The organism is Chryseobacterium sp. C2(2020), assembly GCF_014218915.1.
Taxonomy (GTDB): Bacteria; Bacteroidota; Bacteroidia; order Flavobacteriales; family Weeksellaceae; genus Chryseobacterium; species Chryseobacterium mucoviscidosis.
Window position 1 is genome coordinate 1 of record NZ_JACLCT010000027.1, and the last position, 57,671, is coordinate 57,671.

Below are 57,671 nucleotides of genomic sequence, written 5' to 3' on the forward strand. Positions count from 1 at the left end.
TCCCGAACTGGATAAATGCATAGATGGCAAGGAAAACTAAATATAATTCAATATTTTAGCGTCGAGTTCACGTTAAAATATTAAATAACTGCCAGTTATTTTTTAAGCCACGTCTGGTTTTCTTTATTCTCAGACCGTTTTCTGCCATTATCAATATTATAAGCAAAGCCGACTCCTAAAGTCTGTTTTAGCTGTGTTTTAGCAATCTGATTATGATCGTACAGTAAGTCCAGCGTTACATTCGTGGAAATAAATTTATTAATTTTCATATTCAAAATTCCGCTGTATGCTAAAACAAGTCTTTCAGGATGATCCAGATAATTAGAGAAAACAGAACCTGTATTCATTAAAGTAATGTTCTCCATGATCTTTAGTTTATACATTGCTGTTCCCAAAAAACCGAATTGAAACAGAGAAGAATCTCCGTCATTCTTTAATCCATAAATTCCCTTATATTGAAGTTCTTTATCTAAAACAAAGTTCCATCTTGCATTGGCAGGACGTATTGTTGCCGTAAAATTATCATTGGGTCTGTAAGTAACCCCGGCTCCCATATTGAGATAACCCGGAGCCATGAAATTTGAAATTTTAGCCGCAGCAGGATTATTTCCGTCTGCATAACCCGGTGCAAACTGTGTCTGTAAACTGGCTCCTGCGGAAATATACCAGTTCTTCGCAAATTCTCTTCCGTAGTTGGTGGAAAGATTAATTACATCCTGAGTTTTTCTCGTTCCTACTCCTTTCGTATTATTTTGTCCGTATCCGAGAATAATAATATTTTCCCAAAGGTCTTTTCCTTTTTCGTACGTAAGGTTATAGTTTACTCCGGCAAGCCAACCCACATTATTGGCTCCTCCTCCAACCCAGTTGGAAAAAGCTGCCTGATTGAGCATTAAGGTATTCTGTCCCTGAATGCTCCATACTTTTGCTGTATCCGAAACAGCAGCTTCGCTTTTTTCCTGAGCGCAGAGATGAATCCCTAATAAAACCATAAGTGGAAGTAATTTTCTTTTCATAAGTTTATATTTTGGTTTAAAATTAAAAATAAAACTTACTGATTTGTTAAAAATTTTGAACTTAAAAGAATTTATGTGAAATTATTTTACACTTAGTCAATATAAAGTCGGGAATTAAAAAGGGTAAGAGGTAAATGAGAAGATATGATCAGTCATTGTATTTAATTCAAAGATAGCGTTCCTACGGAACGCCGAGTATCTCGCGAATATGATTTCTAGACAAATAAAGCTCCATAGAGTCTTTACATAGGCTTGAAACAATTTAAAAAAAGATTATAAAGAAATAAAAAATCACAGTTTTAAGCCAATCATTTTTATCTATTAACATCATGAAAAAAATATGTTATTTTTTTTCTGAAAATATTAGGTTGGAAAATCATTTTTTGATTATATTTGTGAATCGAAATAATTTTTTTTCATCATTTGTGTTTTTTTAGGCTCCTTTCTAAGGAGTCTTTTTTGTTTTTATCAGGTAACCCGCTTTCTATTGCTTGAAGCCACCCATTCATCTTTTTTACATTTGCTGCAGTTTCCTGCCATTCCTTTATGTTTTTCTTCCGTATGTCCGCAGAACGTGCAGGAATAAAATCCTTCATGAACAATCGTTTTCAAAGGATGATCCAGAGAATCCGGCATAATCGGAAGTCCGTACTTTACTCTTTCATCTTCGAAATAAAACACACTGATCTCTCCGGAAATTTCTTCAATCGCACTTTCAATCTGCCCCAGTTGGGAAATTCCTTTTAGTCTTAATTCAGCAAAAAATTCATCACTGCCGAGATTTTCTTTTTTAAAATTTTCAATGGAAAATTCTCCGTTTTCGATCAGGCAGATGGATTTTCCTTCAATAAGCTGTTCGATTTTTTTATTTTTTGCGATAAAATAGGTTACAATGGTGTACAGAAGAATAATAACCGCAAATACAATAAAGGATGAAATAATTCCCACATCTTTATTAAACATCGGGTCTCCCGCCGCAGAACCAAGTCCGATAATCACGACAAGTTCGAAAATCGAAAGCTGCTTCACTCCCCTTTTTCCCAAAACTCTCAGACCAATAATAATGGTAATAAACATGATAGCGGTTCGAAGAATAATTTCCAGAATAAATGACCATTCTTCGTGTCCCATCATCAGTTCTTTCCAGTCTAATTGTAACAGAAATACGGATAGCATATAAAATTTATTTTTGCAAGGTTCAAAAAATACGCCAAGCAAAAGGAAAATGCGGCATGAACGTTTGTACTGAAAATAAAAACCGTCTCTGTTGAAACGGTTTTTCTCTTATTCTTTAATCCATTCTTCCCGAAGCAAAGCATAGATCAAATCATCTGTCCAGTTGTTTTTCCAAAATAAACTTTTCACAAAATGACCTTCTTTTCTAAAACCAATGCGTTCCATCAGTTTAAGTGAATCAATGTTTTCCGGATCTACAGAAGCCATGATTCTGTGTTTTTTCAGATCGCTGAAAAGAAAATTAATTACTCCTTTTAACGCTTCAGAAGCATATCCTCTTCCCTGAAAGTCTTTATTTAAAGTAATTCCTAACTCTGTCTGCAAATTTTCTGCACCAAAAAAATAAATTCCGATATCGCCGATCACAGTTTTTGTATCTTTTTCCGTAATTAAAACCTGATACCAGCTTTCCGGCTGATTGAATTCTTTATTATTTCTTTCAATAAACTGTTCAACATCTTCCAATGTTTCCGGAATCCAGCTCTGAAATTTATTGGCTTCCGCATCGGAACGATAATTAAAAACTGTCTGTTTATCGTCCAAAGTTATATCCCGAATCAGTAATCTTTCTGTTTCTAAATACATTTTTTATAATTTGATCCGGCTAAATTAAGATTTAATCTCAAATCTTTAAGCAAGAGACTTAAGCATCTAATTCAGCTTCTTCACCGTCATTCAGCACAAAACATCTTTCTTCCAAACCATTCTCCAGAATTTTTTCTTTAATGAATTTTCTGTCTTCTTTAGAATGACTTACAATTTCAAGATGTGTTACCCAGACTTTTGAATTCGGCGCAGATTCACAGACTTTCAAAATATCATTACTGTTCATTACAATCGGATCTCCCACTACAAAAGTTGCGGCTCCTCCCGCAACAACAATGTGCTCCGGCTGATGTTTTTTAATTGCCTGTTCCACTTCTTCACACCAGATACTGTCACCCGCAATATAAACAGACTGTTCAGCATTTTTAAAGACAAACCCATGAACTACGCCCATTTGTTCTTCAATTTCTCCTGTTCCGTGATGTCCGTTCGTTAAAGAAATTTCAATATTTTTAAACTGTACTGTATCGTTAAAAGCAATCACATTTTTAAATCCAGCCTCAGAAATCTGTTCAGAAATGATTTCAGGACAAATGATGGGTACATTTTTATCTAAAAGTTCAATCGCTTTCGGGTCCCAATGATCAGGATGAAGGTGTGTAACGGCTACCGCATCAATTGTTTTTAATTTTTCCTGCAGTTCTTCTTCAGTGAAAGGTAAATCAATTAAGGGATTCAATAATTCATTGTCTACCATCGGAAATATTCCTAAAGAGCCTTTTGCACCCAACATGGGATCAATTAAAATGTTCAATCCATCAATATTTAAAAGCAGCGTTGCATTTCGCCATAATTGTAATTTCATTTTCTTTAATTTTGTATCTGCAAAGCTATTGTTTACCTGAAATTAAATAATGGCTGGTTACCAAAAGGTGCACTATATACAATTTTGTAACGTATGTTATTTGAAGAATTTAAAAATTGCGGACTGAGAAAAACACTGGACATGATTTCCGGAAAGTGGAAACCGCTTATTTTGTCCAATCTTTTTGAGCAAGAGGAAGTCCGTTTTGTCGAATTATGGCGAAAAATGCCGAAAGTTTCTAAAAAAGTTCTGGCAGAACAGCTCAAACAAATGGAGGAAGATCATATCATTCAACGGGTTGAAGTCTACAATTTTCCTCCGGAAGTATATTATAAATTAACGGAAAGAGCCAAAAAGCTCGGTCCGATCCTTGATGAACTTCACCAATGGGGCAACGAACATCAAAAGATTTAAAATCATTTAATTGATTTATCACTTTTACTAATAAATGCTTTGACAGATTCAGTCTGACAATATTAAAATATTGCGGTTAGTATTCGAGATGTCACCCTGAGCTTGTCGAAGGGATACTATTAGAAAACCACTTACTGATCGTTATTCTACAATATTAATTAATAGGATAAGTCAATCATTTAATTACTGAAGCCATCCAAAACTTCAAGAATATTCCGATACACAAAATCCATTTCTTCAGGCGTAATGCAGTAAGGCGGAACGAGATACATCACATTTCCCAAAGGACGCATGATGATTCCTCTTTTTAAAAATTCATGATACAAAACCTTCCCGATTTCGTTAAAATAGGATGTTTTTTCATCATTTTTAATTTCCCAGGCGATAATTGTTCCGGTCTGTCTCACATTTTCAACTTTCGGATGATTTTTTAAAACCTTAGAAAAATTGAAATGTTTCTGACTGATTAGATTGATTTTTTCCAGCGTTTCTTCTTTCAAAAGCAATTCCATACTTGCCAAAGCCGCTGTACACGCTAAAGGATTTGCCGTGAAAGAATGACCGTGAAATAACGTCTTATATTTATCTTCCGACAAAAACGCTTCGAAAATCTGTTGTGAAGAAGTTGTAATTCCCATCGGCATTGTTCCGCCTGTTAATCCCTTTGAAAAACACATAATGTCTGGTTTTTCTGAAAGATAATTTGCGGCAAACAGCTTTCCGGTTCTTCCGAAACCTGTAAAAACTTCGTCCTGAATCATTAAAATTCCGTTTTCTCTGCAAAACTTCATCAGTTCTGATAAATCTTCGGCTTTGTGCATCAACATTCCCGCAGCTCCCTGAATCAAAGGCTCGTAAATGAAACAAGCAATTTCTTCAGCATGATTTTTTATGATGGATTTTAAATCTTCAATATTTTCAGAAATCGGCGGATCAATAAAGATTACTTCAAAAAGCATTTCCCCGAAAGGTTTGGTCCAGACACTTCTTCCGCTCACCGACATCGCTCCGAAAGTATCGCCATGATAAGCTTCTTTAAAAGCCAGAATTTTCGTCTTTTCTTTTCCCTGATTATGCCAGAACTGAATACACATCTTCAGCGCCACTTCCACCGCAGTAGAACCGTTATCCGAATAAAAAACCTTCTCCTGATTTTCAGGCAGCAGTTTCAGTAAATTCTCAGAAAGCTGAATAGCAGGTTCGTGTGTAAATCCCGCAAAAATAACCTGCTCCAGCGTATTTAATTGTTCAGAAACTCTTTGTGCAATATACGGATTCGCATGACCATGAAGTGTAACCCACCACGAAGCCACTGCATCGATGTATTTTTTTCCGTCTTCATCGTAAAGATAAATTCCGCTTCCTTTTACGATCGGGATTGCATCTTCCGCTGTTTTCATCTGCGTGTAAGGATGCCAGTTGACGGCTCTGTCGCGCTCTTGTAAATTCATAAATAATTGGTCGTAATGTTTAATTTTATCAATGGTGAATTGTCAATCGTCAAGTTCAAACGCAAAGACTTTATTTCCATGTTAATATTTTAAGCTAAGCAAAGTGAAGCAGATTTCATATGCCATTAAGCAAGCGTTTCATTGTCTCTGATGGAAATTTCTTTGCTTTACTTTTTACCCAAGAAAAACATTATTCTTTGCGTTTAATCATTCTTTATATTAATAGATAAGTACTTAAAATTCAATCGTGAATTGTAAACGCAAAGACTATATTTCTAAATTGATATTTTAAGCTAAGCAAAGTAGAGCAGATTTCATCTGCCATTAAGCAAACGCTTCATCATCCGTCTCTGACAGAAATTTCTTTGCTTTACTTATGGATAAAAACAAAACATTTTCTTTGCGTTTAATCATTCTTTACTTTAATAGATAAGTACTGAAAATTCAATGGTGAATTGTCAATCGTCAAGTTCAAACGCAAAGACTTTATTTCCATGTTAATATTTTAAGCTAAGCAAAGTAAAGCAGATTTCATCTGCCATTAAGTGAACGCTTCATCATCCGTCTCTGACGGAAATTTCTTTGCTTCACTTATTATTAAAACAAGACATTTTTCTCTGCGTTTAATCATTCTTTATATTAATAGATAAGTACAGAAAACTATGAATAAAATTCAATGCTGAATTGTTATTTTCACACTCCAAAAAATTGACTATTGACTATTGACCATTCAATTTTCCCCATTCACTTTTAAGCACATCGTTTTCTCCTTCATCATCGGCTTTAATCCCAAAGTCTGCAGCATCTGCATATCCTCAGAAACGCCTGGATTTGGCGTTACCAGAAGCGTTTCTCTTTCCCCTGTAAAGATCGAGTTGGCTCCTGCCATGAAACACCATCCCTGCTCAAATTCAGTCATTTCAATTCTTCCTGCGCTTAAACGAACCATTGATGAAGGCATTACAATTCTTGCTGTGGCGATCATTCTTACCATTTCCCAGGTATTCGTTTTTTCGTTATCCTGAAGCGGCGTTCCTTCTACTCTTGCCAATGCATTGATCGGGACAGATTCCGGATGTTTCGGCATTGTTGCCAATGTTAAAAGCATTGAAATCCGGTCTTTTGGCGTTTCTCCCAATCCGATAATTCCTCCCGAACAAACCGTAATTCCGGCTTTTCTTACATTATTAATCGTATTGATTCTGTTGTCGAACGTTCTTGTGGAAATAATTTCATCGTAATATTCCTCGGAAGTATCCAGATTGTGATTGTATGCATACAAACCTGCTTCCTGAAGCCGTTTTGCCTGATCTTCCGTTAACATTCCCAACGTACAGCACACTTCCAATCCAAGTTCATTTACGCCTTTTACCATATCAATAACACGGTCGAAATCACGGTTGTCACGCACTTCTCTCCATGCTGCAGCCATACAGAAACGCGATGAGCCGCCTTCTTTTGCTTTTTTCGCGTGTTCAATTACCGTTTCTGTCGGCAGTAAAGCCTGAACTTTAATATTCGTATGATAACGCGCTGCCTGTCCGCAATACGAACAGTCTTCCGGACAACCTCCTGTTTTAATTGAAAGCAATGTAGACATCTGAACTTCTTCAGGATTGTGCCACTCACGATGAACCGTTGCAGCTTTATAAATGAGTTCCAGAAGCGGAAGATTGTAAATTTCTTCTATTTCTTCCTTCGTCCAGTCGTTTCTTAGTTGATTTTTATTCATGATTCTATTTTTTCTAATTGTTGTACAATATTTTCTATACTTTCTTCTGTTATATTTTCAAGGTCAGGAATTCTTATAATTTCAGTTTCCGGTGGAATATTTTCACAAATAACCCTTTCCGTATCCGGTGGAAAATTTCCGTTAAGAATTAAATAGTCCAGTTTAATTTTCTTTTGGTTTAAAACTAAAACAGACAACAATGTATGATTGATACAGCCTAAATAATTCTTCACAACCAAAGCAGCGGGAACGTTCAGCTTTTCAATTAAATCAATAATAAATTCTTTATCATTCAGCGGAACCATCAATCCTCCCGCTCCTTCTATGATTAAATGATTCTGCGTTTTCGGAATTTGGAATTCATTTAAATCAATCAGAATTCCTTCTTCCCTTGCTGATTGATGTGGTGATGCAGCCAATTTAAAACGATATCTTTCCGGATGACAAACCGTATGCTTTCCCACCCAGTCTTTAATTTTCATCGTATCAGAGTAATCCAGATCTCCGGACTGAACCGGTTTCCAATACTCTGCCTCAAAATATTTGGTTAAAACCGCCGAACAAACCGTTTTCCCTACTTCTGTCCCGATTCCAGTGACGAAATGGAGTTTTTGCCCTGAGTTTTGTGTTTCCATTTTTACTTTTTTTATATCCATATTTATATCCATCAGTTTGTCATTCCGTAGGAATCTAAACAGCGTTTTTAGAGTGTTTTTTTTAATTTTAATTGCTTAGATTCCTACGGAATGACAAACTGATGTTGATTTTTATATTAACTAAAATCTCTGATAATCCCCGTTAACTTCAAAATTTCTTCTTCTGTATTAAAACTGTGCAGGCAAATCCTCAATCTTTCTGTTCCTTCTTTTACACTCGGACTAAAGACAGCGTAAGTCAAAAATCCATTATCAAATAAAGTATCCTTTAAAGCTTTCAATTTCTGATTATCAGGAATAATAATCGCCTGAATCGGGCTGCTTTCAGAAGACGGAGTAATCAAATTCTGCTCACGAAAAATTTTAATATTTTCCTGAAGTTGAATGGATAATCTACCGTTTGCTTTTAAAAATTCATATCCGCTAAAAATACTCATCCATAGAAAATCGTGCGCTGAAGTCGTATAGATAAAAGGGGATGCAAAATTGATGAGATAAGATTTAATTAAATCATTCATTAAAATCGCCGCACCATGCGTTCCCAAAGCTTTTCCATAGGTTACAACCGTTGCTGAAACTTTTTCCTGCAGATTAAACTCATTCACCAAACCGTTTCCAAAAACACCGAAAGCATGGGCTTCATCTACAATTAACTGAGCATTGTATTTTGCTGTGATTTCTGCAATCTCTTTCAAAGGAGCAATATCTCCATCCATCGAATACAGGCTTTCAACAGCAACATAGCAAAGTCCGGTTTGCTTTTTCAGAATCCTTTCTAAATCATCAACATCATTATGCCTGAATTTCAGTTTTTTAGCATTCGACATTCTACATGCATCATGAACAGAACGATGAATTTTTTCATCCACAATTATGGTATCATGACGGGTTGGAAGCGTTGAAAACAAAGCCAGATTAGCATTATATCCCGAAGAAAAAAGCAAAGCCGATTCGTATTGATGTTCTTTGGCTATACATTCTTCTGTTTCAGCAACAGTTAAACTATTTCCGCTGATCAGTCTGGAACCTGTACTTCCTTTCAGTAATTCCGGCTTTTCGTTGATTTTTTTTAATAAAATCTGCTGAAAATCTTTATTTCCTGCCAATCCCAAATAATCGTTGGAATAAAAATCCACTCCTTCCTTTTGAGATTTTAAAACCCGTAAGGTTCCGCTTTCTTTTCTTTTTTCTAAGGCCTCCTGAAAATGACGAAAATTATTCAGCATAATTTACCTGTAAAATCTCTTTTGAAATGGAATCAATCCATTGATTATGAAGATCTTTTTCAATTTCTAAAACAATTTCTGCATGAATTTTCCAGTCTTCCGAAAATTCGTCCAACTGATTAATCATTTCCTCCAAATGTCCTTCTTCTTCCAAAATAATTGATTTTACCATAATTTTTGAGGTATATTTTGTCAGAATTTCCTGATAAACAGGATATAATTCATCGGCACGAACCTCAATAGCATATGTTACAAACAGATACGCCGCATATTTTAATTCTTCTTTGCTGAGATTGAAATTTTGCTGAAGATACTTACACGCTTTAATGTCAAGAGAATGAAGATATTGTCTCGTTGCCGTTGCGGCTAAAAGTTCATTGCTATTGTACGTTTTGCACATTTCAGGATCAATTTTCATGATCTGCTTTTTAAGATAATAAGCGTGGCGATGTTCTTCCGCAGCGTGTTTTAACTGTATTAAACTCACGTTAGTCGGATGTTCGCAAGCTGAAATTTTTCTGGCTCCTGCATTTTCCATAAAGGAAAGCGTATTCAGCCATTTTGCGTGCATCTCATTTTGCTGAACAATTTTTTCTAAAAGACTGTACAATTCCATTCTTTTTTGTTTTGGTTCAAAAGTAGTATATTGCCGGATGGTTACATGGTGCCAGTTTTGAGATTATGGATAGTCCGGTTAAAATTCCTTATCAGAGCTTCATTAAAATCAATAGAAATTCCGCAGTTTCTATTTATATGCAGATTTCCAATCAGCTGATTAATGCCATTCAGCGTGGTTTTTTGCCATTCGGAACCAAACTTCCGGGAACAAGAATGCTTAGCGAAATGCTGAATGTTCACAGAAATACCATTGTTTCTGTCTACGAAGAGCTGTTTTCTCAGGGATGGGTGGAAAGTCTTCCCAACAAAGGAACTTTTATCATCGGAAAAGACCAGTATCAATTTTTAGAATCGAAAAATTCAAAAAAAATTCAGCTCGAAAATTATCCGAAATCAACAGGATTTACCTTCAAAACATCCAATATTTTGGATAATCCTTTTGAATATTCCAATTGTGAATACATTTTTAATGACGGAATTCCCGACATCCGCTTAACTCAGATCGATCAGCATTCCAGAATTTACAGCTCTATTTTAAAAAGAAAAGCGCATAAAATCGGACAGTACAATCAGGATGGAAGTGAATTTTTTAAAGAAAATCTTTCAAAATATTTAAATTTATCCAGAGGATTGCCCATTTCTAAAAATAACCTTCTCATTACAAGAAGCACAGAAATGAGCATTTATATTGCTTCGGAAATTCTTTTATCTAAAGGGGATATTGTTTTAGTTGCAGAACTGAGCTATTTCTCGGTGAACATGATTTTTCAAAAATCAGGAGTGAAAATAAAATCAGTCTCCATTGACAATGACGGAATTAACACGGAAGAAGTCAGAAAAATTTGTCAACAGCAAAAAGTGAGAATGCTGTATCTTACGCCGCATCATCATTATCCTACAACCGTTACATTAAGCGCACAGCGCAGATTAGAGCTGCTGAATCTTGCGAATGAATTTGGTTTTATCATTTTAGAAGACGATTACGATTACGATTTTCATTACGACAAAAGTCCGCTTCTTCCGCTTGCAAGCGCAGATACGAACGGAATGGTGATTTACATCGGTTCTTTCGGAAAATCTCTGGCTCCCGGTTTTCGGACAGGATTTATTGTCGCTCCCGAAAATCTGATGTCTGAAATGAGGAAACATCTGGGAATTATCGACAGACAGGGTGATATTTTAATGGAGCACGTTTTGGGTGAAATGATTGCCGAAGGAGAAATCAACCGTTATCTGAAAAAATCATTAAAAATTTATCAGGAAAGAAGAGATTATTTTATTCATCTGATTCAGGAAAACTTAGGAAATTATATACAATTCGAAAAACCGTCGGGCGGGCTTGCAGTTTGGGCAGAATGGCAAATTCCCATCAATTTAATGCAGCTTTCTAAAAATTGTGCGCAAAACAATTTATTTATTCCTAAAACCTTACTTTATCAGAATAAAAATCTAACCGCCATACGTTTAGGATTTGGAAACCTTAATACCATAGAAATGGAAAAATCAGTTAAAATAGTAACGGATCATGTGAAAAAGATGCTACATTAAAGACTTTTAAATATATTGGTTAGATTTTTGAATGTAAAAAATAACAAAATCGCACCATTGAAACTTATCACATTCACAAATAAAGGCATTTATTGTCCGCAGGGAAAATTTTATATTGATCCTTGGCGACCGGTTGATTTGGCAGTCATTACGCACGGACACGCCGATCACGCACGTTGGGGAATGAAAAAATACTTGTGTCATCATTTTACCAAACCTATTCTGCACAAGAGAATCAGCGAAGATCTTGAAGTTCAGAGCGTGGAATATGGCGAAATTATCAATATTAACGGAGTAAAAGTTTCACTTCACCCTGCCGGTCATATCATCGGCTCCGCGCAGATCCGGCTGGAATACAAAGGCTATATAAGCGTGGTTTCAGGAGATTATAAAGTTCAGGATGATGGATTAAGTACGCCTTTCGAACTGGTAAGATGCAATGAATTTGTCACTGAAAGTACTTTCGGACTGCCGATTTACAACTGGCTGGAAGTTCCGGATCTGAATAAAAAACTCCAGAACTGGGTGCTCAGAAATCAGGAAAATCAAAAAACCTCTGTTTTCATAGGTTATTCTTTGGGAAAAGCACAACGCGTAATGAAGGCGGTTGAAGGAATGGGAAAAATCCACGTCCACTACTCGATCGGAAAACTGAATAAAGCCTTTGAAGAAGTCGGAATCGTACTCCCAGATTACGAAATTCCCGATTTCAGGGAAAGTATCAAGCACGTTGCAGGAGATATCGTGATTGTTCCGCCTGCTTTGCTAGATTCCAATGTCATCAAAAAAATTCCGGATGTCGCAACGGCAATTTGTTCCGGATGGATGCAGGTTCGCGGTGCAAGACGATGGCGGAGTGCCGATGCAGGTTTCCCGATGAGCGACCACGCCGACTGGAAAGGTTTGTTACAGGCTATAAAAGCCACCGAAGCTGAAATCGTACACGTTACACACGGACAGACCGAAGTTTTTTCTAAATATTTGAATGAAATCGGTATTAAATCTGATGTGGTGGAAACGCTTTACGGCGATGATGATGAGGAAGAAGAAGAGAAAGAAATTATTGAAAACAAGGTATAAAAAACTTTAAATTCAGACGTTAACAAGTGAGAAAAGCTCCATAGGAGCTTACTGTTAATAGAAAAAATTAAGCATAATATAAAGCGGAGCTCCGTAGGAGCAACCTGTTAATAAAAATTCAACCAACGAATTACTCAGCCGACCTGAATGAAGTTTTTTTAGTTTTTGGATAGGAAAAAAAATCATAGGAACATTGCAGGAAAGCTCCGTAGGAACTTACTATTAATAGAAAAATTAAGGCGTAATAAAACGGAGCTCCGTAGGAGCGACCTGTTAATAGCCCATCATAATTAATGCCGAATTGCATGCAGCCCGGCTTGAACGGAGCTCTTTTTGTGGAACAAAAAAGCGGGAGTGGAAGACGGATTAAGCTGCCAAAAAAATTGTTAACATACGTTTAAAAAACGCCAATTAAAATTTATGAAACATTTCGCAGAACTGATCAATGCTCTCGAAAGCACCAATAAAACCAATGCAAAAATCGATGCCATCATCGATTACCTGGAACGTGCACCTGATGAAGATAAAGTCTGGTTCATCGCTTTGTTTACAGGCAAAAGACCCAAGCGGAATGTAAACACCAACTATATGAAAGAATGGGCTTTGGAAATTACAGAATTACCGTTCTGGCTGTTTCAGGAAAGCTACTCTTCAGTGGGAGATTTAGGAGAAACCATTTCCCTGATTCTTCCGCCTCCAACAGAAAAAATTGAACGTTCTTTGTCGGACTGGATGAATGACATCATCAACTTAAAAACAAAAACGGATGCTGAGAAAAAAGAATTTGTCCTGAATTCTTGGAATGGCTTGGATTATACGGAACGGCTGATTTTCAATAAATTATTGGGTGGAAGTTTCAGAATCGGGGTTTCAGATAAAACATTGATTAATGCTCTGACGAAATTTTCCGGACAGGAATCCAGCGCATTGATGCACAGTTTGATGGGAAAATGGCAGCCAACAGAAGCTTCATTTCAGGAATTGATTTCGGCTGAAAATGTAAATCCGGATAATTCAAAACCCTATCCTTTTTGTCTGGCTTATCCATTGGAGAAAGATTTGGAAGAACTCGGGAAACCCGATGAATGGCTGATTGAATACAAATGGGACGGAATCCGCGGACAAATTATTAAGCGAAATGATGAAGTTTTTATCTGGTCGAGAGGAGAAGAATTGGTAACGGAACAGTTTCCCGAAATCGCAGAAACTGCTCAGCAGATGAACGGAAATTTCGTAATTGACGGGGAAATTCTCGCTGTAAAAGACAACAAAGTTTTAAATTTTAACGAATTACAAAAACGTCTCAATCGAAAGACATTAACTAAAAAAATGCTTTCCGAAATACCGATTGAAGTCTTTGCGTATGATCTTTTGGAACTGGAAGGAAACGATTTGCGTGAAAAACCCATCTCCGCAAGACGTGCAATGCTGGAAGAATTATTATTGAATGAAAATCTTGAAAATATCAAAATTTCCGAATCAATAGAATTTGAAAACTGGGAAGAATTAAACCAGATCAGGGAAAATTCCAGAGACATCAACAGCGAAGGTTTGATGCTGAAACAGAAAAACTCACCTTATCATTCCGGACGAAAAAAAGGCGATTGGTGGAAATGGAAAATCAGTCCTTTAACGATTGATGCCGTTCTGATTTACGCCCAAAAAGGAAGCGGAAGACGAAGCGCATATTACACCGATTATACTTTTGCCGTGAAAAACGAAGATAAATTGGTCACCATCGCCAAAGCCTATTCCGGATTAACGGATAAAGAAATTATGGAAGTCAGTAAATTTGTCAATAAGAATGCTATTGAAAAATTCGGTCCCGTTCGAACAGTAAAAGCTGAATTGGTTTTTGAGATTGCTTTTGAAGGAATCGGTTTCAGCAACCGTCACAAAAGCGGTGTTGCGCTCCGTTTTCCAAGAATTTTACGATGGAGAAAGGATAAAACGGTAGATGAAATTGATGATCTGGAAGAAATTAAGAAACTAATACAATAATAAATTAATCGCAAGGATAAACAAAGTTTTTATACTTTGCTTACCAAATGTTAAACTAAGCCGCTTCGGTTATCAAGGAAACACAATTTGTATTTCCTTGATAAATGAAATGCCATTGTCTATATTTAAAAAGATGATTTTTATAATCCTTTGTTTGACTTTGCGATAAATAAAAACAATAATTTGAACAACTTCGAAAATACCAACGGCTTCAAAGTCATTCAGCAGTGGATGGCGGACAAAGGCAATTCCCCTTTTAAATTTCAGGTTGATACGTGGCAGAAATTCGAGAACGGCTACAGCGGAATGGTCATTGCTCCGACTGGTTTCGGAAAAACATTTTCTGTTTTCTTAGCATTGTTAACCCACTTTTTAAACCATCCTGAACAATATGGAAAAGGTTTAAAAATGATCTGGATCACGCCGCTCCGTTCTTTATCAAAAGACATTGCCAAAGCGATGCAGGAAGCCATTGATGAAATCGGACTGGATTGGGCAGTTGGCGTAAGAAACGGCGACACCGATCCGAAAGTACGGCAGCAGCAGGTAAAAAATATGCCTGAAATTCTTGTAGTAACACCTGAAAGTTTACATCTTCTTCTCGGACAAAAAAATCACGAACGTTTTTTTAAAGAACTGAAGACGATCGTTGTCGATGAATGGCACGAATTGCTGGGTTCAAAACGTGGCGTAATGGTAGAATTGGGCATTTCCCAGCTCACAAAATATGCTCCTAAAATGAAAATCTGGGGAATTACGGCAACCATCGGAAATCTGGATGAAGCGATGGATGTTTTAATTCCGTATGACATTAAAAAAACAAAAATTACCGCTAAAGAACAGAAGAAAATTGATATTCTTCCCGTTTTTCCGGATGAAGTGGAAATTCTTCCGTGGGCAGGACATTTAGGAGCAAAATTAGCAGATAAAATTGTTCCTATCATTTTAGAATCGAAATCTACCATTGTTTTTACGAATACGCGAAGCCAGAGTGAAATGTGGTATCAGTTGTTGCTTGAAGCCTATCCCGATTTTGCAGGGCAGATTGCTATTCATCACAGTTCAATTGATGCTCATTTGAGAATCTGGATCGAGGAAAATCTAAGTTGCGGAAAGTTAAAAGCCGTCGTTTCCACCTCTTCTCTGGATTTGGGAATTGATTTTAAGCCGGTTGATACCGTTATTCAGATTGGTTCTGCGAAAGGTGTTGCGAGATTTTTACAGCGGGCAGGACGAAGCGGTCACTCCCCTTTTGAAACTTCAAAAATTTACTGTGTTCCGACGCATTCCTTGGAACTGATTGAAGTTGCCGCTTTAAAAGAAGCTGTAAAGCAGAAAGTGATTGAGCCGAGAGATCCGCAGGTTTTGTGTTTTGATGTTTTGGTTCAGTTTTTAATGACTTTGGCGGTCGGTGACGGATTTTATCCGCAGGAAGTTTACAAAAGAATTAAAAAAGTATATGCTTTTAAGGAAATGACGGATGAAGAATGGAAAAGCATCCTGGATTTTCTTACCATCGGCGGAAGTGTACTGAAAAGCTATGAAGAATTCCATAAAATTGTGATTCAGGAAGACGGTCTTTATAAAGTGACGTCACGAAAAATTGCCATGCTTCACCGGATGAATATGGGCGTTATTGTAAGCGATGCCATGCTGAAAGTCAAATTCATTTCCGGCGGATATATTGGAATGGTAGAAGAATATTTTATTTCAAAACTCAAAAAAGATGAAAAATTTATTTTGGCAGGAAGAGTTCTGGAAGTCGCGATGATTAAAGATATGACAGTTTTTGTCCGCGCTGCCAAAGGAAAAGCTTTTGCGCCGAGTTATCTGGGAGGAAGATTGCCTTTAAGCTCAAATTTAGGTCAGTTTTTAAGAGAAAAGTTATCCGGAGCGCTTAATCCGAAAGCTTCAGAAAAGGAACTGAAGTTTCTGCATCCTTTGCTGATGAATCAGGAAGAACGTTCTCACATCCCGAAAGAGGACGAATTTCTGGTAGAACTCATTAAAAATCGTGAAGGATATCATCTGTTTATGTATCCGTTTGAAGGTCGGCTTGTTCACGAGGTGATGTCGGCTTTAATTGCCTACAGAATCTCAAAACTGGCTCCCATTTCCTTTTCAATGGCGATGAATGATTATGGTTTTGAACTGTTCAGCGATAAAGAAATCCCGCTGAATGATGAAAATCTCCATAAAATTCTGAGCAGGGAAAATCTGATGACAGATGTAATTTCCAGCATCAATTCAGCAGAAATGGCAAGAAGAAAATTCCGTGACATTGCGGTCATTTCCGGAATGGTGATCCAGAATTATGTAGGAAAACAGCGTTCCAACAAATCTCTGCAAAGTTCGGCAGGATTAATTTTCAAAGTTCTCGAAGATTACGACCCAAACCATTTCCTTGTAAGACAGGCATATACAGAAGTTTTTAACGCACAATTGCAGGAACAGAGATTGGTGGAAGCATTTAAACGGATTGAAAAATCAAAAATAATCCTGAAATTTGCCAATACTTTTACCCCGCTGAGTTTCCCGATAAAAGTGGACAGTCTGCGGCAGACGCTTTCCAGTGAAGGACTGGATGCGAGAATTCAGAAACTGATTCAGCAGGCGAAAAAAGGGAAATAATTTTTATCTGGGCAGCTTAATCCGCCCTCCGTTCCCGCTTTTTTGTTCCGCGATGCTGCACAAAAAGAGCTCCACTCAGGTCGGGCTGCAAATTTAGTCATCAGAACAAAATTTGGCGGAAATCAGAAAACAATTATGAAAATAGTAACAAAAAATATCCATATTCAGGACGAAGTCTTTACGTTAACCAATCAGAGAGCATTATTCTGGAAAAAAGAAAAAGCCTTGATCCTGTCAGATCTTCACATTGGAAAAACCGCTCATTTCCGCAAAAACGGAATTGCACTTTCCGATCATATTTTTGAAAATGATCTGCAGCGATTGTCCGTTTTAATCGAATATTTTCAGCCGGAAAAATTTATCGTTGTCGGCGATCTGCTTCACGCAGGAGACAATTCCGGTGTAGATAAATTCTGCGAATGGAAAGCCGAGTTTCCCAACCTTGAATTTCATCTGGTAGAAGGCAATCACGACAGAATTTCGAAAAAATTGGAAGCAAAACTATGCCTGAATTTCAAAGATGAAACCTTAAATATTGATGATTTTTTATTTGTCCACGATTTTCAGAAAAAGAATGCAAAATTTCAGATTACGGGACACATTCATCCCGGATTTGTCATTAATTCTGTGGTTAAAAAAATCAAACTGCCTTGTTTTGTTGTTACGGAAAATCAATTGTTACTTCCTGCTTTCAGTGAATTCACAGGTTTAGATACAAAAAATCTCCCTAAAAAAGGAAGATTCTATGTATTTACGGATGCTGAAATTTATGAGATTTAAGAGAAAATTTAAATAAAATCAGTCTAAAATTTTCTTCATCATCAGATCAGTCTGTTCATCATTTCCCAAACGGAAAATATGCTTGTCAAATTCTTCAAAACCATTCTTCTTGTAAAAATTGACGGCACGTTTATTCTCTTCCCAAACTCCCAGCCAAATGTATTTTTTGTCTTTTAAAAAGGCAATATCCAAAGCTTTGCTGTACAAAAGTTGCCCTACTTTTTTACCGTGATGCGAACTTTTCACATAAATCCTTTCAATTTCCACAGACGATTCGTCCTGAAGTTCGGTTTGTGCATTTCCAAAATTAATTTTCAGATAACCTACTGCATTTTCTTCATCATAAGCGATATAAAACTCAGAATGAGAGTTATTTAATTCTTTTGTCAGTTTTTCTTCCGCAAAACTTTCAGTAAGATACTTCTGAATCTGCTCTTCTGAGTTATGAGGTGCAAAAGTCTCATAAAAGGTTTCTTTTCCTATTTTCTGAATGATTTCAAGATCATTGAGAGAAGCTTTTTTAATGATAATTCCCTCCATTTTTACGAAAACAGAATTTTATTAAACGCTTCCGAAGCCAGATGAACCTGAACAGCCCAATCGTCCGCAGCATCGCTTCCTGCATCGTCGGAAATATATTTGAGGCACAGGAAAGGAATTTCTTCCTTCATCGCGATCAAAGCCAGAGGATAAGCTTCCATATCCACAATATTATAAACCGTTTCAGAATGATTCATCTCGAAACTGTCGCCGCTTCCGCAGATTCCTTCCGGAAGATCGTGTCTTTTCAATCCGTATTCCAGAACCGGCGGAATTCCTGAAAGCGGGGTTTCGTACAGGCTGAAACCAAGTCCTCTTACATCCATATCGCGCTGGATGAATTTTGTACAGCATACAACATCTCCTTTATGGAAACTTTTGCTTCCTGCAGAACCCAGATTAACGATCAGTTTTGGTCTTTTGCGGTAGATTTCTTTCGTTAATTCCATTGCTGCATTTACTTTTCCGATGCCTGTAATCAGTTTGTTTTTATCATTAAAAACTTTTCCTGCTTCAGAATCCAAAGCAAAAACAAAAAGAGTGTCTTCAACCGAAAACTGAAGTTCGTCGTTTATTTTTATCATTTAATTAAGCTTAGATTTCACAACCGTTTGTATCACAAGAAGCTCCGTTATCCGAAAGATTTTGCAGTGGAGTTACCGTTTCATCGTAAGTCTGCTGCAATGCACTGGCAAAAAGTTCTACAGGCTGCGCTCCTGAAACCGCATATTTTCCGTTCAGTACAAAAAACGGAACGCCGGAAACTCCATTATTCCTCGCTTCTGTAATGTCTCTGCTGATTTCTTGATGATATTCTTCGGAAGCTAAAACCTTCTGAGTTTCTTCCCGATCAATTCCCAAAGAAACGGCAAGATCAACCAATGTTTCCACATCTCCTACATTTTTACCATCTACAAAATGAGCGATGAAAAGGGCTTCTTCCATTTCGTTTGCCTTGTTGTATTTTTTGGATAAATGCAACAGTTTATGAGCAGAAAATGTATTGGTAATCAATGCTTTTTCAAAATTAAAATCAATTCCGGCTCCGCTTCCCATCTGTTTTACCTGCGCGATCATCTGCTGCGCCTGAGCTTCAGGGAAACCTTTCTTTTCTTTAAAATATTCGGAAGTTGTCTTTGTTTCTTTCGGGTCTAAAGTAGGATCTAACTGAAAACTCTTCCACTCTACTTCTACCTGATCTTTAAAAGGCAGATTTTCCAATGCTTTTTCAAAATTGTTTTTTCCTATATAACAGAACGGACACATTACATCCGACCAGATTTCTACTTTCATTTTCAATATATTTTTATACTGTTTTAACGCAAAGTGCGCGAAGATTTTTTTAATAGCTATTCGTTTTTAAGTTCACAGAGTCGTTTCACTTAAATAAGCAAACAGAGTTTTTTTTATTTTTAAATTCTTTTTCTCCGGTTTATTTTGTAATTAAAAACAGCAGTACAAAAATACTCAATTTACTGATGAAAAAGTATTCATATTTATTGGTTTTGCTGATGAAAGGTATTGACGGAAATATTTCATTGTTTTATAAATAATCAGGAAATTTGCTCCATGAAAATCATACCACTGAAAGAAGGAAATTTTTCTACCAATAAAACCAAAGATTTTACGCTTTTAACTGAAGAAAATAAAGACACGATTAAAGGGATCAAGATGTCGGTTACTCCTTTTTTAATCATTACAAAAAAAGATACTATTCTTCTGGACGCGGGAATCGGATGGAAAAATGAAGAGGGAAAAACGGTGATTTCAGAAATTCTAGAGGAGAAAAATGTTCATCCTGATCAGATTACCAAAGTTTTGCTTTCTCATCTTCACAAAGACCATATTGAAACCACAATTACCAGAACTGAAAACGGATTTCAACCTACTTTTCCGAATGCTGAAATTTATATCCAGAAACGAGAACTGGCTTTTGCCATGGAAAACCGCGGAAATTATTCTTTTGATTTTGATACCCTCGAAAAACTGATCGAGCTTGAAAATATTGTCTGGATGGATGAAGATAGGGGAAATATTACGGATGAAATTTCGTTTGAAGTTGTCGGAGGCCACACTCCGTTTATGCAGGTTTTCTGGATTAAAGAAGGTAATCAAACGGTTTTTTACGGAGCAGATAATCTTCCTCAACAGTCTTATTTAAAATATCATCTTGCCTACAAAAGTGATTTCGACGGAAAAAGAGCGATGAATTTAAGAATAAAATGGGAAAAAGAAGCTGTTGAAAATCATTGGAAAGTTTTACTGTACCACGATCTGGATACTGCTGTTCTGGAATTTTAAACAAAAAAAATGGTTTAAAGATCATTAAACCATTTATAAATATCCATATCGGAAGCTATGCTCAGTTTTTTCCGAAGTCTGTTTTTCCGATTCTGTATTGCCTTTGGAGTTACAAACGTGTAGGTTGCAACTTCCTTCGTTGTTAAATTAAGCTTTAAATAAATACAAAATACAAGCTCTGAATTTTTAAGGTCGGGCTGGATTGCAGATAGTTTACTGAAAAAATCCGGCTCCACCAATCTGAATTTACTCAGCAGACGAGGAGAATTTTCTTTTGCCAGTGCTAAAATTTCGTCCTGTACAAAAATCTTTTGGTTTAAATCTTCTAAATTGAATTCAGTTTTTTCGTTTTTCATAATTTTCTCATCTCTTCTAATTTCTGAGGCTTTTCCGACAAGCTTCAGCATAAATCTCTTCGTTCTCTTACCTCAGTTTTTGTGCGATGAAGCTAATTTTCTGAGGTGTTTTTAAGTCTTGAATAATCTTTACTGTTCCAATAACATATTTTTGGTTACTTTTTTTCTTTACTTATTGTATTTATGCTTAAAATAATATCGTAAAAACAACGATTAAGATTTTAACCAAAGACAAAGAAAGAAAAAATGATTAAAATTTTACATAATAAAAATACCACATACATACCACGTTATTTCTGCTGTTGCCTTATTTTTCGGGATCTTTTTCTGATATTTCAATTATCTGAGAACAAATCTAGAAGTTTTTGTCATCTTTTTTTATGATTACGATCAATACAAATGAAATATGAGGTTCATTGTCACCAATACCATTCTAAAGCAATAAAAAATATCGCTTCAGGGACGTATGAAAAAAAAGCAAAGTATAAAATGGAATTTTAAAATGTACTTAATCCCAGATTCAGTTGTTTCTGGAATTCTTCAAAATATTGCGCGAGATGGAGACCGTCTGCCAAACCGTGATGCGCTTCTATAGAAACCGGAAGAAACTTCTTTCCTTCTCTGATACTGAATTTTCCGAAGGCGATTTTAGGAATGCATTCTTTAGGATCAAAATTTGTAGGATGCAGCAGTGCGCTGAAAGATGTCCACGGAATGGATGTATGTCGGATATGATTGATAGGCAAACCATCATTGCTGATTCCCAGTCCTGTAGAATTTTGTACGTTTTTTACCTGTTCCTGAAGTCTTTCATTGAAAATATCAAAATCTTCAGAAAAATGAAAGAATGAAAATCCAAAAGTTCCGTCTTCTCTGCCAATCGTGCTTCCCACATGAACCTCATCATATAAAATCACCTCATCATTTACAATTCTCAGTTTCAGGGCATCTACAGAGTTTACGGCAATCATAGATCTGTAAAGATATGCCGCAAAAAACGACTGTTTATTTTGTTTTGCCTCATCATAAGCTTTGGTACAGTCTACTTCAGAAGTAAATCCGAAATAAGGGCTTTTCATTTTAGAAAAAAATTCGAAATGCTCCTTCCTGTTCCAGCTTTCAATATCTATAATCTTCACTACTCTATTTTTTGCAAATGTCTGTAAGTTTTATCAATTATAAAAGTTCTGAAGAAATAAATGTAGTCTGCAACGTATTTTTGTACAGGATTTGCAGTAAAAACTTCAAATTATTATTCAACAAAACGATTGGAAATGAAGGAAAAGACAGGATTTATCGGATTGGGAAATATGGGACATCCGATGGCAAAAAATTTAGAAAAAGCAGGAATTACACTGTCGGTTTATAACAGAACGCCCGAAAAAGCGGAAGATTTTAAAGAAAAATCTGTTGTTTGCGATACCGTTGAGGATGTAGTAAAAAACAGTGATATTATTTTTACAATGCTTACCAATGACGATGCAGTGAAAGACGTTTATCAGAAAATTCTTTCACTTGATATTTCGGAAAAGCTTTTTATTGATATGAGTACGATTTCGCCTGAAATGACGGAAGAAATTTCGAGTGCGGTAAAAATTAAAGAAGCAGGTTTTATTGATGCTCCTGTTGCAGGAAGTACAAAACCTGCCGCTGAAGGAACATTACTGATTATGGCAGGTGGAGAGGAAAAAGATCTTAAAAGAGCCGAGCCTTATCTGCAAAAGCTTGGAAAAAGCATTAAACATTTAGGAGAAAACGGAAAAGGGATTGCCGCGAAGCTTTCGGTGAACTATTTTCTTTCAGCGATTTATCAGGGACTTGCAGAAACGGTGCTGTTTTCGGATAAACTGGGAATCGACCGTAAAGATATGCTTGAAATCATTAATGAAAGTGCAAGCGGGAGTGGCGCTACCAAAGTAAAAACGCCGCTTTTAACAGAAGAAAATTACGATCCCGCTTTTGCTTTGGATCTGATGCTGAAAGATATTCTTTTGGCTAAAAATGCAGGGGCAGATTTTCCGCTGTCTGAAGCTTTAATTAAAACCTACCAATCTGCTCATGATGAAGGTTTTGGAAAGGATGATGTGATCGGAATCATTAATTATCTAAAAAAATAGCTCAACAAAAATCTTCTGAAAATATATCGTCTTCAATTATTTTTATGTTGAATTTTTCAATTGTGGTCGGGTTTTTGAATAAACAAGAGTAATTAAAATTCAGTTTTAACAGAAATCAATCACTAAATATAATATTATGTCAACAGAAAATCTTACCCACACAGAAGCGGTTAAAAAAATTAAGGAATTATCTGAAAATGCAAGAATCTGTATGTTTTGTACGGAATTGGACAAACTTCCTATCAATTCGCGTCCGATGTCGCTTCAGGAAACCGATGACGAAGGAAATCTTTGGTTTATCAGCGGAGATACAAGCAACAAAAACTTTGAAATAAGAGACGATAAAAGAGTGCAGTTGTTTTTTATGAATAATTCTGATTACGAATATCTTTCGGTTTACGGAGATGCTACCATCTACAAAGACAAATCGACGATTGAAGACAAATGGTCTCCTATGGCAAAAGCATGGTTTGAGGAAGGAAAAGATGACCCGAACGTATCGATAATCCGTGTACAGCCAAAAGAAACCTATTACTGGAATACGAAAGCCGGAAAACTGGTGAGTCTTTTCAACTTTGTAGCGGCAGCAATTACAGGCAATACGACTGATAATTCTGATGGCGTTGAGGGAACAGCAAAAGTATAATTACTTTCTATACAAAAACAAAAAGCAGCTTTATGAGAGCTGCTTTTTAATTGGTATTTTTTGATTATTTTTTAATGAATTTTTTACTTTTCGAAAATTCACCGTTAATGTTTGATACGGTAAACGCGAGAATATAATTTCCGGGCTGTAATGATGAAAAATCTAATTTCAGCTCATTTTTACCTCTTGAAAAATTGGTTTTGTCTATTTTTTTAACAATTCTGCCGGATACATCTAGAATCTCTACACTTACGCCGGAAGTCTGAATAAGATTAAAGTTTACTTTTGCTTCATCCGCTATAGGATTGGGCGAAATGGTAAGATTGCTGAACTGACCTCCAGTCTCAAAACTTACATCATCCACTCCCAGTGTTCCTGCTACAAAAATATTTGCGGTTGCTGTATAACCTGCTGAAGTACTTCCCGAAACAGTCATAAGTTCAGAAGCATAAGAATCACTAAAAACCATATCATTTGTGTTTGTAACAGAATTTGTTCCGCTAGTCGCATAATAAGTATTTACTGTTGTATTGGTTGCATCGGGAAACGCAAGTTGGGTTGTCAGTAAAAGGTTGTTGGAAGCATCATAGATCTGCACATGGATATGGGTAGCGCGGGGAGTATACCATCCCGGATAGATAGATGTAAAGGTTACCTGTCCGTTTGCATTGGTATACTGAATGCCGCGAAGCCAAGTTTGTCCAGTAGTGTTCTGTGTTCCGTCAATTCCCGGCTGTCCGGAATAAGCGGAATAATATCCTCTTTTGTTACAATGCCAGATATCTACACGGTATCCCGATCCTACTGCAAGGCAATTGTTATTGGTATTCAGAACAGTTATCGTAAGAGTAAGCGCAATACCGGTTTGTGTTCCTTCGGTAATATTTGTTCTTACTAAGGTAGAAGTACTTACACTGCTTGGTGTAGGATACGGACCTGCCGTTTCCGAAGCTGTTGCAGTACAGGATAAAAGATCCTGATTAGAAGGTTCATCCATGATGTCTTCCATAATATTCTTACCGGTGAATGCCATTAACGGAACAGATGCTCCTACGATACCGATACTTTTTAGAAAGTCTTTTCTTTTCATGTGTGTTATTTTAAAATTAGTATAATGTGCAGACAAATAAAAAAAAGAGATTAAAGGCAGATAATTCTTTCCTTTAAATTCTACTTTTTTAATTCTACAAATATATTAAAATTTATCATATTTTTAAATATTTATCAATTTTTAATATTATTATCATAATAAAAACAATACATAATTGAATTTTATTATTAAGAAAACCTACAATCATTGAAATTTGCAAAATTATTTTATTGATTTGTTTATCTTGTTTTTACGTCAAATTATTAATTTAAAATTAACAACTGAGCATTCACTGTTTTTTTATTACAGTTAAAAATTCTTCACAAATCCTATTCCTACATTTCCTTTCTGATAGTAAGGCATCATCATTGCCTGAGATTTTTCCGGATTTCCGCCTAACAGTTTATTGATTTTCGGATAAAGCCAATATGCGAGTTCGGTAGATAAAATCCCGAATCCTGCGCCACCGATTACGTCTCCGAACCAGTGTTTATCGTTCAGCATTCGATATACTCCTGTAAAAACAGCTAAAGAATACCCCGAAATTCCCAGCAAAAGATTGTGGTCTTTATATTCCCTGAACATAAACTGCGCCGATGCAAATGCAATGGCTGTGTGTCCGGAAGGAAAAGAAAGCCTGTTGGAATGATCCGGTCTTTCTTCTTTTACGGCGTGTTTCAGCGGAATGGTGATGGCAGAAGTGATCATCATGGAAGTTCCGTAGATAATGCTTCTGTCCCTGAAATTATGTTTTCCTTTCACTCCGAAAGCATTGAGTCCGTAAACCAAAACTGCGGGAGCAAACTGGGTGTAGTTATCTAGTTTGATATGATCCGGTTTATGTTCGCTAATTTCGTATTGTGTGGAAGAATTCAGTGTTTTTAGTTCGTCAATACTCAGACTGGCAATTCCATAGGAAATAAGTACGGTAGGAACGATAAGCTTTTTATAGCTGAACTGATGGATCTTATCTTCAGGAAGGCTTTTCAAAACCATTACAGAATCTGCATTATTCTGAAACCGAAGACTGTCTGTTTCCTGAGCGTAGATAGATTGAAAACTACTTACAACTAAAAACAATCCTGCAAAGAATTTTCTCATAAGACAAATGATTTAATGGTCAAAAAAAAATAGATTTGTATTTCCTCTCAAATATAAAGGAATTACAGATAGTACTAATTCAAAAATTTAAAACTAAGCTTAATTCTTATCCAAGCTAAATAAAAATAACCCACACAAAAATGTATGGGCTAAATTGATTATTTTAAATAAGGTAATGCTTTATCCATTAACAACGATTCCTCCATTGGGATGAAAAACCTGTCCTGTAAACTGAGCTGCCTCTTTACTTGCCAGAAAAAGAAAACTGGTGGCAATTTCTTCTGGCGTAGCATTTCTTTCAAAAGGTGGCTTATTTTTATCCTCCTTTTCCTCATCAAAGGTTTCTTTGGTTAAAGGTGTTGTTACCGGTCCCGGAGCAACCGCATTCACACGGATTCCTTTAGGTTTTGCCTGCAATGCCAGAGATCTTGTAAAAGAAACAATAGCACCTTTCGTTGCCGAATAATCCAACAGTTTAGGATGTCCCTGATACGCCGCTGCCGATGTCGTATTAATAATGGAACTCCCCTCTTTCAGATACGGAAAGACAACTTTGGTTAACAAAATCATTCCGATGATATTTGAATTGAATGTTGTCCGGATATTTTCCTCTTCGAGTTCTTCGATGCTTTTTGAAGGAAACTGGGTTCCTGCATTATTCACAAGAATATCGATTTTTCCGAATTCTGAAATTACTTTTGAGGTTACCTCTTCACAAAATTCATAATCATTAATATCCCCTTTGAAAACAGAGCATTTTCTGCCCAGATTTTTAATTTCTGACTTTGCTTCGCGGGCATTTTTTTCATCCGAATGATAAATGATCGCAATATCTGCGCCTTCTTCAGCAAAAAGCAGGGCTACAGCTTTTCCGATTCCGCTGTCGGCTCCTGTGATAAGGACGGTTTTACTGTCTAATTTCAATTCCCTCATTATTTTAAAATTAAAAGCTGGTTGATTTCACTTTTAAAACAGCCTAAAATAAATTCGGTATAGTACAACTGAGCATTCAGTGCCTGTGTTTTTGGGTGAAGTTCCAGTTTTTTAGTCAGTACAATTTCTCCTTTGTACGAGAAAGAAAAGTAGGCAAAAATTTTATACGAGGAATTACGGATCGGCGTACAATATCCCGTTGTCGCAATAGACCAGTCGGATTCGAAAAATTTGGCGACATTTAAAGCCATTGTTTCTGCAATATTTTCCGACACGCAGTCGCATTCTTCGGCTTCGGTCTGGTCTACATTCAGAAGTCTCACCTTTTCGGGTAAAGTGTAGGTGGTCATTCCGCCTTTATAAAACAATGATGCATTGGGCATTTGTGAAAAGGCAAGCTGTAAACAGCCGGAAGTAACGCTCTCTACCACAGAAATGGTTTCATCAGCGGTTATGAGCGACTGACTGATGTAATCTAAGAGGTTTTTTTGAAATTCCATAATCTTTACTATTTTAAGTGGTTGTGGTGTGTATAAAATCTCTGTCTGTGCAGATCAAAATTTATTATGCATTTCTTTCAGCTTCAAGCTCCCATACTCTGTGGTTGGCAATGGCTTCCGTAAATTTATGGTCGGGATCAGAATCTTCCCAGTTTACAATGGCAGGATCTTCATGCTTTTTCACTGCGACATTGCTGCTTTTATAAATTGCTTCTGTGCCTTCCCCAAAATAAATTGCTTTGCAGTGTTGATACGCTTCATTGATGAAATGCAAAACTTTGTGTTTGTTTTCTGCGTTCATAAGCTCTTTGGCTGCCTCTTCTCCCGCTCCGATAAACAAGGCATCAAAACATACGCTTGCCGTGCTTGTAAGAGAATGTTTCGGTGTTAAAGCATCTCCTTTATCTGTCTTTACCGGAGCCAAACTTGGTGCGATAATTTCTACAACTGCATTCTGATCTTCCAGTTTATTTTTTAAATCATTTATAATGCCAAAATCTGCTCCACTGGCAACAATAAAGCCTATTTTTCTTCCCTGAATTGTATTTTTTACAGTATTTGCCATACTCAGGGCTTCAGAAGCTCTTGTATGGGCTTCTCTTTCTTCACTTTGCAGATCTGCAGGGTTGCTGTCTGCCGGAAGACTCTGGTTTGGAAATTCCAGATCTTTTACCTCAATGCCTACTTTTGAAGCAACATTCTGCGCCAGAGATTTATCAATAAAATTAAGCTGTCCGACCACTCTTTCCCGAATTTCCGGAATGGTAACTTTCGACAGTTCAAAAATCAGGGCGTTCTGAAGATGTGTTTTTTCATAATCGGACTGGCTGTTGTAAAATAATTTTGCCTGAGAATAATGATCTACAAAACTTTCGCTTCGGGCTCTTATTTTTGTTCCTGAAACTCTTTCCTGATGTGAAGTAAATCCTCCTTCCGACATCATTGCCTGAAAAGGACATCCTCCTCCGATAGAATTGGGTTCGTAGCTTACTTTTCCTTTTACGATCTGCTGTCTCATGTGTCCATCGCGCTGGTTGTTGTGAACGGTATTTACAGATCTGTTGATCGGAATTTCATGGAAATTGGGCGAACCTAATCTTGAAAGCTGTGTATCTGTGTAGGAAAATAGTCTTCCCTGCAAAAGGGGATCGTTGGAAAAATCGATCCCCGGAACCAAATGTCCCGGATGAAAAGCCACCTGCTCTGTTTCTGCAAAGAAATTATCCGGATTTCTGTTTAATGTTAAGGTTCCGAAAATTTCTACCGGAACTTCTTCTTCAGGAATAATTTTCGTAGGATCGAGAAGATCAAAATCAAATTTATCTTCGTCTTCTTCGGGAATTAATTGTACTCCGAAATCCCATTCCGGAAAATTACCGCTTTCGATGGATTCCCAAAGATCTCTTTTGTGAAAATCCGGATCTATTCCCGAAATTTTCTGCGCTTCGTCCCAGGCTACGGAATGTACTCCCAATTTCGGCTTGAAATGAAATTTTACAAAATGGGCTTTTCCTTCATCGTTAATAAATCTGAAGGTATGAACGCCAAAACCTTCCATTCTGCTGAAACTTCTCGGGATTGCTCTGTCGCTCATCACCCACATAATCATGTGCATACTTTCGGGCATCAGAGAAATAAAATCCCAGAAGGTATCATGCGCAGAAGCAGCCTGTGGAATTTCGTTGTGTGGTTCCGGCTTTACGGCATGTACAAGATCCGGAAATTTAATGGCATCCTGAATGAAAAAAACAGGCATATTGTTTCCTACGAGATCGTAGTTTCCTTCTTCTGTGTAAAATTTTATGGCAAAGCCTCTTACGTCCCGAGCTAAATCTGTACTTCCTTTGCTTCCTGCAACGGTAGAAAATCTTACGAAAACCGGCGTTTCTCTGTCTGTTTCTGTTAAAAATTTAGCTTTTGTATATTTTTTAAGGCTTTTTTTCAGCCTAAAAACGCCATGCGCTCCTGATCCGCGTGCATGAACAATTCTTTCAGGAATTCTTTCATGATCAAAGTGGGTAATTTTTTCTCTCAGAATAAAATCTTCCAGTAGAGTGGCTCCTCTTTCTCCTGCAGTAAGGGAATTCTGGTTATCATTTATTTTAAGTCCCTGATTGGTTGTAAGTTTTGTATCGTCATTTGATGTGGTGTGCGACGCGAGCTGATCCAGCTTATCATTCGTCGTTTTTTTGTCTTTCATAATTTTACTATTTTGTGGTTTATCTTTTTCAAGATGGCTTGTGTGTATCTTTAGAAGTTTCTTTTAGTTCTTCCTTTTTCATTTGGTCTGAAGCATCCATCAGTGCATTTTCTGCAAAATAAATGTCTTTAATTGCTGAAATAAAGAACCTGTGAAGCGAAGAATTCTCCATTTCATTTTCATTCACTGCTTTATTTTCTGTCTGCCTGCTTTTTTCAGATGCAGATGATGGATCTGCGGCGTTACTTTTATCTTTATTATCTGTGGTTTTGGATATCATAATTTTTTTGGTGTTTGATGTTCATTAAAGATTACCTTCCTTCATAATGGCAAATAAAGAGGTAATCCGGAAGAGCATTATGTATTAAACACTCACCCGAATCCTGATCTGATAACATTCAGGATCCTTCTATTTTCTTATTTGAATTTGATTTAAAGTATCTACCCGATCAGCTTTGAAAGTGTGACCTGTAAATATCCAAAGTAATGTAAGTGAAACAGATAATAAATTTACAACTGAAAATGTGTCGTTTTTATGACTTCAGTCATATTGATCTGATTAATATAAAATTTTTCGGCTTTCTATTTTTAAACTGCCTTCTTTTTCCATTTTTTTAAGGGTTCTGATCACCGTTTCTACGCGTAATCCGGTAAGATTGGCAATCTGCTGTCTTGTAAGATCCACATGAAAACACTGTTCGCAGTCTCCTTCATGATAACTTTTAAGATAATCCAGCAGACCTTTCAGCCTTACAGCAGGATTCTGGGAAGACATATTCTGCAGCATGATCGCTTTAAAATACAATCTTTGTGAAAGGCAGGAATTCATTTCCAGAGAAATTTTCGGATTTTTTTCCAAAAGGTTCATGAAATTTTTCTTTGCAAGCCTTATGATTTCTACATCCGTCATACAGATTGAATTCATTACATAGAATTTTTCCAGAAAAAGCATCGGATCTCCAAAACTCTGTTTTTCTCCTAAAATATTATGAATAAACTCTTTGCCTTCTTCATTATAGCTGTTTTGCTTTACTTTTCCTCTGATAATCTGATAGTAATATAAGGCATGATCTCCTTCTTTATAGATTATTTCCTTTGCTTTATAAAACCTATCTTCTGCTCCGAATGTATATAATAATTCAGGATCAATATTCATGCAGCTTATAGTTTTCATATTTTTAGAATTTTAACAATTCTTCTACAAAAAAAAGACCACAGATTCTATATTTAATACAATATTTTCCGTTTTCTGATTTTTACAGTCTGTTTTCTCTCATGAACTTACTCGTTTGGATGGCAGTTTCACATAAGTTCAGCCATCTGTTGTCTCATAAACGGTGCTGAGTTTAACCTTTCCTCTGATGAGGTGATGATAATAATTGGGATGGCTTCCTTCAATAAATCTGCTTTCCGAAGGTTTGTAGTCTTTGATACTGGCTCCTACCGAATGCAAAATTTCTTCTTTAATAATCATATAAATTATTTTTAATATTTCTTTAATTATAAAGCATTCTCAGTAGAAATAAAATTGGAAATACATTTTATATATGCAAAATCGCACCCAAAATTTATTTACGATTTAAGAATACTCGATAAAAAATATTGTCTTCAGAATAAAAATTCATTATTCAAGTTAAACCCGCTTCTTAATCTGAAAACGGGTTTTTCATTTAATTATGTGAAATTTATTTTGCCGTTTTTGTACTGTCTGCCTCCTTTCCTGTGGAACGTACCCTTGTACTGTCTGCCAAAGGAATGGAATCATTAGACATTGTTGTGGTTGCATTAACAGAAGAATCCGTTATCGTGGCAGAATCATAGCCGGAACCGGAATCGGAAGTTGTTGAGTTTTCTTTTTTCTGACAACTCCATACAAGAAGCCCAAGAAGGGCAATTGACAGGATACATTTCATAATATTATATTTTAAGTGGTGTGATCTTTCAAAAGTAGGATAATATTATGTTAAGTGTTTATGACCTTCGTCATAAGAAAAATTGATACTCAAATGAAAATCTGAGAATTATATGAAATTAATGATTAAATAGGCTTAAACCAATTTTAAGTCTAAATAAATTTATTCAAAAGATTATTTGCTGTCCGGAACGAAATTTTTTCTTGCCAGTTCTTTTCTTACACGGCTTAAGCTTTCAGGAGTAATTCCTAAGTAAGAAGCGATCATCCACTGTGGAACCCTCAGCAACAGATCCGGATACATTTTAATGAACTTCATATAGCGCTCTTCCGCAGTTTCCGCAAGAAGGGAATTAATTCTGTCCTGAAGGCTTTTAATATGTTTTTGAAGAAGAATATCACTTTTTTCGAGGCTGTCGGGGAATTCTCCGATCAGTTTGTTGATGAAATCCGGATGCAGCAAAAGTACTTCCGAATCTTCAACGGCTTCAATGTAATATACCGATTTTTCGTTAAAATAAAGACTGCTTCGGTCTGAAGTAAGCCAGCTTTCCGGCGCAAACTGAATGATATGCTCTTTCCCGTTTTTATCGATGGAATACATTTTCAAAAGTCCTTTTTCTACAAAATAAATATATCTGCAGACTTCCCCGTATTGTAAAAGAAACTGATTTTTCTGCACTTTTTTTACTTCATAATGCAGACTGCACATATTCACTTTTTCTAAAGGAACATTTAAAACTCTTGCTAAATAATTATTGATATTCGTCATTATATAATTTGGTCTACCGATATACTCTGGTGTGAAGCGTTATTAATGGCTTTTCCGTTTTCTATCACAATAAGTTGCGGACTTTGGTGCGTTACTCCCAAATCTTCTGCGATCTTATTGGAAATCGGTCTGTGAGCCAGCAAATCTAAGTAATATAAATCTATTTTCTGATCCAGATTTTCTATTTCTTTTTCAAAATTTCTCAACACGGTTTTGCTGATGAAGCAACTTGTTGAATGTTTGAATATTGCAATCTTATGCTGAAAAGAATCCTGTATGGCTTTTTCCAGATCCTCGTTAGATTCTATCTTTTTCCAGAACGATTTCTGCTCCGAAGCGTCTTCTTTTCCGCCAAATATTTTGTCAAAAAAACTCATGTCCCAAATTGTTTTAAGTGATGATCCAGATGTTTATATTCTAAAAATCCCCAGTCTTTTTCTTTCATCCGTCCGAAAAGCTCATGATGACGGGGTAAATTTCCGTTTTCAAAATTAATACGGTAATCGCATAGTGTTTTCAGAAGGTTTTCTTTTTCTGCATCAAAATCACACTCAAAATTAACAATAAGTTTTTGAAAAGTCGGCATATTTCGGGGAATTCCGTTATTAAAAATTTGCATTTCTATTTTTGTGAAAATTCCTATCCCGCGAAAAAGCATATTCACATGAGGAAGCTGTAATTTTTTCTGCGGAATCAACAGTACATCACTGCAATGCCTCATCATCTGGCTGACATTCATTTTCCCCCATTTTTTTGGCGAATTTTCTTTCAGGCAGGAAATCCTGTTTATAATTTCCTTAAAATCTTCAGGATTATGGAGACTTTTCTTTACCAACCTTTTTCTTTCTTCAGATTTTCGATGTGTGCAAAATGATGATTACAGTGCCATGCGTACAACGCAAGATAACTCCTCAGATTATAGTTTTTATTGTGTTCCGGATGATGAAAAGTTCTTTCAAACTGTTTGTTGGTCATGCTTTTTAACAGAGCCGTCCATCTCTGGTGAGTGCCTTTCAGCATTCTCATGGCGGGTTTTACTGAGATATTCTGGCTGTCCTGAAGTTCTGCCCATTTTGCTTCGTCATAAGGTCTTATCGTAGGATTTTCTTCCGTAAGAGCGAGTTTCAGGCGCATAAAACTGTTGATATGACTGTCCGCAAGATGATTAACCACCTGTCTTACCGTCCATCCGCCTTCTCTGTATTGGGTATCGAGCTGATCGTCGCTGAAATCTTCGATCAGATTTTTCAGTCTTCCCGGAAAATCTTTAATAACTTTAATATATTCATCAAGCGTTATATCGCAGATATTTTCAGGCTGTTTAAACTGACCTATCGGAAATTTCTTTTGTTCTAAGTTGCTCATCTTTAATTATAATTTTTAATACGCTAAACAGAATAACAGCGTCTTTATCTTTTAAATAGTATAACATTCTGTTTTTATAATTGTCCTCTCTTGAGAAAATCATAAAATGATGGTGATATTGTTTTAATTCCAGATCTTCAAACAAAATTTCTGTCTTATTAAATCTGATTCTGTCTTCAGCAATTTCAATTCCTGAAATGCTGAATTTTTCATTATTCTTAAATCTTGAATAATAATTCCTTGTAATATCGCGAATAAATTTATCCCACAATTCATCAATAATATCGCAATATAACTGATGTTTTTCGTCTAATTTTCTTCTGTAAAAAAGTTTGAAATTAATTTTAAGTTCCCTTCCCGATTTATTTTGGATAAAAATTAAATATTCTCTGCCAATATAAAACTTCAAACCTCTTATAAAATGAATACCATAGCGAATTCCGGCAATATCTTCTTTTTTAATAATCGTAAATAAATCATTGTTTTGATCTTTATTTTCAAATTTTATAAAATTATCGTCAATAATTAATGATCTTTTCCGGTTATCCAACAATCCGCGAACAATGGTAAATTCTTTCATAAAATGCCGGTTTGTCTGAAATTATTGTTCAGACTTTTTTTGAATATTAGTTTTTGTAAATTTATTAAAATTTAAAGAAAACTGAACATGAAAAAGAATTAACCAATGAAAATCTTTGATTTTCTTCTTATGCGATCTTATGCGGTAAAATTCCTCTGTCACTCTGAATGGAATTTGCGCAGCATTATGCAATGAAGAATCTATTAAAAACGTTGTGATTTGAGATCTTTCGGCTTCACTTCGTTGCGCTCAAAATGACAAATAAGACAAAAGATTTGGGTCTTTATTAAAAGTTAACAAGCGTAAGAAGAAAAGAGCACAACATTTTTTAAAAATCTTTGATCTTTTACTTTTGAGCACTTTTTATTGTTCTTAAATTTTGCTTTGTTATTCGCTTTTGTGGTTAAATAAAAAAAGCCTCAATTTTAAAATTGAAGCCCTGTATTTTATTAATAACCGTGCAGATTAACATCCTCCGTTCTCTGCAGAGTCACTTTCCTTCCCATTTTCTTTTGGATTACGCGGAAATGCTGCAATTCGTCATCCGTTAAAATAGTAATCGCCGTTCCCTTTTCATTGGCACGTCCTGTTCTTCCGATTCTGTGAATGTAATCCAAAGGCGAACGCGGCAATTCGTAGTTAATGACGCACGGCAAAGATTCTATGTGGATTCCACGACCGATCAGGTCTGTAGCAACCAAAATCTGAGCTCCGTTCGATTTAAATTCTTCGAGATTATTTCTTCGCGCTCCCTGCGATTTCTGACTGTGAATGGCAACTGCTTTTATTTTGTTTTTCTTTAATTTTTCAACCAGATTATCTGCTGCCCTTGTTGAAGACACAAAAATCAAAGCTTTCTCCACCCTTTTTTCTTTGATTAAATAGCGTAAAAACGGCCCTTTATTTTCCGGAGCTACATGATAAGCCAACTGTTCGATATTGTCTATTTCAACTTCCTCTTTTTTGATCTCAACAATCGTCGGATTGATGGATAAACGCTCTTTCATCTCAGAAACTTTATCATTCAAAGTGGCAGAAAACAAAGTTGTCTGTCTAGCAACAGGCATCATTGCGAAAAGCTTATTCATTTCTTCACCAAAACCTAATTGAAACATTTTATCCGCCTCATCAATCACCAGATGCTGAATTCCGGAAATGCTCAACGCGTTATGATCGATCAGATCCAATAAACGACCGGGCGTAGCGATGAGAACTTCAACCCCGAATAATCCTTTCATCTGCGGATTGATGGAAACACCGCCATAAACTGCCATGGTACGAACTTCACGCTTTAAATTATCTGTAAAAGCCCTGAAAACCTCATCAATCTGAATCGCCAGTTCACGGGTAGGAACTAATATAAGAACCTGAACATTACGGTCTTTTTTAACCTCCGTGTTTTGCAGTTTTTCTAAAATAGGCATCACAAAACAAGCCGTCTTTCCCGAACCGGTCTGTGCAATTCCCATCAGATCTTTTCCCTGCAAAATAACGGGAACAGCCTGTTCCTGAATGGGGAAAGGTTTCAGATACCCCAGTTTTTTAACGGAACGAATAATATTGTGCGATAATCCTAAAGATTCAAATGACATAAAAAATTTAATTTTTGCAAAGATAAGTTATTAGAATTTGGTTTTGCGCTTATTTGTTGGCAATCACAAACACGCCAGAATTTATGTGCGATAAAAACAGTTGAAAATTTTTGAAGTTCTTAAGACTAAAAACAACATAATTTGTAAAAACAGCCAGCAACTTTACGATTACCAGAAATTAAATCAAACCTCTGTCAAAAAATTATTGAACAAAATGCCGATTTGTCCGATAATTCTGTTTTGGACAATTTTTTGAAGCTAAGAATTTGTAGATTTATCAAAAATTTCGAGAATTTTAAATATGAAAAAAGCGTTAATAATCGTAGATGTGCAGAATGATTTTTGTGAAGGCGGAGCTTTGGCAGTTCCGGGAGCTAATGAAGTAATTCCTTACATCAATGCTCTGATGGAAGAAAACGAATACGATCAGATAGTACTTACTCAGGACTGGCATCCTGCAGATCATAAAAGTTTTGCCAGCAATAATGGCAGAAAAGTAGGCGAAAGCATTATTTTAAATGGGGTTCCGCAGTTTATGTGGCCAGATCACTGTATTCAGGGAACTTTCGGGGCAGAATTCCATAAAGATCTTAACAGAGATAAAGTAACCCACATCGTACAAAAGGGTAAAAATGTAGAAATCGACAGTTACAGCGGTTTTCAGGACAATAATCATTTCATGAAAACAGGTCTGGACGATTTTTTAAAGTTTCATGACATCCAGTTGGTGGAAATCGTAGGTCTTGCTATGGATTACTGCGTAAAATATACCTGTACCGATGCGGTATCCAATGGTTATGTAACCTGTCTTCACTTCAACGGAACACGTGCCGTAAATGTAAAGCCGGATAATGGAAGAGATGCCATTTATGATATGATTCAGAAAGGGGTTACGGTTTTAGGTTAGTTTTCAAACACAAATTGCACTAATGCTTTTTGACAAATAGTACATATTAAACTTAATAATGAAGTTGTTTGAAGTAAAAGAGTTTGCTCCTTTAGGAGCAGAATCTGTGTAGAAATAAGAATAAATCCGTCAATCAATCCATAGGATTGATATCTTAAATACGATACATTTTCTAAAGATAGCGTTCCTACGGAACGCAGAATGCCTTGCGAATATGGTGTCTACACAGATAAAACTCTATAGAGTTTTATACCATTTTACTTTAAACAACTTTAATATAACTATCGCAAAGACGCAAAACAAAATATTCTTTAAATACGGTCTTTTCTTAAGGCGCAAAAATTTTATATACGATAAAATTAAGCATTAATCCTTCTTGAAAAGCGCTTTAAAGATTGGAGACTAATAAAAATCCTGCGTCTTTGCGCTTTCCAACAAGAATATTTTATTGATAAAAAAGTTAAAACAAGCTCATTTTGATATTCGTGTAAATCCATTCGTGACATTCGTGTTAAAGCAAAAAAAGACGCTGAAAAAAAAATTCAACGTCTTTTTATTTTTATCTTAAAATTTACTTCAAAATTAAAGCATTTTAAGATTATTCACTTCCTGCTCTGTAAGGATTCTCCAGTGTCCTCGCTTGATGTTCTTCTTCGTTAATCCGGCAAACATTACTCGGTCTAAGGCTTCCACTTCATATCCTAATCTCTGGAAAATTCTTCTGATAACACGGTTCCATCCGATGTGGATTTCGATTCCCACTTCATTTTTCGGTTTTCCTTCGATGAACGAAATCTGATCTACTTCGGCAACTCCTTCATCCAAACGGATTCCTTCCGCAATAAGTTTCATGTCTTCGTGTGTAAGCTTTTTATCCAGCGTAACGTGATAGATTTTTTTTGCATCAAAAGACGGGTGTGTCAGTTTTTTCGTCATGTGGCCGTCGTTCGTTAAAAGAATAACTCCGGTTGTAGAACGGTCTAATCTTCCTACCGGAAAAACTCTGTACGGTGAAGCGTTTGCTACAAGATCCATTACTGTTTTTCTGGCTTTGTCGTCTTTTGTGGTAGAAATATACCCTTTTGGCTTGTTAAGAAGAACGTAAACCGGCTTTTCGGGTGTAATATTCTGTCCGTCGAAAACCACTTTATCCGTTTTCTGAACCTGATAACCCATTTCTGTTACCACTTTTCCGTTCACTTCCACCAGACCTTGCGTGATCAGCTCATCGGCTTCTCTCCTGCTGCAGATTCCGGAATTGGCGATGTATTTATTCAGACGGATGGTGTCTTTATGTACATCTTTCTCAATTTTATTCAGTCTTCTTTTCTGTACAAAAGATTTATTCTTATCTTCTCTGTTTTCTGTTCCGGGTCTTCTTCCGTATTTCAGGCTGCCTCTTTCGTATTTATCTCTTGTATCAAAAGTATTGGGTCTGCTTCCGCCTCTTTTCGGGGCAGATTTTCCGAAAGATTTTTTTTCTTCCCCTGAACTGGTTATGAAAGGCTCTTTTTCAGTCTTTCCGTATTTCTTATCCATTCTGTCCTGATAGCTCGTACCGCTTCTCTTCGAGTCTGAATTTCTCTCTCCTGCTTTCGGGAAAGATTTTTTAAAAGGTTTTGATTCTGAAGAATTTCCAGATCTGGAAGCACGAGAATTATCAGAATTTTTCTTGGTTGAAATTCTTGGTCTCTTTGGTCGTTCTGAATTATTATTATCTCTGCTCATTCTAAAAATTTCTGCAAAGATAGTATATTTAATAACGAGTTAAAAATTAAGAATCATAACTTTGCAATATAGTTTTACATTTAACCCTACAGAAAATCTGAAAATGATAACAATATTAAACGATAATTTTTCTCAATTAAACGACTTCTTACACGAAAAATCTTTCAGCAAAATCTTTATTCTGGTTGATGAAAATACGCATGAATATTGTCTCCCTATCCTTTTAGGAAATATGGAAACGGATCTTGGCTTTGAAATTCTGGAGATTGAAGCCGGTGAAGAGATGAAGAATATACAGACGGCAAACCAGCTTTGGGAAATTCTTACGGAAATGCAGGCAGACCGAAAAGCTCTGGTTATTAATCTCGGCGGCGGCGTTATTACGGATATGGGAGGTTTTGTAGCGTCTACTTATAAAAGAGGAATACAGTTTATTAATATTCCGACCACACTTTTATCGATGTGTGATGCTTCTATCGGGGGAAAAACAGGGATTGATCTGATGCATTATAAAAATATGGTGGGAACTTTTACTTTTCCTGAAAAAATCTTTGTCTATCCTAAATTTCTTGAAACTCTTCCCTTCAAAGAATTAAGAAGCGGATTTGCCGAAATGCTGAAACACGGATTAATTGCCGATAAATCTCACTGGGAAAATCTCACCCAAATTAATAAACTGGATATTGAAGGCGTAATTCCGCATATTCAGACGTCGATGGATATTAAACAGAATGTTGTTCAGGAAGATTTTCACGAGAAAAATATCAGGAAAACGCTCAATTTCGGCCATACGATCGGTCATGCCGTAGAAAGCCTGTGCTTAAGTCAGGGTAACCCTATTCTTCATGGCGAGGCAGTTGCTATGGGAATGATTACGGAAGCGCATCTTGCTTATCTTGAAGGTTTAATTTCTGAAGAAGACACTATGATTATTATCGAAAGCATTCAAAAATATTATCCTTACCTTGATATCAGCGATTTTAATGATGAAGCTATTTTTGATCTTTTGCTGAACGATAAAAAAAATACAGACAGCAAGATCAATTTCTCGTTGATTACCGGAATTGGTGCGTGTAATTTCGATCATCAGTGCAGCCTGAAAAACATCACGGCTTCTTTGGACTTTTACAGAAAACTGAATGATGTTTCTCTTTAATTTTTGAAAATTCTGATAAAAATCTAACTTATTTTCAGTATAATTCAGAATTTAGATTATTTCTAAACAAATGTTTAATTAAAAATTTAAATTACTGAAATTCAAATCACTAAAATAAAATCCGTTTGTTTTTACAGGCGGATTTTTCTATGACATTTATCATAATCTGTTTTTTGGCAAGCAATTTGAAAGATACTCTCCGTCAAACGAAAAAATTGACAGTAGTAAAATTTAAAATTAGAAATAGTAAAAATTAAAAAATTAAAGTTATGAAAAAGTTAATTTTAGGAGTAGCACTTACAGCTGGTTCATTAGCATTCGCTCAGACGACGGGTTCATCTTCAAGCCCGGTAAGATTTGGTATCAAAGGTGGGATGAACGTAGCTTCTCTTTCTAAAGATGCAAGTCTTGAAGATCAAAAATCTAAAATCGGATTTAACGCAGGTGTTTTTGCAAACATTCCTTTAGCAAGTTCATTCAGTGTTCAGCCGGAGGTTTTATATTCTCAGTACGGAGCTAAAGTAAAAAGTGTTGATGAAGTTACAGTTCTTAATACAACAACAAGAAACGTTGAATCTTTTTCAACTCACTTAGATTACATTGCTGTACCGGTAATGTTCCAGTATAACTTCGTTCCAAACTTTTACGTTGAAGCAGGTCCTGAATTCGGATTTCTGGTAAGCGCAAAAAATAAAGGAGACAGAACTACAACTGTAACCAATGCTTCAGGAACAACAACTTCTTCTGCAAGCTATACAGATGATATCAATAAAGACAACCTAAACACATTTAACTTCGGTATTGGTTTAGGAGCAGGATATTATTTCACAGATAACTTAGGTATTACTGCAAGATACGTTGCGGGTGTTACAGACGTTGCTAAAGACAGACCAAGCGGTTCTGATGCAACAAGAAACAACACATTCCAGGTTGGTTTAGCTTACAAATTCTAAGAAGCTGATTCACTAAAACAATTTTGATTTCAATACATAAAAAGGTCAGGTTTCATCATGAAGCCTGACCTTTTGATTGGATAATACGATATCATTCAATACATAATAATTCACTCCAAAAATTGTGAATTATTAACATTTAAAACTTCATAAAATCCCTTTTGGCAAGCATTTTGCAAATTAACAAGTACCTGAAAGAAATTTTCAGGGCACAAAAAAGTAGTAAAATTTAAATGTAAAATTATGAAAAAGTTATTTCTAGCAATGGCAGTAACAGGAGGAGTATTTGTGTTTGCACAGGAAGTAAAAACAAAAGCTACCCCACCAGTAAAAATGAAGGAGCCTGTAAGATTTGGTATTAAAGGAGCGGCAACCGCTTCCCAATTCAGCGAACAGGAACTTACAGCCAAAAACCAGAAAATAGGATTTAATGCAGGTGTTTTCGTAAATGTACCATTATCTGAAAAGTTTGCATTACAGCCGGAAGTTTTATACAACCAGATGGGTGCAAAAAGTGTACTTTCCGATACGGAAGTTACCACAGGAGCTACAACCGTAAGAACCAAGCAGGATTACAGCACTACACTGAATTATATTTCCGTGCCGGTAATGCTTCAGATGAAACCTACTGACAATTTCTATGTAGAAGCAGGTCCGGAAGTAAGTTATTTCGTAGACGGTAAAAACAAAGGTGAACAGACTATTGCCACAACCACTGCGGGAACAACCACTACACAGACTTTATCAGCTTCCGAAAGTATTAATAAAGACGATATTAAGAAGTTCAATTTAGGTTTTGGAGTCGGTCTGGGATACTATTTTACCCGTAATTTGGGAATTAACGCGAGATATGTTAACAGTCTTACCCATATTTACAACAATTCTGATGCAGTAACCGATGCTCAGAAAAATGTAAACACAAACAGATCATTTCAGCTAGGTCTGAACTATAAGTTTTAAATAAAAAACAATTTTTGATTTCATAACAAAGATCAGGTTTCATCATGAGGTCTGATCTTTTTCTTTTTATTAAATTTGCAGCACTTTAATAATAAACATTCATAAAAATTAATAGACTATGAAAAAGATTTTTCTAGGACTTGCAATTACAGCAGGTACATTTTCATTCGCACAGGAAAAAGCAGCAGCTTCAGCTTCACCGGTAAAATTCGGAGTAAAAGCGGGACTTAACGTATCTTCTATTAACGACAACGATTCTAAGGCAAAAGCAGGATTCTACGGAGGTTTCTTTGCAAACATTCCTGTAGCAAGTTCTTTTAGCGTACAGCCGGAAGTTTTGTATAACGGAATGGGTGCTAAAGACAAAACTTATTCTTCTGTAAAGCTTAATCTGGATTATATTTCAGTTCCTGTAATGGTTCAGTACAACGTTCTTCCGGATTTATATGTTGAAGCTGGTCCACAATTCAGTTTTGCAATCAGCCAGAAATTAAAAGGAGACGGAGGTTCTGTAGATGTAGATCAAGCATTCAAAGGTTTTGATCTTGGCTTAGGTCTTGGAGCAGGATACTATTTTGAGCAAAAATTCGGAATTACGGCAAGATATGTTGCAGGACTTACGGATATCGCAGAAAACAATACAGGTGATGCAGTAAGAAACGGCGTTTTCCAAGTTGGTGTAGCGTATAAATTCTAAGCAATTTAAAACAGAATAAAAAATGTCAGACTTAAAATTTAAGTCTGACATTTTTCTTTTTTCAGGAATATTTTAATTGAATAATTCTACCTCCTCTCCTTTTCCTACAGGATATTCTTCCGTGAAACACCCGAAACAGTGATTGGCAGAGCCTAAAATTTCTTTCAGATTTTCAACGCTTAAGAATTCAAGAGAATCTACTCCTAAGTAATCTCTAAGTTCTTCCGTAGACATATTGGCAGAGATCAGATCGTCTTTCGACGGCGTATCGATTCCCAGATAACAAGGAGCGATAATCGGCGGAGAAACGCTTCTGAAATGAATTTCCTTCACGCCTGCATCTTTAAGAATTTTAACAAGTCTTTTTGAAGTGGTTCCGCGTACAATGGAATCATCAATAATCACGACTCTTTTATCTTTAATCTCGGAAATAATAGGATTCAGTTTCAGGTTCACTACCCTTTCTCTCATTTCCTGAGTCGGTACAATGAAACTTCTTCCGATGTATCTGTTTTTAATTAAAACCGGACGGAAAGGAATTCCCGAAGCCTTGGAAAAACCAATGGCAGCCGGAACTCCGGAATCCGGAACTCCAATCACAACATCTGCTTCCACAGGAGCCTGATGCCAGATTTTTTCTCCAGATTTTTCCCTGATTTCGTACACATTAATATTTTCTAAAGTAGAATCGGGTCTTGCAAAATAAATATATTCAAAAGAACATATTCTCTGCTTTCCTTTTTCTTCATCTACCATGTAAGAATGAAGTTTTCCGGGTTCGTTTTCATTGGTATAAATAATTTCTCCCGGTAAAATATCACGAACATACTGCGCTCCTACTGCATCTAAAGCCACAGATTCTGAAGCAACAACATAAGAGTTTTCATTGATTGCTCCCAAAACCAAAGGACGGATTCCGTTGAAATCTCTGAACGCAAAGAATTTATTTCTCGTCATCCCGACAACCGAATAAGCACCTTCAATTTTCTCCATGGTTGCTTTAATGGCTCCGCGAAGTCCCAAATCAAGGTTCTTCTGAATTAATCTTAAAATAACCTCAGAATCGGACGTCGCTCTGAACACGACCCCTTCCGCTTCCAGTTCCGTTTTCAGTTCTTTGGCATTGGTTAAATTACCATTGTGCGCAATGGAAAGGATAATCTGGTCGTATTCGTTTTTCGCGAAAAACGGCTGAAAATTATATTTCTTTTTGTCTCCTGCAGTCGTATAACGTGTGTGTCCGATCGCAGAATTTCCCATAAAAGTTTCAGGATCGTTGATCTCTTTATAAACATCCAAAACCAGACCTTCATCTTTCATATTGGTAATTTTCCCGTTTTTAAGAACAGAAATACCACAAGCTTCCTGACCTCTGTGCTGCAATGCAAAAAGACCGAACTGTGAAAGAGAAAACGTATCCAGATCATTATCAGAATACATTCCGAAGATTCCGCACTCCTCGTTCGGAGCGTCTAATTTTTCTTCTTCCTGTGTTCTGAAGAGATTTCTTCCGTAGGTTTGGGTTTCAAATTGTTTTAAATATTCACTTTTATGAATGTCTAAACTTTTCATTTCTATTTTTTCTAAATTTTGATGGTGGAAGCCGGGAGCTCGAAGTCTGAAGTTCACAACAAAACCATTGCCTATTCAGATAAACTTCCAGCTTCCAACTTCTGGCTTCTGCCCTAGTAATTATTTAGCAAGTACCGTTTTCAGTCTGTTATAGATCTCAACGTAAGCTTCGGTAACTTCACCAAGATCTCTTCTGAATCTGTCCTTATCCAGCTTCTTCATCGTATCTTTGTCCCAAAGTCTGCAGGTATCCGGAGAAATTTCGTCTGCAAGGATGATCTCGCCGTCTGCAGTTTTTCCTAATTCAATTTTGAAATCCACTAAGATGATGTTCATTTTATCGAAAAGATCGATTAAGATTTCGTTGATGTCTGAAGTTAATTCATACATTTCATCAAGCTCCTCATACGTTGCAGCTCCTAAGAATACTGCGTGGTGATCGTTAATTAGCGGATCTCCCAATTCGTCTTTTTTGTAGCAGATATCGAAGATGGTAACCGGAGATTTAATTCCTTCTTCCACTCCCAGTCTCTGCGCCATACTTCCTGCCGAATAGTTTCTTACCACCATTTCCAAAGGAATGATGGATACTTTTCTTACCAACTGCTCTCTTTCGTTCAGTTGTTTAATGAAATGAGTCTTAATCCCTTTTTCATTCAGATATTCAAAAATAAGAGTCGTGATCGCGTTGTTCATCTCTCCTTTAAGATCTACGGATCCTCTTTTCTGAGCATTAAATGCAGTGGCATCGTCTTTGAAACGTACCACTACTTCATTAGGATTATCGGTTGCAAAAACCTGTTTTGCCTTACCTTCGTACAACATTTCTTTCTTTTCCATTTTCTAAAATTACTTTTATTAGATTTATATTACTTAATTAAAATTCCTGTTAAAACTGCCATTCCAAAGCTCAGAAGGGTTCCGATGAGAACGTATTCGGTTAATTTCCTCTGCTTTGCCTGAGCAAGATCACTAAATCTGAAAACAGATTTTGCGGCGACCATAAAACCTACGCCTTCCCAATGATTAACCACAATAAAGGTGAAAACCAATAAACGTTCTAAGATCCCGATATATTTTCCGGCGCTCGATAAAGATTCGGTTTGTATGTTATTCTGAGTTTCGGGAACCGGAGTCCACGAAGACAATAATATCTTGATAAAAATGGAAGCCGGTGTCGTTAAAAACAAAGCTGCCATGATGATTTTTAAAATTTCCTGATTTTTTAAAAAGTCAAAATTAAATTCATTAAAATAAAAGGAAATTCCTGCGATCACTGCAATATGTAAAGCCTGATCGATAAAGAACCATGATTTTTTAGATTTTGCTGTCTGAAAACTAAGCTTCGCAGAGTCAATAATAAAATGTGAAACTCCAATCAGAAAGGCGATCCACCACAATTCGGTGTTCCAGAGGAAAATAAAACTCAGAATAGTGTGGATGAGAACATGAAGGTACAAATATCTGCTTTTCAGCTTTTTGTTTTCCTTCTCTGCAACCCATGAATTTGGCTGAAGAATAAAGTCTCCAAATAAATGCGCCAATATGAGCTGAATAAAAACCATGCTTACAGTTCGGATATTTTTTTTCTGAAATATTGATTGGTTTCTACGATCAGTTCATAGTTTGCACGCTTCAGTCTCTGGCTTACAGAAGATTGTGAGATGGCAAACTTTTTCGCAAGATCTTCCTGCGTGATGTCTTTATTCATAATCATCTCATGAATAATTTCTGCATTGGCAACCGTCCAGGAATCAAAATCTTTGGAAGACCATTTCAGCAGAATATTAAGATCCCGGTCTACGGAATCATTGGATGTTTTGATGGAAACGGTATGTCCGTCATTTTTCAGATCATTCAGAAGTCTTCCGGAATGCACATAAGCCGTTCCGTTGGATTCGGTGATTTTTTCAGATGAAAAATTTTCTTCGCCAATACCGATGGCAATTCTTACGTCTAAATTTTCCTGACTTTTTATAAGTGATTTTATGGCGAGAAAACGCCAGAATACATCGTCTATTTTACATTTGAACTGAAATTCGTCGCCTCTGTAGATTTCCCATGTACCGGGAGCGCTTCCCCAATGTTCGAGAAGATTTTTAAGCTTGGTGATCCAAACCTCTGTTTCCGCGTGCTGCGAATTTATAATATCTCCGGTAATGACCGCTATCATTCTGCAAATATAAGCATTATTACTTATAAATAAAAAATATAAGCAGAAACACTTATAGATAATGATTATTAGTGAATCTGCTTATATCTATACCTTATAATTGACTGCATTTTTGAATCTGTAACAGAAAATTTCAGAAATTGACCAGCAAAAAAGTAAAAACACACTGAAAATGTGTACAGAAATAAGATTTCAACGAATAAAAATAATTTTACTAAAAAGATTATTTTAAATCAAAAAGTAACTTTTTGTGTTCTGTTGTCATGATTTTATTCAAAAAAAATAAATTTTCCTCCGATAAAAGTGAAGAACTAAAAAAAATATTTCGAATATATTGTTTCAAACCGAATTTCGGATTATTATTAGATTAATTTGAAGTAATTTAAATTTTTAACTTAATTATTTAAATATTTAATAACATATTTCAATTAAAAACACCATATAAATAAAATAAAACGTATTTTAGTAATGTTATCAGAATGTATTTAAAAAAAACACGAATGAAGTTTAACCTTTAAATGCAACTATCATGAAAACTAAAATGCTCTTAATGGCGCTTTGTTTTTCCTGCTTTGTATTTTCGCAAAGCCAGTATCAAACAGAGATAAGCAGCCAATCTAATGACGCTGAAGTATTGGCAAACAATACTGTAAGCTTTGACAGTTCGGATCTTGAACTATCCGGAAAAGACGGCACCAATCTACAGGAAACATTTCTTTATTTTAACGATATTACACTCCCGTCTGATGCGGTTGTAAATAATGTTTATCTGATTTTTTACGGTGATGAAGTAAGTACGAATTCTACAACATTGAAAATTACCGGAGAAATAGGCAGCTCACTTCCCTATCCTGCTTCAACAGCTTCCTCTACTGGTCTGAATTTAAAATCCCGAAATTATTCCTCCAATTTTGTTGAATGGATTACGAATGGATGTCAGGCTAATCAGAAATATCAGTCGCCGGATCTTAAGAATATTTTCAGCGAAATGTTCCCGGGAACAGTTAACAGTGCAAATATCTCTTTTCGAATTAAAGGAAATGCACAGGGGGATTTTACAGTGAAATCTTTTTCGGGAGGTACAGGTTACAGACCGAAGCTCGTTATACTTTATACAACCAATACCACTACCATTTCGGCAACAATTACATCCGGTACAAACGATGCGGAACAAATTCTTACAACCGGAAATTTAAATCTTGGAGAAGCCGCGCTGGAACTCGGCGGAAAATCGGGAACATCACCGCAGATTACAGGTTTAAGATTTGAAAACATTCAGATTCCGCCTGCTGCAGAAATTACCAATGCCTACATAGAATTGTATTCCTACGGCACGAGTCCCAATAACGCTGAACTTACCTTCCGTACAGAACTGGGAAATTCTGCGGCTTACACAACGGCTGTAAATCATATTTCTGCACGAAACTACAGTTTGCGGAAAGTAAAATGAATCACTGTTCCATGGAGTGTTGCGAATGTAAAATATAAAACAGCAGATCTTAAAGAAATAATTGATGAAGCAAGGCTTAGCGGATGGCAATCCGGACAGCCAATTGCTTTTAAAATTGAAGGAAATGAAGGAAACGCAACCGTGTGGTCTAGAGAAGCAAGTTCAACTTACCAGCCCAGATTAGTCATAGAATATAAAAACAACGGTTCTGGTCCGGCAGTAGGCGCGATTCCTTTAGAGGAAACATTTAAAACCTATATCATTAAAAATGAAAATGATGCAGAACAAATACTTCCTACAGGAAATATGGATCTGGGAAGCGGAATTCTTGAACTTGGCGGAAAATACGGAGCAACTCCGCAAACCACAGGTTTAAGGTTCGAAAACATCCAGATTCCTTCAGGCGCATATATCCAGGATGCATATTTAGAATTTTACGCCTATGGCAACAATACAACAAATGCAAAAATTAAAATCTATACAGAAAACACAAACTCTCAGATCTATACTTCGGCATTACAGGACATTACGAAAAGAGATTATTCAACAATTTTTATTGACTGGAATACAGGAACCTGGATTTCCAATACCAAATACCGCACTCCTAACTTAAGAAATATAATAGACGAGATCCGAATGAACGGATGGAGTTCCGGAAATTCACTTGCATTTAAAATAGAATCGGAGTCGGGAGGAGCTGCTGTGTACTCCAAAAACGGTTCCCTCTCTTATCAACCTCGTCTTGTCATCGAATACCTTAACAACAATGCAGGACCAAAAATCGAAGGAATAGAAACAGATCCCGCCAACATGACGCAGCTTTACATCAATGAAATATCCTCCGAAGGAACATTGGTTCAGAGCGAAGACTGGATTGAACTTTACAACGCACACGATTATCCTGTATATTTCGCCAACCAGAACAGCGGTGTTTATCTTTCGGATAAAAACGGAAACAGAACTTTAAGCGAATTAAGAAACGTTTATATTCCGGCAAAAGGATATGGAATATTCATCGCAGACAGCGATCCCGCAAAAGGAAGCAATCATCTGAATTTCGGGCTAAGCTCTGATGGCGAAACCCTTTATCTGTCCAGAAAAGTAAATGGAAATCTTATCGAACAGGATGTTTTACCGTTCACCTCCATTCCTTTCAACCAGTCTTTTGGAAGAATATCAGACGGAAACGGAACATTCGTAAACTTTATAACACCCACCTACAAAGCATCTAATAATGGCGGAAAAAGACGACTGGATCTCACTTTGAGTAAAGAGAGAGGTGTGTATTCAGACGGTTTTGATCTTTCTGTTCCTGTACAGACAGGCACAACGGTTCGCTATACTTTAGACGGCAAAACTCCTTCTGTAACCATCGGAACAGTGTACATTGCTCCGATAGAAATCAACAAAACTTCTGTAGTGAAATTCTATGCTTATGATGCCAATGGAAATAATTCCGGAGTGGTTGCACATACGTATATTCTTAAAAACAACTATGCCAATGAAAATACTTCAGGCGGTTATAACCAATGGATATATAAATCTAATATTACAGCGGATGAATATGCACAGGCAATTGGCGAAGTGCCTGTTGTTTCTATTTCAATGAATTCCGAACCTACGGCAACATGGACGGAGGCTTCCGTAGAATATATAGACAATAATGTATACGCCGGAAGAAAAAATTTCTTCAGCAATTCTATGACGAAAAGATTCGGACAGGAAAGTTTAGGGTTTTATAATCCAAACATAAAATTTAAATTTAATTCTGATTCCGGAGTTAAAAAAGCAAAGTATCCGTTTTTCGACTCTTATCCTAATGATGCTTTTGAGGTTCCGGAAAAAACGCAGACCATTGAATTAAAACAAGGGCAGGATAACGCTTCCAGAAATGTTTTCAATTTAGGGTTTATGCGGTACAGTGAAAAAGTTTCTATGGAACTTCAGAAAGAAATGGGAAAATACGCCCTGAATACACGCTTCATCCATCTTTTCATTAATGGTAAATATCGTGGTTTAAAAACAATGCGCAATGATTTCAATACCAATAATCTTGAAGAAACTTTTGGGGATGATGATGACAACTACACAAAGGTGAATCTGCAGGATGGCTATTTTACCAACGGAATTGTAGAGACAGGAGATGGGAATCAGGCAATATGGGATAACATCAGAAATTTAGCTTCTGCCAAAAAATTTCAGGAGTTTAAAAAATTTGTAGATGTTGATGATCTTATCAAATTCCAGATTATGTTTATGTTTACCGATACCGAAAACGAAGCCGTTGCAATTACCCATAATGATCCGAACATCATGAAAGCCAAGTTCATGATTAACGATACAGACGGCTCTTTCTTCGGAGGAATTACTTACTCTTCGGCAGATACAGCCATGCCTGCAAGATCATTTGCCGGAGGCGGCGGCAATTATAAATATAAATGGATCCTTAATGAAAGCAAAAATGGTCCCGGAGGAATTTTCGGACAGTTTATGGGATCCAACACCAATGCCGCAACAGGGAATTTAGAATTTAAGACATTGGTAAAAGATGCCGTTCTGAAATACATCGGATCTGCCTCCGGAAATTTCGCAGGAGCTTCAGGAGCGCCATTATCCGTACTTCGGGTACAGCAGAAAATACAGTCTGTGATGATTGAGCTGGACAGGCTTTATAAATTAGACGCAGCATATATGGGATACACCTCAAATGTTTACAGCCAGTGGAAAAATGTAGACGGGCCAAGAATTATTGCACAGGTTCCAGAGAGGGTTTCGTTCAGTTTACAGAAATGGATGGAATATAATATGGCGCATACTCTTAACGCTGCCGATATTCCTACCGCCGGAATAATTAAAACAACCGAAACTATTAAAATGGTTAATCCCAATGCAAACACTCTGCTTTATTATACAACAAACGGAACAGATCCTATGGGAAATGACGGTACTATATCTTCCGCGGCATTATTGTACAATGGAGAATTTAATTTACCAACAGGAACTTATGCCGTTGTAACCCGTCCGTTCACCACCAATAACTGGGGACCAAAATTCTCAAAAACGATAAAAATTGAAGAATTGAATGAAGGCAAATTCATGATTACAGGAATCAATTACAAACCGCAATCTAACAGTGATGCAGAATTTATTTTAATTTCAAATCCCGGAGGCTCAGAAATCGATGTTTCCGGATATACTATTTCCGATGCAGTTAGTTATACATTTCCACAAGGTTTCAAAATAGCACAAAACCAAACCATTATGCTTGCAAAAAATCCGGCTCTCATTTCTGGGTTTGACTTAATAAATAAATATCAATGGACAAGTGGAAGCCTTAGTAATTCAGGAGAACCGATTACCTTTAAAGATGTATCCGGAAATATTATGGATTATGTGTATTACGGAGTAAATTCTCCCTGGCCAACTCAGGCAAACGGTTTAGGTTCTTATCTTAAACTGATCTCTGAAGATATGGACAACAGTCTGCCGGAAAGCTGGAAGGATGATTCTCTTCTAAATCCTGCCTCCAGATTATACGCTCAGAAAGAAAATTCACAAAAGAAATCTCCCCATGACATTTCTGCTGAAAATTTAAAAGAGATTAAAGTATATCCTAATCCGATGAAAGAAAAACTATTGGTAATCTTAAACGAAAAATCTACCGTTTCTGTTTACAATATAGCCGGTCAAACCATCAAAACGCAGGTTTTAGAAGCAGGAACAAATACCATTAATGTTTCCGGGCTTTCTTCTGGCGGATATATAATTAGAATTCAGGGAGAAAAAGAAAACAAAACTTTTAAAATGATTAAAGAATAGAATTTTTGAAAATAACAAAAAAACAGCCTTCAGATTTTACCGAAGGCTGTTTTCTTTGCTTAAAATATTACATTATTTTTTGATAAACTGATAGATTTTATCATCAATTTTCAACAAATAGGTTCCTGTAGATAAATTTTGAACAGAAATGTCTTTTTTGTTCTTAAATGGATTTTGTTCAGTGTAAATCACTTTCCCTGAAAGATCTAAAATCTGTGCTGATTTTATATTTTCGGTTTTCCCACTTACAAAAACATGATCGTTCACAGGATTCGGATAAATTTTAAATTCATTATTCTGGGCAAGAATCGCTTCTGCCGTTGCCAAGGTTCCTAAACTCTGACAGTAATTGCTCGCATAAGAATCCCATTCCGAAATATTAAACGTCGTTGTCGGTTGGGCGATATTTGATTTTCTGTATAAAGAAACATTCCCTAAAACCGAAGAATTATTTGTCCCCGAAACTCCAATCGCATCAACGGTTGAAGATTTATATCTCAGTTCAAGATACTGACTTCCGGAATACGTCATCTGCGGAGCGGCCGTTACAAACTTTGCCTGATTGATCGTGTAACAGGAGAAATTGGCATCCGGATTCAACACCACAAAAGTTTCGTTATTCTGAACAGTTCCTTCCAGTTCATAAGGATCTACAAAATAATAATTTGTTCCGCTGCTAAACTGAATAGACAATCTGTAATCACTTAAATTTACAGGGTGTCCTGTTTTATTGGTGATTTCGATTCCTTTATTATTTGAAGTCCCTTCAAGATATTTTGTTACCATTAAATCTTTGGCATATACATCTGAAGCTAATGTTGTTGCAGAAGCTGTATTGCTGTCTGAAGAAAGCAGATAACCATTATCGTAGGCTTTTACAGTAAAATTATAAGCTGTAGAAGGCGTAAGATGATCTGCCGTGAACGTTGAATTCTTTGTTGCGCCCACCAATGTTCCGTTCTGATAAATTTTATACCCGATTACATCCGTACTCGTACTTGGAGTCCAGCTTAGTGTTGTAAAGTAAGCACTGTTTTGCGCTACTGTTAAATTTGTAGGAGTTTGCGGCGCCACTGCATCGGGAGTCTGTCCCCATATCGTATTTACCCACGAAGGATTATCAATAAAAGGATTTCTGTTTTTCTGTATCCCATAAACCGCATTGTTTCTGTCGATCTCCCTTTGAGAAACAGGATCTTGCTGATGCCACTGAAGCAGCATGGCGATATAAGCAGGATCGAAAGCCCTTTCTTCCGTTCCGTCCAAAGGATTGGTATCGGAAGCCGGATTGGCGTTATTATTAAAATTAAACGTTCCTAACTTGCCTTCATACCGTACTGCAAAGTATAGCAGACTTCTCGCAACATCTCCTTTAAATTCATTAATTGGCTCATACACTCTTCCGGTATAAGTAATTCCCGGAATCGCACAGTTCCCGATTCTTGAACTGTTGGTAAAGGTATAATAGATCGTAGAACCCACAATTCCGTAAGGATAATTACTTCTCAACTGATTGATTCTTGCATCCGTAGGAACTACATAAAACAGATCAGAATACATCGGATAATTGCTGTAAAAAGTACTCTGCGGCATCATATGTTCACGGTTCCAGCCCTGTCCTTCCGCAGAAGCACTTCCGATAATATTTGCCGTAGTATATTCATAAGCATCCGGACCGGTAGGGATTTCAGAATACATATCAAGCAGAATCGTCGTATTGCTTGGTCCGTAATCGTAATATTTATCTAAATCTGTCTGATTATAATAATTGGTAAGATCACCATAATGCCAGTTTATATTTTTCGCCGAAATGATATCATGAAGCTTTGATTTTAAGGCGTAACCCGTCAAACCCGTCGTTCCGTCGTAATATCCTGCAGGAGCCTGAGCTGCGAAATACGATGAAATCAGAATAATAGGCAGTAGAAATTTTTTCATGCTTTAAAAATTGGGTGGCTAAAATAGTAAATTAATCTGCTTAAAGTTCGGAAAATTTTATTAAAATATCATTAATTTTAAGAATATAAAAAATTGAAAACTAGATTTTTGCAGTTACCGCCTTATGTCATAAATAATTTTTTTGGGCGTTACGGCAATTTAATTATCTTTGGGAACTAACTATTATCTATATAAATACAGATATCTATATGAATACAGAGACTATTGACAACATCAAAATGATAGCGGAAACGGCAAGAGAATTTGCTGAAAAGAATATCAGACCTAATATTATGGAGTGGGACGAAAGCCAGACTTTCCCTAAAGATTTATTTCATGAGTTAGGAGAAATGGGGTTCATGGGAATCGTTATTCCGGAACAGTACGGAGGTTCAGGTCTTGGTTATCATGAATATGTAACAATTCTGGACGAGATTTCGCAGGTAGACCCATCCATCGGTCTTTCTGTGGCAGCACACAATTCACTTTGTACCAACCACATTTATGAATTCGGAAACGAAGAGCAGAGAAACAAATGGCTTCCTCAGTTGGCTTCCGGTAAAGTAATCGGAGCTTGGGGACTTACAGAACACAATACAGGTTCAGATTCAGGAGGAATGTCTACCACTGCAGTGAAGGATGGAGACGAATGGATCATTAACGGGGCAAAAAACTTCATTACCCACGCGATTTCAGGAGATATCGCTGTTGTAATGACGAGAACAGGAGAAAAAGGAGCTAAAAATAATTCTACCGCGTTCGTTTTAGAAAAAGGAATGCCTGGTTTTTCTTCCGGTAAAAAAGAAAATAAACTGGGAATGAGAGCTTCTGAAACGGCTGAATTAATCTTTGATAACGTTCGTGTACCGGATTCTCACAGATTAGGTGAAGTAGGTGAAGGTTTCAAACAGGCAATGAAAATTCTTGACGGAGGAAGAATTTCTATCGCAGCTTTAAGTTTAGGAACTGCGAGAGGAGCTTACAAAGCAGCTTTAAAATATGCTAAAGAAAGACAGCAGTTCGGAAAATCCATTTCAGAATTTCAGGCAGTTAACTTCATGTTGGCAGACATGGCAACAGAAATTGATGCAGCGGAACTATTGATCCAAAGAGCTTCAACGTTGAAAAACGCTAAGCAAAAAATGACAAAAGAAGGAGCAATGGCAAAATTATATGCTTCTGAAGCCTGCGTAAGAATTTCAAACAACGCGGTGCAGATTTTCGGAGGTTACGGTTATACAAAAGATTTCCCGGTAGAAAAATTCTACAGAGATTCTAAGCTTTGCACCATCGGAGAAGGAACTTCCGAGATCCAGAGACTGGTTATCGGCAGAGATATTACAAAATAAATTTTAACTAAATTATCTCAAAAACATCCACAAATGATTAAACAGGCATTATTAGGTGAATTTTTGCATGAAGCAGAAAATACCCGCAAACTTTTACAGGCCATTCCGGACAGTGCTTTGGATTATAAACCGTCTGAAATTAACTGGACAACAGCCGAACTGGCTTCGCACGTAGTCGAAGTTTATAATTGGTATGACGCGACATTCAATCAGGATGTATTCGATATGGGAACCTATCAATACGACAAAGGCGATATTTCCAAAGCAGAAAATATTGTTGCCAAATTTGAAGAAAATGTTGCTAAAGCCCAGAAAGCTATCGAAAGTTGGGATGAAAACACCATGACAAACGAATGGACAATGGAAATGGACGGAAATTCCATCTTCCCGCCAATGCCGAAGATTCAGGTTATCCGCTCGTTTCTGTATAATCATTTGTATCATCACCGCGGAGAACTTGTGGTTTATTTAAGATCTACAGGAAACAAAGTTCCGGGACTGTACGGACCGACCGCAGATAACAAGTTTTAAAAATTAGAATTATCCGATTAATAATTCAATAGCATCCGTATTTTGCGGGTGCTATTTTCTTTTTTTGAGAAATTCACCAAATATTGACATTTAATGTATCGCATAATTATTTGAACGAATTATCTAAATTTTTCTTAAAAAATTTTATTTTTCATAACATATTTTTTATTAGCTTTGATATTCCACAATCAAATAGAAAACTTGTATGAGAAAACAGCTATTGGTGATTGGAATGCTTGCATCAGGTATTTCATTCGCTCAGACCGACCGACTTTGGTCTGAAACGTCAGGAAAATCAACTACTGAAATTTTTGAAAACAAATTAACCATTAACAATCCGAAAATCTACAGTCTGGATATTAATGGTTTAAAAAATGCTCTTGCTAAAGCCCCAAAAAGACTTGCAGCAGGAGAAAAGTCTGAAATTATTATCTCGTTCCCGAATTCTGAGGGAAAAATGGAAAATTTTAAAGTAAGAGAAAATTCTAATTTCGATCCTCAACTGGCAGCAAAATATCCGGACATCAAATCGTATATCGGTGAAGGATTAGGAGACTCCGGTTCCACTGTTTATTTTAGCGTTTCGCCTCTGGGATTGTCATCCATGGAAATCTACGGAGATAAATCAGCGGTTTTCATCGAGCCTTACTCAAAAGATCTTTCGACCTATGTTGTTTATAAAAAATCTGATAAAAAAGACGATTTAAGCAAGTTCGAATGTACCGTAATCGACGTTGCGCAAAAAGGCGTTGCAAACACAACCAATCTGGTGGCAAGACCAAATGCCGATGATGCAAAACTGAGAACATTCAGGTTAGCACTTTCCTGTACCGGAGAATACGCAACGTATTTCGGAGGAACAAAAGCCAACGCTTTAGCGGCAATGAACAACACAATGACCCGTGTAAACGGTGTTTTTGAAAAAGATTTTGCAGCGAGAATGGTTTTAATCGCAAATAACGATTCAGTAATCTATACCAATGCTTCTACAGACCCTTATTCTCCTGCTTCCAGCTTAAGCAACTGGAATTCACAGCTTCAGTCTACATTAACTTCGGTTATTGGCGAAGCAAATTATGACGTCGGTCACTTATTCGGAGCTTCCGGAGGTGGCGGAAATGCAGGATGCATCGGCTGTGTTTGTACCAATGGCTCCAAAGGAAGCGGTTATACTTCTCCGGCAGATGCAATTCCTTCAGGAGATAACTTCGATATCGACTATGTAGCACACGAATTAGGACATCAATTCGGCGGAAACCACACCTTCTCTATGAATAACGAAGGAACGGGAGCCAATATGGAGCCGGGTTCAGGATCAACCATCATGGGATATGCGGGAATTACTTCTCAGGATATTCAGCCGCATTCGGATGCTTTCTTCCACGCAATCAGCATTCAGCAGATTACCAATAATATCAAAGCTAAAACCTGCCCTACAAGCACAAGTACAGGAAATTCTATTCCTACGGCAAATGCAGGTTTAGATTATACCATTCCGAAAGGAACACCGTTTATGTTAACAGGATCAGGAACAGATGCAAACGGAGATTCTTTAACGTACATCTGGGAACAAATGGACAATGCATCCTCTTCACAAACCGGAGCAAGTTCTGCGGCAAGTGCTACAAAAGCAACAGGACCTACGTTCAGATCATGGACGCCACAAACTACCCCGGTAAGATACTTCCCTAGAATGGCTTCAGTTCTGGCAGGAGCTACTACAACAGCAGGATCTGAGATTACTGTTGAAGCACTATCCAATGTAGCAAGAACGTACAATTTCAGATTTACAGTTCGCGACAACAGAGCCGGAGGTTCCGGAAATAACTCAGATGATGCAGTGATCACGGTAAACGGAACAGCAGGACCTTTCAGCGTAAGTTCTCAAAATACCGCAACAACCGTTACAGGAGGAACTTCCCAAACCGTAACATGGAATGTGGCAGGAACAACAGCGAATGGTGTAAATGCAGCCAACGTAGATATTCTTTGGTCTACAGACGGAGGAAATACATGGACAACTCTATTGGCGGGAACTCCAAACGACGGAACACAGGCGGTAACCATCCCGAATACGTCTACCACAACAGGAAGAATCATGGTAAAAGGTTCCAACCACATTTTCTTTGATGTGAACAATGCCAACATTACAGTAAATGCAGGTTCCGGAACTTCCGATACGACTGCTCCTACTGCTCCTACTCTTGCGGCTTCCGGAACAACTTCTACAAGTACCAATCTTTCATGGTCCGGAGCAACAGACAACATAGGGGTTACAGGCTATGATGTTTATCAGGGCGCTTCATTAATAGGCTCTACCGCTTCTACTTCTTATACGGTATCCAGTTTATCTCCTTCTACTACATACAGCTTTACTGTTAGAGCTAAAGATGCAGCAGGAAATGCTTCGGTTTCCAGCAACACGGTTTCTGTAACCACTTTAGCAGGAACAGCGGTTTCTTACTGTTCTGCTTCAGCGAATAATACTGCCGATGAAAGAATAGGAAATGTAACATTTGGAAGCATTAACAATACTTCAACAGGAACGGCAGGTTACGAAAACTTCACTTCAGTTTCTACGAATGTAACAAGAGGTTCTGCGTACTCACTTTCCATTACTCCTGTTTGGACAT

At 36.7% G+C, this 57,671-nt stretch carries 54 protein-coding genes (1 of these 54 running past the window's edge); 19 read left to right on the forward strand and 35 right to left on the reverse strand.

The window, feature by feature from the left end; all coding sequences use genetic code 11:
* Window positions 1–95: 95 nt before the first annotated feature.
* The 4 genes from H6W52_RS14795 to H6W52_RS14810 all read right to left on the reverse strand — a co-directional run bounded on the left by H6W52_RS14795 (window position 96) and on the right by H6W52_RS14810 (window position 3,663).
* Complete coding sequence (locus tag H6W52_RS14795) at window positions 96–1,016, reverse strand: DUF3078 domain-containing protein (RefSeq protein WP_116099479.1); 921 nt, start codon at window positions 1,014–1,016, stop codon at window positions 96–98.
* A 468-nt stretch (window positions 1,017–1,484) separates the two neighbouring features.
* Window positions 1,485–2,192 carry a DUF421 domain-containing protein gene (locus H6W52_RS14800; protein WP_116099478.1) on the reverse strand — a complete coding sequence of 236 codons (708 nt, stop codon included), beginning with the start codon at window positions 2,190–2,192 and terminating at the stop codon, window positions 1,485–1,487.
* A gap of 108 nt (window positions 2,193–2,300) precedes the next feature.
* Window positions 2,301–2,837: a GNAT family N-acetyltransferase gene (locus H6W52_RS14805; RefSeq protein WP_116099477.1), complete on the reverse strand. Its 537-nt coding sequence runs from the start codon at window positions 2,835–2,837 to the stop codon at window positions 2,301–2,303.
* A gap of 58 nt (window positions 2,838–2,895) precedes the next feature.
* Window positions 2,896–3,663 carry an MBL fold metallo-hydrolase gene (locus H6W52_RS14810; protein ID WP_116099476.1) on the reverse strand — a complete coding sequence of 256 codons (768 nt, stop codon included), beginning with the start codon at window positions 3,661–3,663 and terminating at the stop codon, window positions 2,896–2,898.
* 93 nt (window positions 3,664–3,756) lie between these two features.
* On the opposite strand from H6W52_RS14810, the gene H6W52_RS14815 reads away from it, so the two are divergent.
* Complete coding sequence (locus H6W52_RS14815) at window positions 3,757–4,077, forward strand: winged helix-turn-helix transcriptional regulator (protein WP_076390211.1); 321 nt, start codon at window positions 3,757–3,759, stop codon at window positions 4,075–4,077.
* A 179-nt stretch (window positions 4,078–4,256) separates the two neighbouring features.
* On the opposite strand, the gene bioA is transcribed toward H6W52_RS14815, so the two are convergent.
* The 5 genes from bioA to H6W52_RS14840 form a co-directional block, all read right to left on the reverse strand.
* On the reverse strand, window positions 4,257–5,528 hold the full coding sequence (gene bioA, locus H6W52_RS14820) for an adenosylmethionine--8-amino-7-oxononanoate transaminase (protein ID WP_116099475.1): 1,272 nt from the start codon (window positions 5,526–5,528) through the stop codon (window positions 4,257–4,259).
* Window positions 5,529–6,258: 730 nt separating this feature from the next.
* Window positions 6,259–7,260, reverse strand: coding sequence for a biotin synthase BioB (gene bioB / locus H6W52_RS14825; protein WP_116099474.1), 1,002 nt, complete (start codon window positions 7,258–7,260; stop codon window positions 6,259–6,261).
* Window positions 7,257–7,895: a dethiobiotin synthase gene (gene bioD, locus H6W52_RS14830; RefSeq protein WP_116099488.1), complete on the reverse strand. Its 639-nt coding sequence runs from the start codon at window positions 7,893–7,895 to the stop codon at window positions 7,257–7,259. The genes bioB and bioD overlap by 4 nt, the downstream gene beginning before the upstream one ends.
* 137 nt (window positions 7,896–8,032) lie before the next feature.
* A complete protein-coding gene (locus tag H6W52_RS14835; RefSeq protein WP_116099473.1) occupies window positions 8,033–9,142 on the reverse strand; it encodes an aminotransferase class I/II-fold pyridoxal phosphate-dependent enzyme in 1,110 nt (369 codons plus the stop codon).
* Window positions 9,132–9,758 (reverse strand): hypothetical protein, encoded by a 627-nt coding sequence (locus H6W52_RS14840; protein ID WP_185144431.1) that lies wholly within the window; start codon window positions 9,756–9,758, stop codon window positions 9,132–9,134. The genes H6W52_RS14835 and H6W52_RS14840 overlap by 11 nt, the downstream gene beginning before the upstream one ends.
* Before the next feature lie 65 nt (window positions 9,759–9,823).
* Between H6W52_RS14840 and H6W52_RS14845 the strand changes: the two genes are divergently transcribed.
* The 5 genes from H6W52_RS14845 (at window position 9,824) to pdeM (ending at window position 17,800) form a co-directional block, all read left to right on the forward strand.
* The gene (locus H6W52_RS14845; protein WP_116099472.1) at window positions 9,824–11,308 is read left to right on the forward strand and encodes a PLP-dependent aminotransferase family protein; all 1,485 of its coding nucleotides are present in this window, start codon (window positions 9,824–9,826) and stop codon (window positions 11,306–11,308) included.
* 57 nt (window positions 11,309–11,365) lie between these two features.
* On the forward strand, window positions 11,366–12,388 hold the full coding sequence (locus H6W52_RS14850; protein ID WP_116099486.1) for a ligase-associated DNA damage response exonuclease: 1,023 nt from the start codon (window positions 11,366–11,368) through the stop codon (window positions 12,386–12,388).
* 420 nt (window positions 12,389–12,808) lie between these two features.
* On the forward strand, window positions 12,809–14,389 hold the full coding sequence (locus H6W52_RS14855) for an ATP-dependent DNA ligase (RefSeq protein ID WP_185216777.1): 1,581 nt from the start codon (window positions 12,809–12,811) through the stop codon (window positions 14,387–14,389).
* Window positions 14,390–14,572: 183 nt separating this feature from the next.
* Window positions 14,573–17,020: a ligase-associated DNA damage response DEXH box helicase gene (locus H6W52_RS14860; RefSeq protein ID WP_116099470.1), complete on the forward strand. Its 2,448-nt coding sequence runs from the start codon at window positions 14,573–14,575 to the stop codon at window positions 17,018–17,020.
* A gap of 135 nt (window positions 17,021–17,155) precedes the next feature.
* The gene (gene pdeM / locus H6W52_RS14865; RefSeq protein ID WP_116099485.1) at window positions 17,156–17,800 is read left to right on the forward strand and encodes a ligase-associated DNA damage response endonuclease PdeM; all 645 of its coding nucleotides are present in this window, start codon (window positions 17,156–17,158) and stop codon (window positions 17,798–17,800) included.
* Window positions 17,801–17,818: 18 nt separating this feature from the next.
* Here the strand turns inward: pdeM and H6W52_RS14870 are convergent, their stop codons facing one another.
* The 3 genes from H6W52_RS14870 to H6W52_RS14880 are packed head-to-tail and all read right to left on the reverse strand — an operon-like array spanning window position 17,819 to window position 19,633.
* Window positions 17,819–18,340 (reverse strand): GNAT family N-acetyltransferase, encoded by a 522-nt coding sequence (locus tag H6W52_RS14870; RefSeq protein WP_116099469.1) that lies wholly within the window; start codon window positions 18,338–18,340, stop codon window positions 17,819–17,821.
* Window positions 18,341–18,342: 2 nt separating this feature from the next.
* Entirely contained in the window at window positions 18,343–18,924 is a 582-nt protein-coding gene (locus H6W52_RS14875) for a nucleosidase (protein ID WP_116099468.1), read from the reverse strand.
* 10 nt (window positions 18,925–18,934) lie between these two features.
* Window positions 18,935–19,633, reverse strand: a complete 699-nt coding sequence (locus tag H6W52_RS14880) for a DsbA family oxidoreductase (protein ID WP_116099467.1) — start codon at window positions 19,631–19,633, stop codon at window positions 18,935–18,937.
* A gap of 276 nt (window positions 19,634–19,909) precedes the next feature.
* On the opposite strand from H6W52_RS14880, the gene H6W52_RS14885 reads away from it, so the two are divergent.
* Window positions 19,910–20,641 (forward strand): MBL fold metallo-hydrolase, encoded by a 732-nt coding sequence (locus tag H6W52_RS14885; protein WP_116099466.1) that lies wholly within the window; start codon window positions 19,910–19,912, stop codon window positions 20,639–20,641.
* A 14-nt stretch (window positions 20,642–20,655) separates the two neighbouring features.
* On the opposite strand, the gene H6W52_RS14890 is transcribed toward H6W52_RS14885, so the two are convergent.
* Window positions 20,656–20,997 carry a helix-turn-helix transcriptional regulator gene (locus tag H6W52_RS14890; RefSeq protein ID WP_123892007.1) on the reverse strand — a complete coding sequence of 114 codons (342 nt, stop codon included), beginning with the start codon at window positions 20,995–20,997 and terminating at the stop codon, window positions 20,656–20,658.
* Window positions 20,998–21,494: 497 nt separating this feature from the next.
* On the reverse strand, window positions 21,495–22,136 hold the full coding sequence (locus H6W52_RS14895) for a chloramphenicol acetyltransferase (protein WP_116099464.1): 642 nt from the start codon (window positions 22,134–22,136) through the stop codon (window positions 21,495–21,497).
* Window positions 22,137–22,271: 135 nt separating this feature from the next.
* On the opposite strand from H6W52_RS14895, the gene H6W52_RS14900 reads away from it, so the two are divergent.
* Window positions 22,272–23,114: an NAD(P)-dependent oxidoreductase gene (locus H6W52_RS14900; protein WP_116099484.1), complete on the forward strand. Its 843-nt coding sequence runs from the start codon at window positions 22,272–22,274 to the stop codon at window positions 23,112–23,114.
* 136 nt (window positions 23,115–23,250) lie between these two features.
* The gene (locus tag H6W52_RS14905) at window positions 23,251–23,760 is read left to right on the forward strand and encodes a pyridoxamine 5'-phosphate oxidase family protein (protein ID WP_116099463.1); all 510 of its coding nucleotides are present in this window, start codon (window positions 23,251–23,253) and stop codon (window positions 23,758–23,760) included.
* A gap of 64 nt (window positions 23,761–23,824) precedes the next feature.
* Here the strand turns inward: H6W52_RS14905 and H6W52_RS14910 are convergent, their stop codons facing one another.
* From H6W52_RS14910 to H6W52_RS14980, 15 genes are all read right to left on the reverse strand, one after another.
* Window positions 23,825–24,850, reverse strand: a complete 1,026-nt coding sequence (locus H6W52_RS14910) for a T9SS type A sorting domain-containing protein (protein WP_157967273.1) — start codon at window positions 24,848–24,850, stop codon at window positions 23,825–23,827.
* Window positions 24,851–25,159: 309 nt separating this feature from the next.
* Entirely contained in the window at window positions 25,160–25,951 is a 792-nt protein-coding gene (locus H6W52_RS14915; RefSeq protein WP_228457583.1) for a phosphatase PAP2 family protein, read from the reverse strand.
* A gap of 180 nt (window positions 25,952–26,131) precedes the next feature.
* Window positions 26,132–26,884, reverse strand: a complete 753-nt coding sequence (locus tag H6W52_RS14920) for an SDR family oxidoreductase (RefSeq protein WP_185216779.1) — start codon at window positions 26,882–26,884, stop codon at window positions 26,132–26,134.
* Window positions 26,884–27,384: a CinA family protein gene (locus H6W52_RS14925; protein ID WP_108410906.1), complete on the reverse strand. Its 501-nt coding sequence runs from the start codon at window positions 27,382–27,384 to the stop codon at window positions 26,884–26,886. Before H6W52_RS14925 ends, H6W52_RS14920 begins: the two co-directional genes overlap by 1 nt.
* 64 nt (window positions 27,385–27,448) lie before the next feature.
* Complete coding sequence (locus H6W52_RS14930) at window positions 27,449–29,584, reverse strand: catalase (protein WP_116099461.1); 2,136 nt, start codon at window positions 29,582–29,584, stop codon at window positions 27,449–27,451.
* Between the two features lie 28 nt (window positions 29,585–29,612).
* Window positions 29,613–29,864 (reverse strand): hypothetical protein, encoded by a 252-nt coding sequence (locus H6W52_RS14935; RefSeq protein ID WP_116099460.1) that lies wholly within the window; start codon window positions 29,862–29,864, stop codon window positions 29,613–29,615.
* 279 nt (window positions 29,865–30,143) lie between these two features.
* Complete coding sequence (locus H6W52_RS14940) at window positions 30,144–30,758, reverse strand: Crp/Fnr family transcriptional regulator (protein ID WP_228457584.1); 615 nt, start codon at window positions 30,756–30,758, stop codon at window positions 30,144–30,146.
* A gap of 138 nt (window positions 30,759–30,896) precedes the next feature.
* On the reverse strand, window positions 30,897–31,058 hold the full coding sequence (locus H6W52_RS14945; RefSeq protein WP_157967272.1) for a hypothetical protein: 162 nt from the start codon (window positions 31,056–31,058) through the stop codon (window positions 30,897–30,899).
* Window positions 31,059–31,269: 211 nt separating this feature from the next.
* The gene (locus H6W52_RS14950; RefSeq protein WP_116099459.1) at window positions 31,270–31,497 is read right to left on the reverse strand and encodes a hypothetical protein; all 228 of its coding nucleotides are present in this window, start codon (window positions 31,495–31,497) and stop codon (window positions 31,270–31,272) included.
* 174 nt (window positions 31,498–31,671) lie between these two features.
* The gene (locus tag H6W52_RS14955; RefSeq protein ID WP_076390232.1) at window positions 31,672–32,268 is read right to left on the reverse strand and encodes a Crp/Fnr family transcriptional regulator; all 597 of its coding nucleotides are present in this window, start codon (window positions 32,266–32,268) and stop codon (window positions 31,672–31,674) included.
* The gene (gene ytxJ / locus H6W52_RS14960) at window positions 32,268–32,645 is read right to left on the reverse strand and encodes a bacillithiol system redox-active protein YtxJ (RefSeq protein ID WP_116099458.1); all 378 of its coding nucleotides are present in this window, start codon (window positions 32,643–32,645) and stop codon (window positions 32,268–32,270) included. The genes H6W52_RS14955 and ytxJ overlap by 1 nt, the downstream gene beginning before the upstream one ends.
* Window positions 32,642–33,103: a DUF1569 domain-containing protein gene (locus H6W52_RS14965; protein WP_194304397.1), complete on the reverse strand. Its 462-nt coding sequence runs from the start codon at window positions 33,101–33,103 to the stop codon at window positions 32,642–32,644. Before H6W52_RS14965 ends, ytxJ begins: the two co-directional genes overlap by 4 nt.
* Window positions 33,097–33,633: a YfiT family bacillithiol transferase gene (locus tag H6W52_RS14970; RefSeq protein WP_076390234.1), complete on the reverse strand. Its 537-nt coding sequence runs from the start codon at window positions 33,631–33,633 to the stop codon at window positions 33,097–33,099. The genes H6W52_RS14965 and H6W52_RS14970 overlap by 7 nt, the downstream gene beginning before the upstream one ends.
* Window positions 33,590–34,213 (reverse strand): hypothetical protein, encoded by a 624-nt coding sequence (locus tag H6W52_RS14975; RefSeq protein ID WP_116099457.1) that lies wholly within the window; start codon window positions 34,211–34,213, stop codon window positions 33,590–33,592. Before H6W52_RS14975 ends, H6W52_RS14970 begins: the two co-directional genes overlap by 44 nt.
* A gap of 449 nt (window positions 34,214–34,662) precedes the next feature.
* The gene (locus H6W52_RS14980; protein ID WP_116099456.1) at window positions 34,663–35,805 is read right to left on the reverse strand and encodes a DEAD/DEAH box helicase; all 1,143 of its coding nucleotides are present in this window, start codon (window positions 35,803–35,805) and stop codon (window positions 34,663–34,665) included.
* A 301-nt stretch (window positions 35,806–36,106) separates the two neighbouring features.
* On the opposite strand from H6W52_RS14980, the gene pncA reads away from it, so the two are divergent.
* Complete coding sequence (pncA, locus tag H6W52_RS14985; RefSeq protein WP_116099455.1) at window positions 36,107–36,712, forward strand: bifunctional nicotinamidase/pyrazinamidase; 606 nt, start codon at window positions 36,107–36,109, stop codon at window positions 36,710–36,712.
* 582 nt (window positions 36,713–37,294) lie between these two features.
* Here pncA and H6W52_RS14990 read toward each other — a convergent pair.
* Complete coding sequence (locus H6W52_RS14990) at window positions 37,295–38,440, reverse strand: pseudouridine synthase (RefSeq protein WP_228457585.1); 1,146 nt, start codon at window positions 38,438–38,440, stop codon at window positions 37,295–37,297.
* A 103-nt stretch (window positions 38,441–38,543) separates the two neighbouring features.
* On the opposite strand from H6W52_RS14990, the gene aroB reads away from it, so the two are divergent.
* The 4 genes from aroB (at window position 38,544) to H6W52_RS15010 (ending at window position 42,206) form a co-directional block, all read left to right on the forward strand.
* Window positions 38,544–39,596, forward strand: coding sequence for a 3-dehydroquinate synthase (gene aroB, locus H6W52_RS14995; RefSeq protein WP_116099454.1), 1,053 nt, complete (start codon window positions 38,544–38,546; stop codon window positions 39,594–39,596).
* A gap of 269 nt (window positions 39,597–39,865) precedes the next feature.
* A complete protein-coding gene (locus H6W52_RS15000) occupies window positions 39,866–40,549 on the forward strand; it encodes a porin family protein (RefSeq protein ID WP_116099453.1) in 684 nt (227 codons plus the stop codon).
* A gap of 243 nt (window positions 40,550–40,792) precedes the next feature.
* A complete protein-coding gene (locus H6W52_RS15005; RefSeq protein WP_116099452.1) occupies window positions 40,793–41,509 on the forward strand; it encodes a porin family protein in 717 nt (238 codons plus the stop codon).
* Between the two features lie 118 nt (window positions 41,510–41,627).
* Window positions 41,628–42,206: a porin family protein gene (locus tag H6W52_RS15010; protein WP_185204523.1), complete on the forward strand. Its 579-nt coding sequence runs from the start codon at window positions 41,628–41,630 to the stop codon at window positions 42,204–42,206.
* A 72-nt stretch (window positions 42,207–42,278) separates the two neighbouring features.
* Here the strand turns inward: H6W52_RS15010 and purF are convergent, their stop codons facing one another.
* The 4 genes from purF to H6W52_RS15030 form a co-directional block, all read right to left on the reverse strand.
* Window positions 42,279–43,778 (reverse strand): amidophosphoribosyltransferase, encoded by a 1,500-nt coding sequence (gene purF, locus H6W52_RS15015; RefSeq protein ID WP_087710136.1) that lies wholly within the window; start codon window positions 43,776–43,778, stop codon window positions 42,279–42,281.
* Between the two features lie 120 nt (window positions 43,779–43,898).
* A complete protein-coding gene (gene purC / locus H6W52_RS15020) occupies window positions 43,899–44,618 on the reverse strand; it encodes a phosphoribosylaminoimidazolesuccinocarboxamide synthase (RefSeq protein WP_076390242.1) in 720 nt (239 codons plus the stop codon).
* Window positions 44,619–44,647: 29 nt separating this feature from the next.
* Window positions 44,648–45,343, reverse strand: a complete 696-nt coding sequence (locus tag H6W52_RS15025; RefSeq protein ID WP_116100019.1) for a DUF3307 domain-containing protein — start codon at window positions 45,341–45,343, stop codon at window positions 44,648–44,650.
* A gap of 2 nt (window positions 45,344–45,345) precedes the next feature.
* A complete protein-coding gene (locus H6W52_RS15030; protein ID WP_116100018.1) occupies window positions 45,346–45,951 on the reverse strand; it encodes a SatD family protein in 606 nt (201 codons plus the stop codon).
* Window positions 45,952–46,480: 529 nt separating this feature from the next.
* Between H6W52_RS15030 and H6W52_RS15035 the strand changes: the two genes are divergently transcribed.
* Both H6W52_RS15035 and H6W52_RS15040 read left to right on the forward strand, forming a co-directional pair.
* On the forward strand, window positions 46,481–47,401 hold the full coding sequence (locus H6W52_RS15035; RefSeq protein ID WP_185216781.1) for a hypothetical protein: 921 nt from the start codon (window positions 46,481–46,483) through the stop codon (window positions 47,399–47,401).
* Between the two features lie 141 nt (window positions 47,402–47,542).
* Entirely contained in the window at window positions 47,543–51,220 is a 3,678-nt protein-coding gene (locus tag H6W52_RS15040; RefSeq protein WP_185216783.1) for a lamin tail domain-containing protein, read from the forward strand.
* 72 nt (window positions 51,221–51,292) lie between these two features.
* Here H6W52_RS15040 and H6W52_RS15045 read toward each other — a convergent pair whose 3' ends face one another.
* Window positions 51,293–53,158 (reverse strand): endonuclease, encoded by a 1,866-nt coding sequence (locus H6W52_RS15045; RefSeq protein WP_116100016.1) that lies wholly within the window; start codon window positions 53,156–53,158, stop codon window positions 51,293–51,295.
* Between the two features lie 209 nt (window positions 53,159–53,367).
* Between H6W52_RS15045 and H6W52_RS15050 the strand changes: the two genes are divergently transcribed.
* From H6W52_RS15050 to H6W52_RS15060, 3 genes are all read left to right on the forward strand, one after another.
* The gene (locus H6W52_RS15050) at window positions 53,368–54,507 is read left to right on the forward strand and encodes an acyl-CoA dehydrogenase family protein (RefSeq protein ID WP_076390246.1); all 1,140 of its coding nucleotides are present in this window, start codon (window positions 53,368–53,370) and stop codon (window positions 54,505–54,507) included.
* A gap of 33 nt (window positions 54,508–54,540) precedes the next feature.
* Complete coding sequence (locus H6W52_RS15055) at window positions 54,541–55,038, forward strand: DinB family protein (RefSeq protein WP_116100015.1); 498 nt, start codon at window positions 54,541–54,543, stop codon at window positions 55,036–55,038.
* Between the two features lie 205 nt (window positions 55,039–55,243).
* Window positions 55,244–57,671: the 5' portion of a reprolysin-like metallopeptidase gene (locus H6W52_RS15060; protein WP_116100014.1), read on the forward strand. Its footprint extends 503 nt past the window's final position; the window shows 2,428 of its 2,931 coding nt (coding positions 1–2,428); it begins with the start codon at window positions 55,244–55,246; the stop codon falls past the right edge of the window.

What these genes read in the sequence shown, in the direction of transcription:
- H6W52_RS14795 (WP_116099479.1), bottom strand. Translation starts at nt 1,016, where the DNA reads ATGAAAAGAAAATTACTTCCACTTATGGTTTTATTAGGGATTCATCTC.
- H6W52_RS14800 (WP_116099478.1), bottom strand. Translation starts at nt 2,192, where the DNA reads ATGCTATCCGTATTTCTGTTACAATTAGACTGGAAAGAACTGATGATG.
- H6W52_RS14805 (WP_116099477.1), bottom strand. Translation starts at nt 2,837, where the DNA reads ATGTATTTAGAAACAGAAAGATTACTGATTCGGGATATAACTTTGGAC.
- H6W52_RS14810 (WP_116099476.1), bottom strand. Translation starts at nt 3,663, where the DNA reads ATGAAATTACAATTATGGCGAAATGCAACGCTGCTTTTAAATATTGAT.
- H6W52_RS14815 (WP_076390211.1), top strand. Translation starts at nt 3,757, where the DNA reads ATGTTATTTGAAGAATTTAAAAATTGCGGACTGAGAAAAACACTGGAC.
- bioA (WP_116099475.1), bottom strand. Translation starts at nt 5,528, where the DNA reads ATGAATTTACAAGAGCGCGACAGAGCCGTCAACTGGCATCCTTACACG.
- bioB (WP_116099474.1), bottom strand. Translation starts at nt 7,260, where the DNA reads ATGAATAAAAATCAACTAAGAAACGACTGGACGAAGGAAGAAATAGAA.
- bioD (WP_116099488.1), bottom strand. Translation starts at nt 7,895, where the DNA reads ATGGAAACACAAAACTCAGGGCAAAAACTCCATTTCGTCACTGGAATC.
- H6W52_RS14835 (WP_116099473.1), bottom strand. Translation starts at nt 9,142, where the DNA reads ATGCTGAATAATTTTCGTCATTTTCAGGAGGCCTTAGAAAAAAGAAAA.
- H6W52_RS14840 (WP_185144431.1), bottom strand. Translation starts at nt 9,758, where the DNA reads ATGGAATTGTACAGTCTTTTAGAAAAAATTGTTCAGCAAAATGAGATG.
- H6W52_RS14845 (WP_116099472.1), top strand. Translation starts at nt 9,824, where the DNA reads ATGGATAGTCCGGTTAAAATTCCTTATCAGAGCTTCATTAAAATCAAT.
- H6W52_RS14855 (WP_185216777.1), top strand. Translation starts at nt 12,809, where the DNA reads ATGAAACATTTCGCAGAACTGATCAATGCTCTCGAAAGCACCAATAAA.
- pdeM (WP_116099485.1), top strand. Translation starts at nt 17,156, where the DNA reads ATGAAAATAGTAACAAAAAATATCCATATTCAGGACGAAGTCTTTACG.
- H6W52_RS14870 (WP_116099469.1), bottom strand. Translation starts at nt 18,340, where the DNA reads ATGGAGGGAATTATCATTAAAAAAGCTTCTCTCAATGATCTTGAAATC.
- H6W52_RS14875 (WP_116099468.1), bottom strand. Translation starts at nt 18,924, where the DNA reads ATGATAAAAATAAACGACGAACTTCAGTTTTCGGTTGAAGACACTCTT.
- H6W52_RS14880 (WP_116099467.1), bottom strand. Translation starts at nt 19,633, where the DNA reads ATGAAAGTAGAAATCTGGTCGGATGTAATGTGTCCGTTCTGTTATATA.
- H6W52_RS14885 (WP_116099466.1), top strand. Translation starts at nt 19,910, where the DNA reads ATGAAAATCATACCACTGAAAGAAGGAAATTTTTCTACCAATAAAACC.
- H6W52_RS14890 (WP_123892007.1), bottom strand. Translation starts at nt 20,997, where the DNA reads ATGAAAAACGAAAAAACTGAATTCAATTTAGAAGATTTAAACCAAAAG.
- H6W52_RS14900 (WP_116099484.1), top strand. Translation starts at nt 22,272, where the DNA reads ATGAAGGAAAAGACAGGATTTATCGGATTGGGAAATATGGGACATCCG.
- H6W52_RS14905 (WP_116099463.1), top strand. Translation starts at nt 23,251, where the DNA reads ATGTCAACAGAAAATCTTACCCACACAGAAGCGGTTAAAAAAATTAAG.
- H6W52_RS14910 (WP_157967273.1), bottom strand. Translation starts at nt 24,850, where the DNA reads ATGAAAAGAAAAGACTTTCTAAAAAGTATCGGTATCGTAGGAGCATCT.
- H6W52_RS14915 (WP_228457583.1), bottom strand. Translation starts at nt 25,951, where the DNA reads ATGAGAAAATTCTTTGCAGGATTGTTTTTAGTTGTAAGTAGTTTTCAA.
- H6W52_RS14920 (WP_185216779.1), bottom strand. Translation starts at nt 26,884, where the DNA reads ATGAGGGAATTGAAATTAGACAGTAAAACCGTCCTTATCACAGGAGCC.
- H6W52_RS14925 (WP_108410906.1), bottom strand. Translation starts at nt 27,384, where the DNA reads ATGGAATTTCAAAAAAACCTCTTAGATTACATCAGTCAGTCGCTCATA.
- H6W52_RS14930 (WP_116099461.1), bottom strand. Translation starts at nt 29,584, where the DNA reads ATGAAAGACAAAAAAACGACGAATGATAAGCTGGATCAGCTCGCGTCG.
- H6W52_RS14935 (WP_116099460.1), bottom strand. Translation starts at nt 29,864, where the DNA reads ATGATATCCAAAACCACAGATAATAAAGATAAAAGTAACGCCGCAGAT.
- H6W52_RS14940 (WP_228457584.1), bottom strand. Translation starts at nt 30,758, where the DNA reads ATGAAAACTATAAGCTGCATGAATATTGATCCTGAATTATTATATACA.
- H6W52_RS14945 (WP_157967272.1), bottom strand. Translation starts at nt 31,058, where the DNA reads ATGATTATTAAAGAAGAAATTTTGCATTCGGTAGGAGCCAGTATCAAA.
- H6W52_RS14950 (WP_116099459.1), bottom strand. Translation starts at nt 31,497, where the DNA reads ATGAAATGTATCCTGTCAATTGCCCTTCTTGGGCTTCTTGTATGGAGT.
- H6W52_RS14955 (WP_076390232.1), bottom strand. Translation starts at nt 32,268, where the DNA reads ATGACGAATATCAATAATTATTTAGCAAGAGTTTTAAATGTTCCTTTA.
- ytxJ (WP_116099458.1), bottom strand. Translation starts at nt 32,645, where the DNA reads ATGAGTTTTTTTGACAAAATATTTGGCGGAAAAGAAGACGCTTCGGAG.
- H6W52_RS14970 (WP_076390234.1), bottom strand. Translation starts at nt 33,633, where the DNA reads ATGAGCAACTTAGAACAAAAGAAATTTCCGATAGGTCAGTTTAAACAG.
- H6W52_RS14975 (WP_116099457.1), bottom strand. Translation starts at nt 34,213, where the DNA reads ATGAAAGAATTTACCATTGTTCGCGGATTGTTGGATAACCGGAAAAGA.
- H6W52_RS14980 (WP_116099456.1), bottom strand. Translation starts at nt 35,805, where the DNA reads ATGTCATTTGAATCTTTAGGATTATCGCACAATATTATTCGTTCCGTT.
- pncA (WP_116099455.1), top strand. Translation starts at nt 36,107, where the DNA reads ATGAAAAAAGCGTTAATAATCGTAGATGTGCAGAATGATTTTTGTGAA.
- H6W52_RS14990 (WP_228457585.1), bottom strand. Translation starts at nt 38,440, where the DNA reads ATGAGCAGAGATAATAATAATTCAGAACGACCAAAGAGACCAAGAATT.
- aroB (WP_116099454.1), top strand. Translation starts at nt 38,544, where the DNA reads ATGATAACAATATTAAACGATAATTTTTCTCAATTAAACGACTTCTTA.
- H6W52_RS15000 (WP_116099453.1), top strand. Translation starts at nt 39,866, where the DNA reads ATGAAAAAGTTAATTTTAGGAGTAGCACTTACAGCTGGTTCATTAGCA.
- H6W52_RS15005 (WP_116099452.1), top strand. Translation starts at nt 40,793, where the DNA reads ATGAAAAAGTTATTTCTAGCAATGGCAGTAACAGGAGGAGTATTTGTG.
- H6W52_RS15010 (WP_185204523.1), top strand. Translation starts at nt 41,628, where the DNA reads ATGAAAAAGATTTTTCTAGGACTTGCAATTACAGCAGGTACATTTTCA.
- purF (WP_087710136.1), bottom strand. Translation starts at nt 43,778, where the DNA reads ATGAAAAGTTTAGACATTCATAAAAGTGAATATTTAAAACAATTTGAA.
- purC (WP_076390242.1), bottom strand. Translation starts at nt 44,618, where the DNA reads ATGGAAAAGAAAGAAATGTTGTACGAAGGTAAGGCAAAACAGGTTTTT.
- H6W52_RS15025 (WP_116100019.1), bottom strand. Translation starts at nt 45,343, where the DNA reads ATGGTTTTTATTCAGCTCATATTGGCGCATTTATTTGGAGACTTTATT.
- H6W52_RS15030 (WP_116100018.1), bottom strand. Translation starts at nt 45,951, where the DNA reads ATGATAGCGGTCATTACCGGAGATATTATAAATTCGCAGCACGCGGAA.
- H6W52_RS15035 (WP_185216781.1), top strand. Translation starts at nt 46,481, where the DNA reads ATGAAAACTAAAATGCTCTTAATGGCGCTTTGTTTTTCCTGCTTTGTA.
- H6W52_RS15045 (WP_116100016.1), bottom strand. Translation starts at nt 53,158, where the DNA reads ATGAAAAAATTTCTACTGCCTATTATTCTGATTTCATCGTATTTCGCA.
- H6W52_RS15050 (WP_076390246.1), top strand. Translation starts at nt 53,368, where the DNA reads ATGAATACAGAGACTATTGACAACATCAAAATGATAGCGGAAACGGCA.
- H6W52_RS15055 (WP_116100015.1), top strand. Translation starts at nt 54,541, where the DNA reads ATGATTAAACAGGCATTATTAGGTGAATTTTTGCATGAAGCAGAAAAT.